Here is a 57671-nt window from a genome sequence, read left to right as displayed (position 1 = left end):
CATTCTTGTTATAATAGCTTTGAGCCGCAGCTTGCACGCCATAGGCGCCGTGCCCCAGATAGATCTGATTGAGATAAAGATAAAGAATATCGCTTTTGGTAAAGTTATTCTCTATTCTGTATGCCAGCACCGCTTCCTTAAACTTTCTTTTATATGTCCTTTCCGGGGTAAGAAGCGACTTGGCCACCTGCTGGGTAATGGTACTCCCCCCCTGTTCGACGCGACCGGCCCTTACGTTTTTAATAAAGGCCCTTAAAATACTGATAAAATCAAGTCCTTCATGTTCGAAAAAGCGGTCATCTTCAGCGGCAACAAAGGCCTGAATAAGGAGCTTTGGCACTTTGGAAATGGGGATGACTTCCCTTTTTTCGATGGCAAATTCTCCAATTTGCACCTCATCGGCAGAATAAACTTTGGTAATAATATCAGGCCGGTAAGCGGAAATATTTTCAAGACCGGGAAGGTCTTTTGTGAGATAGTAAAAGAGGCCGGCTCCGGCAATAAGGGAAAGAATAATAAGTGTAAAAAGTGCCTGCAGGACAAGCTTTTTCAATGTTCTTTTACTCTTGGAATTATAATCCATGGATTTTATGTGAATTGATTTTCTTGAAAACATGCTTTTATATAATGAATTTTAAGTGAATTGCGTAATTTAACAAAATATTTATATAATATCAAGATTGAATTGGCTTTGTTTAAAAACCCGCTTTAAAACTATTATTGCTTTTTATTCCACTTATGATCATACCTTTCAATGAAATTGAATCAGGAACGCCCTGTTTAACGGTTAACAGGCGATTAGCCCGTACCATCCTGACCCGCTACGATCTGCGTATGAAGGAAAAGGGGCATAAGGTCTGGGAAAGTCCTGCCATCATGCCCTTTCTTTCCTGGCTTCGTGAATTATGGACCGATCATTCGCAGGAAAAGTTCCTTCTATCTCCTCTTCGCTCTCTTGTTCTTTGGGAAAAGATCCTTGCCCGGGATAAACTGCTTATTAAAGGGGAACTCCTTTCAGGTAACGAAGTGGCAGCTACAGCATACGAAGCTTACAGGCTGGCCGCGGAATATAACCTGGATACAGAGGATCCCCTATTCTCAGCAACTGAGGAATCCAGGACCTTACAGAGGTGGTCATCACGGTATGAAAACAAATTAAAAGAGCTCAGCTTCATTGATGCAGGTCAATTGCCGGTTCACCTTATGGCGCTGCTTAATAAGAAAAAAGTTGAACTGCCACCTAAAATCATCATTGCCGGCTATGATGAAGTGTCACCGCTTCTTTCTCAGCTCTTGTCTGCTCTCAAAAAGAATGGATGCCAGGTCAGCTTTTGGCCGGCAACAGGGAAAAAGAATATTAAACCCCTGGAAAAGCCTGATACCCCTGATATTATTGATACCATTGAAGATATTTCTCTCTATCGCTTAAGCGATGAAAGTGATGAAGCAAGAGCGGCTGCAAGATGGATAAGGAAAAGGTACAGACAAGGCCTTAAAATAGGGGTGCTGGTGCCTGACCTTGGCCGATATAGAGACAAAATCATAGCGGCCTTTAATGAGGAGCTGGCGCCTTCTTCCATCTTTCCATGGCAGATAAAAAGGGACCTTTTCAATATTTCTCTCGGTTCCCGGCTTTATGACGAACCGATCGTTCGTTTTGCCGTCGGCCTGCTCGGTATGGACGACAGGAAGCGGGATATGGATGAAATAAGCGCTTTTCTTCTTTCTCCTTACCTTACTTTTTCCCGCTCAGAGCAGACAGGGCCGGCAGCTATGGATGCAAAATTAAGAAAAGATAATCGCTTCAGCTTAACCATCGGGGGGGTATGGCATGCCATGAAATCAGCAGACTGCGGGGCGCCTCTTTTCATGAATGCCCTGGAGCAACTGTTAAAGTCGAACAGGGAAAGACGTTCTTCCATGCTGCCCGGCGCCTGGAGTGAATTTTTCAGTACCCTTTTGAAAAACATGGGCTGGCCGGCCAAAGCCGTCAGATTAAGCAGCCGCGAATATGTGGCCCTTCAGTCCTTTGGTGAGGCCCTTTCGACACTCGCCGGCCTTGATGATATTACGGGACCCATCAATAAGCATGAAGCCCTCAAATACCTCATAAAAATAACGAAACAAAGCGTATTTCAGGAAGAGACTAAAGAATCACCCATTACCGTTATGGGCTTTCTCGAATCGGGAGGAATGACTTTTGACGAAGTCTGGCTATTAGGCGCTCACGACGGCCTGTTGCCGGGACAGCCTTCACCCAATCCCTTTATACCGCTTAAACTCCAAAAAGAAAATAATCTTCCCAAATCAACATTTAAACGTGAACTTGAATTTTCTAAAATTCACTTGCAGCGCATACTGGCCGGCACAAAAAGAATGGTCTTGAGTTTTCCCGAAAGAACCGATGACAAGGAAGTCAGCATTTCTCCCTTAATCTCCCACCTGGCAGACCATATCATCAACGGCACCCGGGAAAGGGGCAATCGTCTCATTGATAGCATGGCGGGCCTCAAGACGGCAAAAGATTGCGAAAGCCTTCCGGGGCTGCAAGTCAAAAAAAATGAACCCATTAAGGGTGGAACATTAATACTGAAAAATCAGTCAGATTGTCCCTTCAGGGCCTTTGCCGTTCACAGACTAAATGCCGGAAAACCGGACGATCCCGAGCCCGGAATCAGCAGCTTGGAACGCGGTTCCATCATTCACAGAGCTATGGAGCATTTCTGGCAAAAGATTAAAGATGACCTTACGTTAAGGCAATATGAAAAGAGTGGCACACTGGATGATGCCATCACCGAGTCGGCACGGATTGGCTTGGGCTTATTAAATAGCGAAGAACCCGGTTATGATAATTATAAAAAGATCGAAGGGGAAAGGTTGACCTCCCTCCTTCATGAATGGGTACAGATAGAATTAAGGAGAAGCCCCTTCAGGACGGTGGAAAGGGAGTCTGAAAAAGGCATCCATATAGCGGGGCTTCATCTCGCTTCACGAATAGACAGAATAGACAGCATTGGTGAAAATGCCCGGGCCATTATCGATTACAAGTCAGGCGCTGTCAACACCGCTGACTGGGCAAGCGAAAGGCCCAAAGAACCTCAGCTCATGCTCTACGCCTCAGCCGGTAATTACGATGCAATTTTATTTGCCGGACTAAAGCGGGGAGATTGCCGTTTTGCGGGCATAGCAAGGGAAGAAGGCCTCTTTCCGGGAATCAGGGCCTTTACAAGTGATCCCCTTTTTAAAAAGAGTGATCATATTCACAACTGGGAAGATTTAATGGAGAAATGGAGGAAAACGCTACAAAATCTCGCCTCCGATTTTCTTAAGGGAGAGGCAAATGTGGACCCAAGAGATTACGGGAGGGACAGTTCGGCGTGCAAATATTGCGATCTTCTTCTTCTTTGCAGGGTCTTTGAAAGAAGCACTGATTTCTGAAGGCCTTCAAATCCCCCTCCCCACAGTAACGAGTGCGCTGTCCCCACCGGAGAATAGTCTGTTCTGTCCCCATAGAGATTGACAGCAGGAGAGCTAACAATTATAGTGACGCTACGCTTTAAATAACGCCAGGGACGGTTTAATCTTGAATAATAAAACTGCTGTTTTGCTCCTCAACATGGGAGGGCCCGCAAGTCTCGATGATGTAGAGCCCTTTCTTTATAACCTTTTCATGGACCCTGATATTATCGAAATCCCTCTCGGGAAACTTTTCCGCCCCTTCATTGCGGGAAAAATATCGAAAAAGCGGTCAGAAAAAGTGAGGAACTATTATAAAAAAATAGGCGGAAAGTCCCCCCTTCTTGAGCTCACCCGCAACCAGGCACATGCCCTTGAAAAAGCATTAAGCAGTGAGGGCGAGTACGGCGTCTTTGTTGCCATGAGATATTGGCACCCTTTTACGGAAGAGGCAATCGGGGAAATACTGGCCTATAATCCGGAAAAACTTGTACTGCTCCCCCTCTACCCCCATTATTCAGGCACAACAACGGGCTCTAGCTTTAACGAATTTGACCGTGCCTGGAAAAAGGGGGGGAAATCCGCCATAGAAGTCATAAAGATCAATAGCTATTATGATCAGGCAGGATATATCCATACCTGGGTCCAGTTAATCAGGGACAAGCTGCATAAAATGGATGACAGGGTAAAGCGTAACAGCCATCTCATTTTTTCAGCACACGGCATTCCGCAAAAACTTGTCGACAGAGGTGATCCCTACCAAAAACATACGGAAGCATCGGTAAGGCTCATCCTGGAAAAACTGCAATGGGAAGGAGAGTGGAGTCTTTCCTACCAGAGCAGAGTAGGACCTGTTAAGTGGCTTTTTCCTGCCACAGATGAACTGCTTGTCCGGTTGGGACAAAAAGGGACAAAAAGTGTGCTTATGGTCCCCATATCGTTCGTGTCGGACCATTCGGAAACGCTCTATGAAATGGATATACAGTACCGTGAACTGGCGGAGAAGTCAGGCATCGAAAACTTTGGGCGGGTAGCTGTGCCCAATTGTGACGAGAGCTTTATCGAATCACTGAAGGACATCGTCCTTAAGGCTTTAGCCCGGTAAAAATTCAAATACAGATTATTTTTTGATCAGGTTAAGGTACATTTTGGCAAGCTTATCATTGGGATCAATGTCAAGCACCGATTCCCACTCGGCCTTCGCTTTTTGCGTCTCTCCCTGTGAATAGTAAACTATACCCAGGTTTATTATGGCATGAACATAGTTGGGGTTAAGCTCTTCAGCTTCCTTTAACTGTCTTATGGCATTATAATAATCGCCTTTATCCCGGTAAATAATGCCGAGTTTGGTCCTCACATCGGCAAATTCAGGCCTCAAATTGAGGGCTTTTTTGTATTCATCGATGGCCGATTCAAAAAAACCGACACTCGTGTAAATATCACCAAGCTCGCTATGCTTGTTGGCAATTTTACCCTTGATGAAAGGATCGATGCTTTCCTTTTCACGCTGCGCCGAAATCTCTACTTCCGTCGCCCTGTCATATTCGCCGATCTCCTGCAAGGTAACGGCCAGGTTGAGAGCGACCTCCGTATAGTTGGGATTCAACTTAAGGGCCCTTTCAAAACATTCAACGGCCTTGTCATACTCTTCCCGGTCGTGATAAATAAGGCCCGCATAGTTTCTGGCATCGGCAAAACCACTGCTTTTTCTGAAAAGCTCTTCAAAGCATTTGAGGGCATCAATCATCTCTCCCTTTTCATAGTGTGCCTTGCCACTAAGGTAAAGATCTGTAATTTCATCACTCATCTTTATGCTCCTTTAAATCGTTAGTGTTTGCCTGCAGCAACCGGCCCGCTTCTTTTGCCTCTTCACTTTTGGGAAATGCTGATACCAGATTCTTGAGCGCTTCTTTGCCTTTTTTCACCATGCCTTCTTCGAGGTAACTCTTTCCAAGGTAAAGAAGCGCTTCCTCTTTCGGTCCATAGCCCGGATAGCGTTCAAGCGCCATCTGAAACCTCCCGATGGCCGCTTTATAGTTCGCTTTCCTGTAATAAAACTTTCCTATATAGAGTTCGTTGCCCGACAGAAGATCTTTACAGATGCTAATCTTTTCAGCAGCATCCTTACTGTATTTGTTATCCGGAAAACGGCCGATTAAAGTCTCAAAGTTGCCCAAAGCGCCTTCGGGGGCCGTCAGGTCCCTGTCAACACCACCGATCTGGTTAAAATAGGAAAGTCCCATCTGGTATATGGCATAAGGAACCTCTTTATGATTGGGGTGCAGCTTCATAAAGCCGTCATATTCCGTAAGCGCTTCCGTATATTCCCCTTTCATAAAGTGAATATCAGCCAGCCTGAGTTCAGCGAGCGGCGCGAAGCTTGTAAAAGAATAGCGGCTTTTTATTTCCTCGAAAGCTTCAGCTGCGCCTTCAAAATCGGAAATATCGAATAAAGATTTTTTTCCCTCCATCTTATCGATACCTTCTTTATAGAGCACTTCAGCACTTTTACGCTTTTCAGCAACAGAACTGCAGCCGCCTAAAGATGCGGTTATCAGAAATAAAAGGGCAAGAACGATAAATATATGATGTTTCTTATGCATAATTTTATCTGAAAATTACAATAACGCAATAGCTATGTCAACTTTTTTTCTGGTATTCTCGGGGATTCGGCACTCTTTCAAATTGCCCCGTAATTATGATATCATAAGCGTCTTATGAAAAGTATTGAACTCCTGGCCCCTGCAGGCAATATGGAAAAACTAAAAACGGCCATCCACTATGGCGCAGATGCCGTCTATCTTAGTGGGAAGCGATTCGGCTTAAGGGCCGCTGCCGGTAATTTTGACACCCATGAATTGCGTGAAGCCGTCAGGTACGCCAGGGAAAAAGGCGTCAGGCTATATGTTACGGTAAATATTTTTTTTCACAATCAGGATCTGGAAGGCCTTGAGGAGTACCTCCTGTTCTTAAATAAAATTGAGGTCCACGCTGTCATCATTTCCGATCCCGGTGTCCTTGCGCTGGCAAGAAAGCTTATCCCGGAGATGGAAGTCCACCTCAGTACTCAGGCGAACACGACTAACTGGAGAAGCGTCGCTTTCTGGAAAGATCAGGGCGTTTCCCGGATCAATATGGCAAGGGAACTGTCACTGGGAGAAATTAAAGAGGTCAGGGAAAAGACAGGCATCGAAGTGGAGGCCTTTGTTCATGGCGCCGTCTGCATGGCCTACTCGGGAAGGTGTCATCTCAGCAGCCATATGACAGGCAGAGACGCTAATTATGGAGAGTGCACGCATTCCTGCCGCTGGGAATATTCCATTACCGAGAGTAAACGACCGGACCAGGAATTCGATGTCGAAGAAGATGAAAGAGGGACCTATTTTTTCAATTCCAAAGACATCTGTATGATCGAGCATATTCCTGCCCTCATTGAATCAGGCATTCATTCACTTAAGATAGAGGGGAGGGTGAAAGGAATCAACTATGTGGCGGGCGCCGTAAGAAGTTACCGGCTGGCAATGGACGCCTATTTGAGAGATCCCGGGAATTATAAAACAGAAGACGCCTGGCTTCATGAACTGAGGAAACTGAGCCACAGGGATTATGATACGGGCTTTTACTTCGGTGAGGAAATGTCGGCGGTATCATCACAATCCTATGTGAGGCGATATGATTTTGTCGGCGTCATAAAGGAGAACCTTCATGACGGCAACTATCTCGTTGAAGCAAGAAACAAGATTCAATCCGGTGATACCATCGAAATTATGGGCAGGGGAGAAAGGATTAACGCCTTTTCTCTCAGCTCCATGAAATCACCTGAAGGGCATGAGATACCTCATGCCCAGCCTAAACAGTTATTTATCATAAAGGCCGCCCTGCAGATGGAGCCCATGGATATACTGAGGAGGGAAAAAGGATAAAGGGCTATGTTAATAACAAGAAGGTACAGAGCCCACCGGAAATCTTTTGCCCATATGAAAAACCTGCTGGAAGCTTATGACAATCTGGCCGTCATGACAATCCTTGACGGCCCGGGCGGCCTCTTTGAACTGAAGTGTCATATTTCAATGAGCCGGGAACTTGCAACTGTCGTAAATTCGATCAGTAAAGAGGTTGATCTTGTGGAATTATAAAGTACTTTACCTTCCCTCTTTTCCTTAAATCACTAATCCATTCCACTAAATACTCTTCCCCCTTTTTCGCTAATAACTGAAGCCTGATTTCATCTTCAACCTCTTCAAAGGGTCTCCCTTCGAAGTTTTCAGAGTGTTCTCTGTAGTATTTTTCAACATCACGCGCCCCGATATAGGACATGACGGAAATTTTTTCATTAATATAGGCCAGCGTTACCTGCCTTTTGTGAAGCCATTCAACAATATCTCCCAGAAGCAGCCCCTCCTCCTCAAGAAAGAGAGAAAACTCTTCAGGTTTGCTGAACTTCTCTTCGAAATAAAGCATCTCATCGATAACATCTCGTTCACCTGAATCAAACTTTGCCCTCACGGCTTCTCTGTAAACGAGTTCCCGGTTAATCATCTGGTTAAGAAGACCCATGCTGAATATTCCTCTTATGGGAAGACGGGCTCTTTGCGCCTCGTAAATCGCCAAAATTTTGGACTCTGTTATCACTTCACCTGTCGTGATTATCCTGTCTTCTACCGTGGCAGCAATGGATTCAACAGTTACCGCTACCGCTACTGACACATGGGGAACCAGAAGCAAAATTAATATGATAAAAGTTTTTGCGGCAGACTTACTCATAATATTTAAAAGCTTGCAACAGAAGCATATCTCTTGACAAGACTTTTTTTTGAGCGCTATACTTCAATCCATAAATTAACCAATCCGCTGCAAGCAGCCGGGCAATGACCCGGGAATACCTTTCAATTTATTGCCACATGCTGCGGAGAATGTACCCGCTGGGGATTAAAAAGAGGTGGATCATGTCTTTAATACCGATCAGTATTTTCCAGAATAAGGAATTGTTTTTTGGGCTGAGTGACGATCAGCTTAAAGGTTTGGCCGGTATTTCCGAGCAGCAATTGTACTCTGACGGTCAACTTATTTTTTCCGAGGGCGATATGGGAGACGCTTTGCTTATTGTAGAATCAGGCAGTGTTGAGCTTTTAAAAAAGGACCCCTCAGGAACGGAGGTAAAGATTGCCGCGCTGCCGGCAGGGGCCGTTTTGGGCGAAATGACACTAGTCAACATTGAACGCAGATCGGCAACGGCAAAGGCAGCGGGACAAACTGTTGCCGTTCATCTCACAAACAGGGCCCTGTCGGAAATATTTAACAGGGACAGGGAACTTTTTATCGTTTTACTTATCAACATAACGCGTATTCTATCGAAGCGATTGCGTCAGACAAATGAAAAACTCATGAACAGATAGGTTTACTTAACAATTACATAATAAAGGGGAATTGAATATGAATCACAGCAAGTCGGAAACATTATATGGAGACGCTACCAAATACATTCCGGGGGGAGTCAACAGCCCCGTTCGCGCTTTCAAATCCGTTGGAGGAAATCCCATCTTCATTGAAAGGGCCGAAGGGTCGCATATTTACGATGTGGACGGCAATGAATATATTGATTATGTCGGCTCATGGGGACCGATGATTGCCGGTCATTGTCATCCCCGGGTAAACAGTGCCATAAAAAATGTTATCGATAAGGGAACCAGTTTCGGCGCGCCTACAGAACTTGAAATCGAATTGGCCAGGATGGTTATCGATGCGGTTCCGTCTATTGAGATGGTAAGGATGGTAAACTCCGGAACAGAAGCTACCATGAGCGCAATTCGTCTGGCCAGGGGTTTTACGGGAAGAGACAAGATAATCAAGTTTGAAGGAGGTTATCATGGCCATGCAGACGGTCTTCTGGTAAAAGCCGGTTCCGGCGCGGCAACGCTCGGTGTGCCTGACAGTCCCGGTGTGCCGGAGGATTATGCAAAAAATACGATAACCGTTTCTTTTAATAACCTGGGAGAAGTTAAAGACGCCATTGAGGCAGACGGTGATAATATCGCCTGTATTATTGTTGAGCCATTACCCGGAAATATGGGTGTCATTCCTCCTGAAGAAGGCTTTCTGGAAGGTTTGAGGTCTTTATGCAGTGAAAACGGCATTGTTCTTATTTTTGATGAAGTAATGAGCGGCTTCAGGGTTGCCTATGGCGGAGCTCAGGAAGTCTTTGGTGTAACACCGGACCTTACTTGCCTTGGCAAGGTAATCGGCGGCGGCCTTCCCGTCGGCGCTTACGGAGGAAAAAAGGAGATTATGCAGCAAATTGCGCCGGCCGGACCCGTTTATCAGGCCGGCACTCTTTCCGGTAATCCCCTGGCAATGACTGCCGGTATAGAGACCTTGAAAATTCTCTCAAGTCCGGGCGCTTATGAACAACTGGAGGACAGGAGCGCCGCGCTTGCCGAAGGTCTTCGGGAAATAGCCGAAAAAGCATCTATACCTACCTATTCAACGCGGGTAGGAGCCATGTTTTGCACTTTCTTTACAGAGAGAAAAGTAACCGATTACCAGTCTGCCAAATTGTCAGATACGGAGCGTTTCGGAAAGTTTTTTCTTAATATGCTTGAAAATGGCGTTAATCTGGCGCCATCTCAGTTTGAAGCAGCGTTCATGTCTCTTGCCCATAGCAATGAAGATATTGAAAAGACACTTGAAGCGGCAAAGAAAAGCTTTTCAGCCTTATAAAAGGTTTTTTTATTATTATTGAAGGATTTACAGTTGACACTATTTTCGCTCTCTGCTATATTTCCCCTTTTTCGCTCATTGACTGACTAATGGAAAAACAGACAAAGGGCCTCTTCGGACAACTTGCTAAAGTCTCCATAATAGGTATAGAGATGGTTGTCTCGACCTTTGTAGGCCTTGCAATGGGAGTATACCTTGATAAGTGGCTTCAAACCAAACCATGGTTAACAATAGTTTTCTTGACATTTGGTATAGCCGCAGGATTCATGAATGTTTTCAGGGAAGTCAGGAAGATTGATAACTGAGACGTATACTGAAAAAGCGATCCCTGAAAGGAAAGTAGATCTAAGCGATTCCCTGAAGGAACAAATCGAAAGAAACGTCCTTTGGGGTTTTTTAATGATGGTCACCCTGGTTTACGCTGTTCTCTCCGCCAGGTCGGCCACAGGCATAGCCGTTGGCGGGCTCATATCGTTTCTTAACTTCAGGGATTTGAAGAGATCACTGGAGCGTTTTTTTGCGGCAATCGTAAAAGAGGGCAGAAAAACAGAAGGACTGATCATAGCGCGCTACTATTTTAAGCTGGCGCTGCTGTTCGTTCTGTTGGCCTATCTATTGAAAAACGGGCTGGTAGACGTCGTGGCGCTTGCAATCGGGCTTTTTCTTGTGCCCGCTACATTGATATTTACCGGTATAAGCCTTTATATCGGAAGTTTGGGAGGTAATAAAAGATGACGCATCCAATAATTTTTTTTCATATACCGGGTATTCCCGATTACGTAACGCTGAGCGTTTTCGTCATACTGCTGCTCCTGTTTCTTGCACGGATAATGTTAAATAATATGGCTCTTGTGCCGGGCGGAATTCAGAATGTTTTCGAAATCACCATTTCAGGTATTCACGGTATGGTGACGGAGATCATGGGTGAAAAAGGAGTAGTTTATTTTCCTCTCATAGCTACGCTCGCTTTTTTTATTTTCATTTCTAACATGCTCGGTCTTATTCCGGGATTTATGCCTCCCACGGCAAATCTCAACACAACGGCTGCCTGTTCGGTTATCGTTTTTGTATTAACACACATCATAGGCCTCAAAGAGCATGGCTTACATTATATCAAGCATTTTACAGGACCAATTTGGTGGCTTTCTCCGCTCATGCTGCCCATCGAAATCGTAGGTCATCTTGCCAGACCACTTTCGTTATCGCTCAGGCTTTTTGGAAATATGACAGGTCACGAACTGGTTGTTATCGTACTCATGGTTATGGTGCCATTTCTGGTACCTGTTGTAATGTCCATCATGGGACTTCTTGTAGCATTTATTCAGGCATTTGTATTTGCCCTTTTAGCAATGATATATTTGAGTGGAGCCTTGGAAGAGGCACACTAATAATTAATCGAAAAAACGAAAGGAGGAAAAATAATGATTAAGAAGATTGGTAACCTGTTATTTATCGCTATCTGTGCCGTGATGACATCGGCTTCTGTAGCCATGGCAGCTGAAGAGGGGGGCAAAGGTAATCCTATAGCTCTCGCGGCAATTATGCTTGCAGCAGGCCTTGGAATTGGTCTTGCGGCCCTCGGTACAGGTATTGGCCAGGGACATGCTATCAGGGGCGCTACTGAAGGTGTATCGAGAAATCCCGGTGCATCCGGTAAGATCCTTACAACCATGCTTGTCGGTCTTGCCATGGTTGAATCGCTTGCTATTTATGCGCTTGTTGTATCTCTTATTCTTCTCTTTCTTAACCCATTTAAGGATATGCTGTAATAAGAGCAGATTAGTAAATCATAGATTATAAAAAGGCGAGCTGAATAGCTCGCCTTTTTTTGCTCTTTTTTTATATGCCTGGTTTTACTTTTTTACCAGAAATGCAATCTGCCCGGCTTGAACACATGAGTGTATTTTAAGCTGGCATTTTTTTAAAAGTATTGTGGAATCAACAGGTTGTGTCGAAATGATGATCCATCTGCTCAGAGATCTCCGACCTTTCCAGGATTAATCCTTTTTTCCGTACCCGATGTAGTTTACCGATGTAGAGTTGGATATTCTGAACTTCCAGTCAAGAGGATTAAAGGTCATACCTTTTATTTCCTTTACCCTAATTCCATTAGCTGACAGAAGTTTAGCCAGGCTGCTCGGTTTGATAAAACGCTCATAACTGTGGGTTCCCTTTCCAACAAATTTGAGCACATTTTCAGCCATGAATATGGCCAGAAACCAGGCTGACATGGTTTTATTAATGGTTTCGAAAAGATAGTAACCACCCTCTTTGACCCGGGCAGACGAGTCGGCTATCATGTTCGGTAAATCATCGACATGTTCGAGCATTTCGGCACAAACAACGATGTCAAAATCCGTCTCTTCAATATCTGCCACAGAACAGTTACGGTAATCTATGTTCAGACCGTTCGACTCCGCATGTTTCTGCGCCCCCTTGATAGCGACGGGGGAGAGATCCACTCCTGTAACATGGGCCCCTTTTTTTGCAAATTCCTCCGATAAGAGACCGCCGCCACAACCTATGTCAAGGACCTTTTTTCCTTTGAGATTTCCCAGCCGGCCCGAGAAATATTCAAAACGGATGGGATTGATCATATGAAGAGCCGCCATATTTCCCTTTTCATCCCACCAGTCTTTACCCATTTTGTTAAACTTTTCAGTTTCTGACATTTTGAAATTAACCTTTCTGAATTTAATAACCCTGAATTGGCAGTTAGCGCTTTATGGCAAACCACAATCTGTGAAGGTATTAATAACCCTCAATCCGGCTTATAATAAACCGCCCTATAAAAAACTTCAAGAATTTAGGCCATTATTTTATAATAATTATCTGTTAAACTATTTTAATCAACACTTTAGCAATGTCATTAAATGGCTTTACTTATCGGGCTCCCGAAGAGGAGGAATAAAACTTTATTTTCTTGACAATGTTTTTTGTTTATGTTTAATCTTCAAAATTAAGTAGTGTCTGTAAGAAAGCGAGGGAACTCAACTAAATGACCTTAAAGCCATCTTTATATGCGGCAGCTGCGCTGTCGATTATTCTTTTTGGTTCATCACCTGTTTTAGCTGAAGAAGAAGGGAAGGATTACCATATCGTAGTCAAGGGAGACACTTTATGGGATATCTCTGAAAAGTATATGAAGAATCCTTTTTTTTGGCCAAAACTCTGGCAGTGGAATGACTACATTACCAATGCTCACTTTATTTATCCCGGCGATAAAATAAATCTTGTCCCCCCCAAAATACGGGTCAGGTCAGCTCCCGTACCGGAAGAGGTAAGCCAACCTGAGGAGGCTGAACCAGTGGAGGAACAGGTGGAGGCTGAAGAAGCACCCCTTGAGGAAGCTCCGGTGATTAAAGAACCGACACCAAAAATAATAATCGAAAAACAGAAGTATAATATCAGGCATTTGAGATCTTCAGGAATGATATCTCCCGAAGAAATGAAGGCTTCCGGAAAAATTGTTGATGCCCTTGATAAAAAAATAATGCTCGGAGACAGCGATATTGTCTATATGGCCTTAAACAGGGAAGCAAAAAGAGGGGAAATATTATCCATTTTCAAACCAACGGTAAAAATCACCCATCCCGTTACAAGAAAGAATTTAGGCCACAAAATCGAAAGGCTTGGTCATATTAAGGTTATCGACACTTCGCAGGGAATTACTACTGGAGAAATAGTCGAATCATTTAATGTGGTCTCCCGGGATGATAAGATAAGGCAAAAGGAAAACCTGCCTGATGAGATAACCATAAAAGAGGTGAGCCTTCCTCTTGAGGGCCATATTGTAACATCGATGGAAGCCATAACCATTTACGGCCAAAATGATGTCGTTTATATTGATTTAGGGAAAAACCATGGTGTTGATGAAGGTTTTATTTTTACTATTTACAAGCCCCCTCACAGGAAGGGTAAATATACCCTGCCGGCAGAAACTATCGGCAGATTGCTTGTATTTCAGGTCAAAAAAATGACCTCTACGGCCATCATAATCGATGCCGTGCAGGAAATCAGAACCGGCGAGCACATCAAGGCTGTTCTACAGTAAAACCTTTATAATCATTAATCCGGGAGGTTGCGGCAACGGGACCGCAGCCTTTTTTATTTTGAATGTCGAATAATGTGAAGGAAGATACAAGATACTGGGTTGCACTAAGCCGGATAAAGGGCGTCGGAAGTAAAACGGCAAAAAAGTTGCTTGAGCGATTCTCGACGGCAAAAAATATATTTTCTTCGGCTGAAAAAGATCTGAAAGAGATTAACGGGTTAAGAGAGGTATCGATAAGTCAGATCCTTACCTTTCGAGACTGGACCGGCATAGACAGGGAATTAGAAAGAACGGGCCGTCTGGGATTTTCTATTCTTACATGGCAGGATGATAATTATCCTCTTTCTCTTTTAAATATTTATGATCCACCCATTATTCTCTATGCCGGAGGCGATTATAAGAATCTCGATTCCTGCAATCTGGCTATTGTCGGTTCAAGGGCTTCTTCATCCTACGGTCTCCATGCAGCCGCAAGCTTTGCCGGAAGGCTGGCCTCTTCAGGTGTAACCATTGTAAGCGGCCTGGCAAGAGGAATCGACACCAAAGCTCATGAAGGCGCATTAAAGGCCGGTGGGAAAACAATAGCCGTTCTCGGCTCGGGGCTTGACCTTATCTACCCGGCTGAAAATGCCTCTTTATTTAGAAGGATATTGAAAAATGGGGCTGTTTTTTCCGAATTTCCTCTTTCTACTCCGCCTGACCCCCAGAATTTTCCCAGGCGGAACAGAATAATAAGCGGACTTTCTATGGGTGTACTTGTCGTAGAAGCCTCTTTAAGAAGCGGTTCATTAATCACAGCCAGATGCGCCCTTGATCAGGGCAGGGAGGTATATGCTGTTCCCGGCAATATTACGGCAGCAAGAAGCAGGGGAACAAACAGCCTCATAAAAGAAGGGGCCAGGCTGGTGGAAAAACCTGAAGAGATCATGTCCGATCTCTTGCCGGGATTAGCTGTAAACAGGCAAAAGGAGAACAAAAGAAGAGAAGCTGCGTTTTCACTAAACACCGACGAAGATAAACTCCTTACCCTGCTGGGTAATGGGCCTCTTCATATCGATCAGTTGATAAAGGAATCTACCTGGAGTTCTTCCCGCTTATCAACGCTTCTTTTAAATCTTGAATTAATGGGAGCCATTAAACAGCATCCCGGAAAATTCTTTTCAAAAACAGTAATATAGGAGTATTAATGGCAAAGTCTCTACTCATAGTTGAGTCGCCTGCAAAAGCGAGGACCATCAAAAAATACCTGGGAAAGGAATTTAATGTTCTGGCATCCGTCGGCCATGTAAAAGATCTGCCAAAAAGTTCGCTTGGTGTGGATGTAGAAAATAATTTTTCTCCCCAATACGACGTCATCAAAGGTAAAGGCAATATTATCAAAAATATAAAAAAGGAAGCCCGTTCTGCCGAAAAGGTCTTTCTTGCACCTGACCCTGACAGGGAAGGGGAGGCCATTGCATGGCATATAGCTTCAGAGATTAAGGAAAAAGATAAGGTTTCCCGTGTTCTTTTTAATGAAATTACTAAAAGGGGAATTGAAGATGCCATCAAACATCCTTTGCCGCTCAATAATGACAAGTTTGAAGCCCAGCAGGCAAGACGTATCCTTGACAGGCTCGTCGGTTACCAGATCTCTCCGCTTCTTTGGGATAAGGTCAGACGCGGCCTTTCTGCCGGCAGAGTGCAATCCGTTGCCGTCAGGGTAATTTGTGAAAGAGAAAAGGAAATCAAGGCATTCGTTCCCCGTGAGTACTGGTCCGTGATGGCATTGCTGGAAGGATCCATTCCGCCGCCTGTTGAAGCAAAACTTCTTAAGATCGATAATAAAAAGGCTGAACTTAAATCACAGGAAGAAACGGATCAACTCTTAAGCTCTATAGAAGGCGCTTCTTATATTATAAAAAAGATCGATAAAAAGGAGCGCAGAAAAAATCCCTCTCCTCCCTTTATCACCAGTACACTTCAACAGGATGCGGCAAGGAAACTCGGTTTTTCAGCCAAAAAAACCATGATGCTGGCCCAGAGATTATATGAAGGGCTGGATTTCGGCGATCAGGGTCCCGTCGGTCTCATAACCTATATGCGAACCGACTCAACACGGATTGCCGATGAAGCGCTGGCCCAAGTGAGAAACTATATTTCGGAAAAGTACGGAAGCGACTATCTGCCCAAAGCACCCCGGCAATATAAAAGTTCAAAAAGTGCGCAGGAAGCCCATGAAGCCATTCGACCGACATCCATGAAAAATGTGCCCGAGCTTGCAAAAAAACATCTCGAAAGAGATCAATACCGGTTGTATGAACTGATTTGGAACCGCTTTGTCGCTTCCCAAACCAATCCCGCCATAATGGATCAAACTGCTATCGATATTGCAGCAGGCAAAGCGATTTTCAGGGCAACAGGTTCTGTCATTAAGTTCGCCGGATTTATGGCCATTTATACAGAAGGAAAGGACCAGGAAGACAGTTCCGAAAAAGACAAATTATTGCCGCCTTTTTCAGAAGGAGAGGCGCTCAAACTCCTAAAAATTACGCCAAAGCAGCACTTCACCGAACCGCCGCCGAGATTTTCAGAGGCAACACTCGTTAAGGAGCTGGAAGATAAGGGTATAGGACGCCCCAGTACCTATGCGGCTATTATATCAAACATTCAGGACAGGGAATACGTGCGTCTCGACAGCAAACGCTTCTATCCCACTGAACTGGGTATGCTCGTTACAGGCCTGCTTGTTGATAATTTCCCCGATATTATGAATGTGGAATTTACGGCCAGGATGGAAGGGCAACTTGACGAAATCGAAGAAGGTAAAGCCGATTGGCTCAAGGCAATGAAGCTCTTTTATGAGAATTTCCGTCAGGCTCTCGAATCAGCGAAAGTTAAGATGAGAGATGTCAAGCGTGAAGAGATTCCAACGGATATTGTCTGCGATAAATGCGGCACCAACATGATTATCAAATGGGGTAAAATGGGAGAATTCCTGGCTTGCCCCAATTATCCCGAATGTAAGAATACACATAACTTTACCCGCGATGAAGCGGGAAATATCCAGGTTGTGGTAGAGGCCCTGGAATTTACCGAAGAAAACTGCCCTGTATGCGGTAATCAGATGGTTATTAAAAGAGGGAGATATGGCCGATTTTTGGCCTGCTCAACCTACCCTGACTGTAAGGGTACAAAGCCTATCACCCTCGGCATAACATGCCCTGACTGTGGCAAGGGTGAAGTGAGTGAAAAAAGAAGCCGCAAAGGAAAGGTATTTTATGGATGTACCGAATACCCAAAATGCACCTTTGCCACCTGGGACAAGCCCCTGCCGGAAAATTGCCCGCTTTGCGACGCAGCCTTTCTTGTGGAAAAGGAATCAAAAAAGGAGGGTAATATTATCCGGTGCCTTAATAAAGATTGCGGTTATAAACGAGCCGGGAAGGACCAGGAGAAGCTTTATTAGTCATAATTTTGAACCAATTGACTTCCAATTTATCGCGCCCATACTCATTCTTTCAGTAATGAGGGGGTTATCAGAACAAAGACTGCCTTCCCATTTTAAGTGGCGGAAGATTTTTATCCCGTAAGAATTATCCTGTTTATTCAGCATCCACTAGATTTTATGGACATTCAAAAAGGATTATTATTACTGCTTTTATGAAGAGACCTTTTCATAGTCATGAAAGGAAACATCTCCCTCTCACAAAAAAGGAAATTGAAGAGAGGGGATGGGAAATGGTTGATGTCATTATTGTCTCAGGTGACGCCTATGTTGACCACCCTTCATTCGGTCATGCCGTTATCGGTCGCATTATCGAAAGTGCGGGCTTTCGCGTCGCCATCATTGCTCAACCCAACTGGCGTGATGATTTGAGGGACTTCCGGAAATTTGGCGCTCCGAGACTTTTTTTCGGTGTTACCTCAGGCTGTATGGATTCCATGGTCAACCACTATACGGCCAACAAAAGGCTAAGATCGAACGATGCCTATACACCGGGAGGAAAATCAGGCTTTAGGCCTGATTACGCCACTGCCGCCTATTGCCGTATTTTAAAAAAACTTTACCCTCATGTGCCGGTCATTATTGGCGGCATGGAGACCTCCATGCGCAGGGCCACCCATTATGATTACTGGTCCGACTCATTAAACCCGTCCATCCTCGTCAGCAGCGGAGCCGATCTCCTTGTATACGGAATGGGGGAGCAACCCTTAAGAGCTATTCTGAAACTGATGGATAAGGGTGTGCCCATGACATCGCTTCAGACAATTCCACAAACAGCTTTACTTATCGATAAATCATCACCGCTGCCTAAAAACAAAAAATGGGAGACTGTTTCCCTTGCATCCCACCAGCAGTGCCTCAGCCATAAGAAAAGCTACGCTTCCAATTTCAGGATAATTGAAAAGGAAGCAAACAGCGTCTATGCCCGGCGTATCGTCCAGGAGGTCCAAAATAAAATGCTTGTCATTAATCCTCCCTTTCCTGCCATGACGGAGAAGGAAATTGACGCTTCCTTTGATCTGCCCTATACGAGACTCCCTCACCCCAAATACAGGAAAAGAGGGGCCATACCGGCTTATGAGATGATCAGGTTTTCCATCAATATGCACAGAGGCTGTTTTGGCGGCTGCAGCTTCTGCGCCATTTCAGCCCACCAGGGAAAAATGGTGGCAAGCCGCTCAAAAGAGTCTATACTTCATGAGGTAGAAGCCATTGCGCAAATGCCGCACTTTAAAGGTTACATCAGTGATCTCGGCGGTCCTTCGGCCAACATGTACGGCATGAAGGGAATCGTACAGTCTGTTTGTGATATATGCGCCAGGCCTTCCTGCATCTATCCTTCCATCTGCTATAATCTGGGCACCTCACATAAGGCGCTTACAGAGATTTACAGGGAAGTCTCGAGCCATGAAAAAGTCAAGAAAGCCTTTGTGACAAGCGGTATCAGGTATGATCTTTTTATAGACAGGCCGGAAAGTGACGAGGAGAACGGTTACAGCGAGTATGCGGAAGCATTGATCAGGAACCATGTTTCGGGGCGGCTCAAGGTAGCTCCTGAGCATACATCGGAAAAGGTCCTTAAAATGATGCGAAAACCGGGCTACAATGCTTTTCGATCTTTTAAAAAACTCTTTGACGGGATTACGTCACAGGCAAAGCTCCGGCAGCAGATTGTTCCCTACTTTATAGCGTGCCACCCCGGTTGTGAACCGGAGGACATGGCCCACATGGCCGCCCGGACGAAGGAAACAGGATTCAAGCTGGAACAGGTGCAGGACTTCACGCCTACACCCATGACGCTGTCAACAGTAACTTACTACTCAGGTTATGATCCCTATACATTAAAGCCCGTTTATTCTGCAAAAAGCAGAGATGAACGTATGCGCCAGAACCGGTTTTTCTTCTGGTATAAAAAGGAAAACAGGGCATGGATCATAAATGCACTCAGAAATATGGGGAAAAAGGAGCTTATAGGGAAGTTTTTTGGAAAGCCATAATTATTCTTCCTTCCCTTCCCGGTCACCAGGGTGGATAACCTGTTTTATCTGTTTATAGCGAAGATAGCAAGAAAAGTTTTATAAAAGTCCTTGACAAAACAGCCCCCTTTTGTCTTATAATCTACGGTTTATTAAACATAGTCATTTAAGGAAAAGAAAATGAAAAGAACTTATCAACCAAGTAACATTAGCAGGCTCAGAACACACGGTTTTCTTAAAAGAATGAGTACAAAAGGCGGAAAGCTCGTTATTAAAAGGAGAAGAGCCAAAGGAAGAAAGAGACTTTCTGTTCAAACACCATCTAAGTAGATATTTTAACAATGTAATGATGGGTACCTGCTCTTTCAGAAAAGGCAACAGGTTACTTAAAAGAGAAGATTTTTTAAGAATAGGAGCAGCAGGCCGAAAGATAAAAACAAGGCACTTTATTATTATATTCAGCAAGAATGATAAGGGCCTTCGCAGGTTGGGCATAACGGCCTCAAAAAAAACAGGGGGAGCTGTTCAGAGAAACAGGGTTAAACGACTGGTCCGGGAATTTTTCAGATTAAACCGGAAGCGCCTCGCAGATAACAGGGATTATATTATCATAGCAGGCAGGGGCGCCTGGAGGCTCTCTTTTTCCGATGTAAAAGAGGAGTTAAAAAGTGCACTGGGCAGCAGGGGGCTTCTCAGTGAACTGAGTGAGAATAGAGGTTAATGACCTTTCTAATAAAGTCTCTCATAAAGTTTTACAGATACGCAATATCACCGGCTCTTCCGCCTTCTTGCAGGTTTGAGCCGACCTGTTCCAATTACGCCCTTCAATCCCTCGAAAAAAGAGGTATAAGGGGTATCTTTCCCTCACTCATAAGGATCTTGAAATGCCACCCCTTTCATCGGGGCGGCTATGACCCACCGAAATGAATTGAACCCGATAATATAAGGAGAAAAACCGATTGGATAAGAGGGCATTACTGGCGATAGTATTATCTTTTTTCGTAATTTATATTTATAAGGACTATTTTGTCCCCCCCGTTCCCGCACCTCAGACAGATGCCGGCCTCAAGGCGGAAGCGCTTAAAGTAAAAAGGGGTCAGGAAGCTGATAAAACAGCTTCAGATTCCCCTGTTGAATCTGCTAAAGCTGTCAATGATCAGGCTCAGCCTGTAGTCGTTAAGGCGAAAGCTGCAACCGTCAGCAAAGCGCCCGAGTCCTTTAAATATGAAAATAATCAGGCTATTATTGCAATTTCCACGCTTGGCGGAGGGGGAATTGAAAGTCTCACCCTAAAGGACTACAGAGAGGAATTGAGCGATGAAGCCTCCCATGTTGAAAGAATAAATGTGAGCAAGGGGGATCCCTTGCCTCTCAGCCTTTCCTTCAGTTCTTCTGCTGCTCAAATCGGCACAGACAAGGTTTTTGACATGTCAAGGGAGGGAGAAAATACGCTTGTCTACAGTTGGTCCTCGCCTCAGGGCATTACCCTTGAAAAACGTTATACGTTCAAGCCGGACGGTTATGAAATAGACATTAGGACAACTTTGATTAACGGCTCATCAGCTCCTGTAACGGGCGACATGGCCCTTAATTTTTATGATCGTGATAATGTGGAAGGCGACATGTATACCTTTATAGGTCTTGCCGTCAAAAAGGGAGATGACATTGAAAAGGAATCCTTTACCGATATTGAGGAAGAACATTTCACAGTCGACGCAGATATAGACTGGCTTGCCCTTGAAAACAAATATTTTGTAACGGCTTTGGTTCCCAATAAGGGAAGTTCGGGAAAGGTCATAGCAAAAAGGATCTCTGACAAGCTCATTGAGACCTCACTTGTTCATTCATCGCTTTCCATCCCTGCGGGAGACAAAATTTCTTTTCAATATAATCTCTACTCAGGACCCAAGGATTTTTATCGCTTGAAAGATGTTGGTTCAGGACTGGAAGCAGCCATCGACATGGGTTGGTTTCACGCTATTGCCGAACCGCTGCTTCGTTTTCTTAAACTCATTTACTCTTATACAGGAAATTACGGTTACGCCATTATCCTGGTGACGCTCATCATTAAAATCATCTTCTTTCCTCTTGCCAACAAGAGTTATAAATCCATGAAGCAGATGCAGAAACTTTCACCTTTAATGACGGAACTCCGCGAAAAGTACAAAGATGATAAAGAACGTATGAGCAGGGAGGTGATGGAGCTTTACAGAAAACACCGAGTAAACCCATTGAGCGGATGCTTGCCTATGATCGTGCAAATACCTGTTTTTATTGCGCTTTACAATGTTCTGATGAATGCCATCGAGCTTAGGCACGCCCCTTTCCATTTCTGGATCATGGACATGTCGGTCAAGGACCCTTACTATGTTACCCCTCTGCTTATGGGTATTACCATGTTCCTTCAGCAGAAAATGTCGCCTGCAGCGCCCGACCCGACACAGCAAAAGGTAATGATGATGATGCCCGTCATATTTACCTTCATGTTCATGAACCTCCCTTCAGGGCTGGTTCTTTACTGGCTTGTAAACAATATTCTTTCCATAGCTCAACAGTATTACATTATTAAGAGAACCTAGAGGTCATTCATGTCTGATTTAACATTCGAAGGAAAAACACTCGAAGAGGCCATAGCGCTTGCAGAAAAAACACTCGGCCGGAACAGAGAGTCATTGACTATAGAAGTACTTGAGGATAAAAGCAAAGGACTGCTCGGTATCTCATGGGGCAAAAAGGCTGCCATCAGGGTAATCAAAGACGCCGGAGGGGAAGCTGAAAGGCAGGATAGAGGCAGTCTGGCCGGTGAGGAAGCATCTGCTGCAAAAGAAGCCCTCGAAAAACTGCTTCTTCTAACGTCTCTTAAGGGCAAGGTCGATGCTAAAGAAACCTTTGATGAAATTATTTTAATGGTTTCCCTGTCCGAAACGGAAGAATCCCTTTTTATTGGAAGAAAGGGAAAAAATCTGGATGCCTATCAGTACCTGGTCAACAAGATTGCCGACAATCTTCGCGCCACCCGCGGCAAAAGAATCGTCGTTGACTGTGCCGATTATCGTGCCCGCAGGAAGGCAAAGCTTGAAGGAATGGCCCGCAAGGCCATCTATAGCGTAAAAAAGGAAAACAGGAGCTATACTTTTCCTCCTATGCCTGCCGGTGAAAGACGAATTATTCACATGACCGTCAAGGAAGAAGGACTGATGACCGAAAGCAAAGGGTTCGGAGAAGAAAAAAAGGTCGTCGTTCTTCCGCCTGCCAAAGCATGATTCTTTGTCATGAAGGTCTATGACCAGGAAGATACCATAGCAGCCATCTCCACGCCTGCCGGCGAAGGTGGCATCGGCATCATCAGGATCAGCGGCCCCCAATCCCTCTCATCAGCGCTCAGATTTTTCAAACCGGGAAAAGAAAAAACGTCCTACCAGAGTCACAGGCTTTATCTGGGAGAAATAATCAGCCCTTCCGATGGAAAAACCATCGATGAATGCCTGCTCACTTACATGAAGTCACCCAATTCATTTACCCGGGAGGATGTGGTAGAAATCCACTGCCATGGCGGTACGGTAGTACTTCAATCTGTTATGGAGCTTCTTTTAAGGTCAGGTATCCGTGGCGCTGCTCCCGGTGAATTTACAAGGAGGGCTTTTTTAAACGGAAGAATCGATCTTTCCCAGGCCGAAGCCGTCATCGACATTATCAGGGCAAAAACAGACCGCAGCTTAAGAGTTGCACAGGTTCAACTCAAAGGAGGCCTTAGAGAGGCTCTGGCCGGTGTAAGGGATTACCTCATAGAAGCGTTGTCACTTGTTGAAGCCTACATCGACTTTCCCGAGGAAGATATTGATGAGGCTTCCTTTATGAATATCGATAAAGCAATAGAGGAAGCGCTTAATATAATAGGGAAACTTCTCGACACCTATGAAGAGGGGAGAATCATCAGGGAAGGGATCCACGTCGTTATCGCAGGAAGACCCAATGTGGGTAAATCGAGTCTGCTTAATGCGCTTCTAAAGGAAAAGAGGGCCATCGTCACCGCCGTTCCCGGAACAACCCGCGATGTCATCGAAGAGGTGATTAATATTAGGGGAGTCCCTGTCAATCTCATCGATACTGCCGGTATAAGAGATACTGCCGATATTATCGAAGAAGAAGGAATCAGAAGAACCAGGGAAAAACTTGACCAGGCAGATATCGTTCTTTATATGGTCGATGAAGAGGGCCTCCACGCATCAGACAAAGAATCGCTTCATCAAATGACTAATGACAGAATAATTCTCCTTATTAATAAATCGGACCTTATAGCGCCCGGTGAAGTGGAAAAGATCAAATCTGCCGCTGTCGGCATAAATGCCGTTTCATTGTCCATTTCCAGGGAAGAAGGTATTGAAACGCTTAAAGATGCTTTGTATGAAACACTCCTTCATCACAGCAGTGATATTTCACCTGATGTTGTTATATCAAGAAAAAGACATAAGGTGGGGCTGGAGGAGGCTTTTCATTTACTTAAGAGTGCGCGTCGGGGCTTAACGGAGAATGCGCCTTACGAATTACTCTCCATTGATATTAAGGAAGCCCTTGATAAAATAGGGGAGGTGGCAGGAGATACGACACCGGAACAGATATTGACGAAAATTTTTTCAGACTTTTGTATTGGAAAATAATTTTCATTTTCAAGAAACTCAACACCTTAAAATCGGGCCATATTTGCCCTGCAACAAGACCTCACCTAAAAGGAATAGTAAGCCCTTGATCTCTTAACAAAACGGGGATAGAGAGAAAATATAAAAGCTGTTTTTTTGTCAAATTTGTTGATTTTTTTGGTGTTCCACGTGGAACACCTTCAGTGGGAAAATAAATGGAATACAAAAAAAAATACGACCTTATTGTGATCGGCGCCGGGCATGCCGGTTGTGAAGCTGCCCTTGCCGCCGCAAGAATGGGTTGTTCCACGCTTGTACTCACTATCAATCTCGATACTATCGGTCTCATGTCCTGCAACCCTGCCATTGGTGGCCTGGCAAAAGGACACCTCGTCAAAGAGATCGACGCCCTGGGCGGAGAGATGGCTGTCAATATCGATGCTACAGGAATTCAATTCCGTCGTCTTAATACCAGGAAAGGGCCTGCCGTCAGATCTTCCCGTGCCCAGGCCGACAGACAACTCTATCGCCTTCGAATGAAAAAGGTCATGGAGATCACTCCCAATATGGATATAAAAATGGGTATGGTTGATAATCTTATCATTGACAAAGGCTCTGTTGCCGGGGTCGTTACAAGACAGGGCGTTCAATATCGCTCTAAAGCGGTTGTTATTACGACGGGCACTTTTTTGAAAGGCCTCATCCATATCGGCATGACCAATTTTCCTGCCGGAAGGGCAGGTGACCCGGCATCAGCAGCGCTATCTGACGACCTGAAAGAACTTGATCTCAAAATGGGCCGAATGAAAACGGGTACCAATCCGAGACTGGACGCAAAAACTATCGACTTTTCATCTCTCGAAGCACAGCACGGCGACAGTGACCCTCTTCCTTTTTCTTTTCTTACAGAGAAAATTACACGGAAACAGATGCCCTGTTACATTACCTACACAAATAAAACAACGCACGCAATCATCACAGACAACCTTGACCGTTCTCCATTATACGGAGGTGTCATCGAAGGTATCGGTCCCAGGTATTGCCCTTCCATTGAAGACAAGATAATGCGTTTTGCCGATAAAGAGAGGCATCAGGTATTTCTCGAACCGGAAGGGTATGAAACAACCGAAATTTACCCTAACGGCTTATCAACCTCCTTGCCTGAAGATGTTCAACTCAATATGTTAAGATCCATACCGGGTCTTGAGAAGGTGGAGATAATGCGGCCGGGCTATGCCATTGAATATGACTATGTTGATCCTACCGAGCTTTCATCATCACTGGAACTCAAGAAAATAAACAGCCTCTTTCTTGCGGGACAAATTAACGGCACCTCGGGCTATGAAGAAGCGGCTGCGCAGGGTCTTGTTGCCGGTATCAACGCCGCTCTTAAGGTTCAGGAGAAAGATCCCTTCCTCATCGACCGGTCGGAAGCTTACATAGGCGTACTCATTGACGATCTCGTTACAAAGGGAACAAGTGAACCGTACCGCATGTTTACGTCACGCGCAGAATACCGACTTTTGCTCAGAGAAGATAACGCCGACATGAGACTGACGGACAGGGGAAGAACCATAGGCCTTGTGTCCGACGAGCGCTACAGAATATTTACCGAAAAAAAGGAAAACATAGAGAGGAACCTGGAAAAGGTTAAAAAACTCAGCATCAAGCCCGGCCAGAAAGGGGAAAAAAAGCTAATTGCAATTGGCTGTCGGCCGCTGAAAGATTCTGTCTCCCTTTTTGACCTCCTCCGCAGGCCGGAAATAAACTATACCGATTTGCTTGATTTTAAACTGGAGGAAATTGAACACTTGCCGGGCGATGTTATCGAGCAGATAGAGATTCATGCCAAATACGACGGGTACATAAAGCGACAACTCGACGAGCTTGCCCGTTTTAAAAAGCATGAAAACCAGACCCTGCCCGATCAGCTCGATTATAAAAAAATTCCCGGCCTCTCAATCGAAGTGTCTGAAAAACTATCCCAATTAAGGCCCCGCTCACTGGGGCAGGCTTCCAGGATATCGGGCATCACCCCTGCCTCGATCTCGATGCTCATGGTATACCTTAAAAAAACAGGCCATTTCTAAACTAATTTTCACCATGAATAAAGATCTTTTACATAAGGGCGCCCTGGAAATTGGTCTTTCTCTTTCCAACAACCAACTCAGTTATTTTCACTTATTATTCGAAGAAATGAAAAAATGGGGAGATAAAATCAACATTACGTCCCTCCTCAATGATGAAAAAAGACTTATTGAAGAATTGTTCATTGATTCCCTGGCGCCCCTGCTTTTTATAAATAAAAAAAAACATGTAAATGATCGCCTGCTGGATATCGGTTCAGGTGGCGGTTTTCCCGGCCTGCCTATTCAAATTGGAGATCCTTCACTTCATGTAACGCTTACTGATTCCATCGAAAAGAAGATTTTCTTTATTCGAAATATTCTCCGCAAGCTGGATCTTCATTCCGCCGGCGCCCTATGTATGCGCTTCGGTTCAGGAGCGTCATCCCCCCTTATACCTTTATCTTTTGACTGGGCCACATCGAAAGCCGTTACCCATATTGATGAGCTTTCCTCCTGGGCACATCCCTTTCTGAAAAGCGGCGCTTATCTTATCTGTCTTAAAACACCCCTCACGGACCCCACCCAACCCGCCGGCTTTGAAAGGGTTGAAGAATTCTCTTACCTGTTGCCTTTTAACAAAATAAAGAGAAAACTCTTTATTTATAAAAAAATCTAATGTTCCACGTGGAACATTCCATTATTTTTCACGGCGCTTATAATATTTGACTCTTTGCAATCTTCTCACTAGAATAATAATTAGTAAAAGTATGAGGGAGACCTTTTTGTGAATGAAAATAAAGAACCTCAAATTCCTGATAAATTAATTCTTGTTCCTCTGCGGGATACGGTTATTTTTCCATTCATGGTTGTTCCCCTTTTCTTTACAAGACCGGAGGCAATCAATGCCATTAATGAGTCCATGATGGGAAATCACCTCATCGGACTCTCAGCTCAAAAAGAAACGACAAAAGAAAACCCCACCATTAACGACATCTATCAAATCGGTACAGCCGCCAATATAAGACAGCTCATTAATCTGCCCGAGGGTGGCATCAAAATTCTCGTCGAAGGTCTTGCCCGCATCAAGATCAAGGAAAGCATCGAGGAATCTCCCATCCTCAAAGCAAATATCGAAATAATAAATGAGTTCCAGGAAAGGAGCCTTGTCATCGATGCGCTTGTTCAAAGCGTCAATGCAATGTTCAAACTGGCCCTTACCCTTGGCCGTCCTCTTCCTGAAGATGTTCTCAGCATGATTGAAAAAATCGATAATCCGGCGAGGCTCGCCGATCTAATTGCCGTCTACCTTCCTTTGTCCGTAGAAGAATCTCAGCAGATCCTTGAAACCATTGATCCCCTTGAAAGACTCAAAAAAGCTTTCGTACTCTTAAATGAAGATGTTAAAAGCCTGCAAGTCAAGACCAAACTCCAACAAGACGTTACCAAGGAGATGGGTAAAAATCAACGGGAGTATTTTTTGAAACAGCAAATGAAAGCCATTCAAAAGGAGCTTGGAGAAGAGGACCCGCATACAGCTGATATTAATGAACTTCGCGAAAAAATAGCAGAAGCCGGCATGCCAAAGGAAGTTTTAGAGACAGCAACAAAAGAACTGGACAGACTTGAGAAGATGAATCCCGCCTCAGCTGAATATACGGTGTCAAGAACCTATCTCGATTACCTCATATATATCCCCTGGAATAAAGCCACAGAAAATAATCTGGATATTAATCGCGCCGAAGAAATACTCAATGAAGACCACTATGATCTTAAAAAAATAAAAGAACGCATTCTTGAATATCTGGCCGTTCGAAAACTCAAAACCAAGATGAAAGGGCCCATTCTCTGTTTCATCGGCCCTCCCGGCACGGGTAAAACGTCCCTGGGTAAATCGATTGCCCGGTCTCTCGGTAGAAAGTTTATCCGAATTTCCCTGGGCGGTATGCGTGATGAAGCTGAAATAAGAGGCCACCGGCGCACCTATGTGGGTGCCCTGCCCGGCCGGATTATCCAGGAAATACGCAGGTGCGGCTATAATAATCCTGTCTTTATGCTTGATGAGGTAGATAAACTGGGCCAGGATTTCAGAGGCGATCCCGCATCGGCGCTTCTTGAAGTTCTCGATCCCGAGCAGAACTTTTCATTTACCGACCATTATCTCGATCTTCCTTTTGATCTGACAAGTGTCATGTTTATAACGACGGCCAATATTATCGACCCCATTCCACCGGCGCTTAAAGACAGGATGGAAGTAATTACCCTGTCGGGATATACGGAAGAAGAAAAAGAGAAAATTGCCTTTCAATATCTGATACCGAAACAGACCATTGAAAACGGCCTTGAAGACTACGAACTCAAGTTTACTGAAGAAGGAATTGTAAAGATCATCAAGGAATATACGAGAGAGGCCGGACTTCGAAACCTGGAAAGGGAGATTGCTTCTGTCTGTCGTAAAGTTGCAAGAGAGATTACCCAGAATAAAAAAGAAAGAAAAAAGATTAAAGCCGACGACGTTTCCGATCTTCTCGGCCCGAGAAAGTTTTACAGAGAAGTTGCCGAAGAAAAAGACAAAATTGGCGTCGCTACAGGTCTTGCCTGGACGGTAACAGGGGGTGATATTATCTTTGTCGAAGCCCTTAAAATGAAAGGTAAAAAGGAACTGATTCTCACCGGTTCTCTCGGCGAAGTCATGCGTGAATCAGCACAGGCAGCGCTTAGTTATGTGAGAAGTCATGCTAAAGAATTTAAAATAGATGAAAATTTCTATGATAATTTCGACATTCATGTTCATGTTCCTCTCGGCGCTATACCGAAAGACGGCCCTTCCGCAGGTATTACTATTGCAACGGCTATCGTCTCTCTTCTTACGGAAAGACCTGCCCGGAGAGATGTCGCTATGACCGGAGAAATCGTCTTAAGCGGAAAAGTAAGACCTATTGGCGGCGTTAAGGAAAAGGTACTTGCCGCAAGAAGAGCAGGTGTAAGCACTGTCATTCTTCCTGAAAAGAACAAAATAGACCTTGATGACCTCCCCGAGGATGTTGTTAATGAAATGAAATTTATTTTCATTGATAACATCGATGAAGTTATCAACCATGCATTAAAGAAAAAATAAACGAATAAATTGGAGTGATTTATGTCTTTAAAAGAAATAAAATGTCCTCACTGCGGTGAGTCCATTGAGCTTAAGAGTGAGTATGAAAAAAATCCCTCCCAAAGAGGATCATCAAAATATATCGTAACAGGCGCCGTAACAGGGCTTATTGTCGGTCTTGTTTTCGACTATATATATTTCTATATCGGTGTCATAACGGACTACTTCACTTTTATGCCGATTGTTCACCTTATCGCCGGAACACTGCTCGGCATGCTCATTGGATGGATAATAGGTGAAAAGAAAAAACTCAAATAACATCCCTAAAACAGCAATTTTAAATGAACAATAATTTAGAACTGAGAAAAGTACCCTCTGTTGAAAGTCTCCTTGTTGATCCACTCTTTAAAGAACTTATTCATAAATATTCACGACAGTGGCTGACGGAAACAATTCGATTGACTTTAGAGCGCTGCCGCAAAGATATTCTGTCCGGTAAAAAAATCAGTCTCTCTTCTCAATGTATTCTTGATGAGGTTAATACCATAATTACTGATTCAATAGGTCCCTCTCTAAAAAAAGTAATAAACGCCACCGGCACCGTTATCCACACCAATCTTGGCAGATCGCTCCTCCCTGAAGAGGCTATAGAACACATTCGGCTTTGTGCTTCCGAGCCTGTAAATCTCGAATACGATATACAGAGCGGGCATAGAGGTGAGCGCGACGATCATATTGAAAATCTGATCTGCCGTCTCACCGGCGCAGAAGCGGCTACCGTTGTAAACAATAACGCTGCCGCCGTTTTAATTGTTTTAAATACACTTTCAAAAAGAAAAGAAGTTATTGTATCCAGGGGTGAACTTGTTGAGATCGGTGGAAGTTTCAGAATTCCCGATATAATTAAATCTTCCGCCTGTAAATTGCTTGAAGTCGGCACAACAAACAGGACCCGACTCAGTGACTATGAAAACGCTATTTCCAAGAAAACAGGCGCATTACTCAAAGTTCATACCAGCAATTACCGTATAGAAGGCTTCACCGAATCAGTTCCCCTACAGAAACTAGGCAATCTTTCTTCCACTTATTCTCTGCCCTTAATTGAAGATCTCGGCAGCGGGTCACTTTTCGATCTTTCCGGCTTTGATCTCCCCAATGAACCACTACTTTCAGACAGCATTAAAGAAGGTGCGCATCTTGTTACTTTCAGCGGCGATAAACTGTTGGGCGGACCTCAGTGCGGAATCATTGCAGGTAAAAAATCATTAATAAAAAAGATTAATAAAAACCCTTTAAAACGGGCGCTAAGGATCGATAAGATCAGATTGGCGGCGCTTGAATCCCTATTAAAAATCTACCTCACAGATAAAAGGCCTTTTAAAAAAGTGCCAACCCTTAGATACCTGACCCGTTCAATTGATGAATTAAATTCTCTGGCAGTCAATGCGCAAGAAAAACTATCAAAAAAATTAAGCGCTAATATCAAAATTGAAATAACTAAAACTTTATCTGAACCAGGCAGCGGCTCCTTACCCGGCGAATCAATTCCTTCTCTCGCCCTTGCAATTAAGCATAAAAAACTTTCCGCCGGCAAAATAGCCTCAATTTTCAGGATGAGCAACCCGCCTATTATCGGTAGAATTTATAAAAATACTTTCTTGCTTGATCTCCGCTGCATTGACAACGTTGATGATATCGTTCCAAATACGATTACGCCTCTTTAAATTTCTTGAAAAATAATCCTTTATAACATATAATTTTCCGTTTCAAACTCTATTCTAGCCGGTTTGACTATCTGCCGAATATATTACTCGAGAAAGGTTTTTTTACTATGTCTTTACTGAAAGATTTTGATCCTGAACTTTTTGACTCTATTTGCAAAGAAACTGAAAGACAGGAATTCCAGCTCGAACTGATTGCCTCTGAAAATTTGGTCAGTGAAAGAGTTATGGAAGCTCAGGGAAGCCTGTTAACCAATAAATATGCCGAAGGTTATCCCGATAAGCGATATTATGGCGGTTGCGAATATGTCGATATTGCTGAAAAGCTTGCTATTGAAAGAGCTAAGACGATCTTTGGCGCAGAACATGTAAACGTACAGCCACATTCCGGTTCCCAGGCCAATATGGGTGTATATTTTGCCGTGCTCAAACCCGGTGATACCATCCTGGGAATGAACCTTGCCCACGGCGGACATCTTACACACGGAAGCCCTGTTAATTTTTCAGGCAGACTTTATAATGTCGTTCCCTACGGTGTTGATAAAGAAACAGAATATATAGATTACGACGAAGTAGAAAGACTCGCCATCGAACATAAACCAAAATTGATCGTTGTCGGCGCCAGCGCCTATCCGAGAATTCTCGACTTCAAAAAATTCAGAGAAATTGCAGACAAGGCCGGCGCATGTGTTATGGTCGATATCGCCCACATTGCCGGTCTTGTTGCCACCGGCCTTCATCCTAGTCCCGTTCCTTTTGCTGAATTTGTTACAACGACTACCCATAAGACACTGAGAGGCCCGAGAGGGGGAATGATCATGTGTCAGGAGCGTTTCGCAAAAGATATTAATAGCCGTATCTTCCCCGGAATTCAGGGTGGACCCCTCATGCATGTCATCGCCGCCAAGGCTGTAGCATTTAAGGAAGCCATGAGCGATGAATTCAAAGCCTATCAAAAACAAGTGCTCGAAAATGCAGTCACTCTTGCCGCATCGCTAAAAGAGAAAGGTTACCGCATCGTATCCGGCGGAACTGACAATCATCTTATGCTTGTTGATCTCACTCCCAAGAACCTCACCGGTAAAGTCGCTGAAGAAGCGCTCGATCTTGCCGGGATAACAGTAAATAAAAATGGAATTCCTTTTGATACACAGAGCCCTTTCATTACCAGTGGTATAAGAATAGGCACGCCTGCCATAACCACCAGAGGCCTTAAAAATCCTGAAATGAAGATAATAGCATCATTCATCGATCAGATACTTAGCGACCCTGAAAATAAACAGCTTCAATCAAAGATTAAAGGCGAGGTTAAGGAACTTTGCAAGAAATTCCCCATATACCAGGACAGATTGAAAGCCTGCAATTAAACAAAAGGCCCGATTGGAATTCATATTTTATGGAGATAGCCTCTTTGGTTTCAAAGAGGTCTACCTGTCTCCGCCGCCAGGTTGGAGCCGTCATTGTTAAAGATAAGAATATCCTCTCAACGGGGTATAATGGCGCTCCTTCCGGCATTACTCACTGTGAGGTAACCGGATGCCTTAGAGAAAAATTAAATGTTCCCTCAGGGGAACGTCACGAACTCTGCAGAGGTCTCCATGCAGAACAAAACGCTATCATCCAGGCAGCCTATCACGGCACATCGATAAAAGACTCTACCCTCTACTGTACCAATCTTCCCTGTTCCATCTGCTCAAAAATGCTCATCAATGCGGGAATCATTAGAATCATCTATAAAGAAGGCTATATGGATGAACTCGGTAAAGAAATGATTGAAGAATCAGGTATTGTCATGGAAAGGCTCAAAAAATGAAATGTCCCTTCTGCTCTGATATAGAAAATAAAGTTATTGATTCAAGACTGACCAAGGAAGGTCTTGAAATCAGACGGCGAAGGGAATGTCAGAGTTGCAATATGCGTTTTACTACCTACGAAAGAATTGAAGAAATTCTTCCTATGGTGGTAAAAAAAGATGGTCGCAGAGAACCATTTGACAGAGATAAAATTCTTTCCGGCATTAAGAAAGCCTGTGAGAAAAGAGCTATCAGTATGGAAACGATGGAATCTATTGTCGATGATATAGAAAAAGAACTGCACGAAAGTGAAGCTAAAGAGATTAAAGGTGAAAAACTGGGTGAAAAAGTAATGTATGCGCTTCACGGTCTTGATGAAGTTGCCTATGTCCGGTTTGCTTCCGTTTACCGGTCATTTAAAGACATTAGCGAATTTATGAATGAGCTTGAAGGTTTATTACATGAAAGCTCGAAAAAAAAAGGAAAATAATAAATTGCTCTTACAAAGATAAAGGCCTTTCCTGCTAATAATTATCTCTATATATAAAAAAATATAGTAGTAGCAGTAGGGCCTGTTAGTGTGTTAAAAAATAATATAACTACTTGTTTTTAAAATGTTTTTTTGAATAGTAATTATGTGGAAAAAAACATACCTGCTTGTGTAAATGTCCCCGGAGAAATTATCCACAGGTTATCCCTGGACTTATTCTAAACTTAATAACATTTTATTGTAGATAAAGGCATAAACGCTTTGATTTCACCTGACCATAAAATATTACTCTGCCGCGACGCCAAAGCACTCGCCATGAAGGGAGCGGGTTTATTCATTAACTATGCCTGCCAATCGATTCATAAGAAGGGCGCTTTCTACGTTGCATTATCAGGTGGCTCTACGCCAAAAGCGCTTTACTGCCTTCTTTCCGGAGATAATTATAAAAAAAAGATAGACTGGAAAAATGTGCATTTTTTTTGGGGTGATGAAAGAACAGTTTGTCAGGATCATGCTCAGAGCAATTACGGCATGGCTAATGAAGTCCTTCTAAAGAAACTTGATCTTCCTCAATCAAATATTCACAGGATCGAAGGAGAAAAAGGTGAAAAGGCAGCCCACATATACAGTCTTGAACTCACAGAAATAATTAAACATAAAAATAATGATGTTCCCATCTTTGATTTGATTATTCTTGGTATGGGCTCAGATGGTCATACGGCATCACTCTTTCCCGGCACAAAAACACTTTTTGAAATGGATAAGCTTGTTGACTATCTCTATGTGGAAAAGCTGGATTCATATCGTATAACAATAACACCACCGCTTATTAAGACAGCTTCCAATATTCTTATTCTTGTCAGTGGAAAAGAAAAAGCGCATATATTGAAGGAAGTGCAGGAAGAAAAGACTTTATTGAATAAATATCCTGTGAGTATTGCTAATGAATGTGAAGGCAATGTGGTCTGGCTCATTGATAAAGCCGCTTCAGAGTGATATAGACAGTGGAATTTTAAATATACCACCTAATGAGTTGAATTAAAAGCCTTCAGCCTTGCCGCCCCTGAGTTGATAATATAAGTAAAAAAAAAGCCAGTCACAGTGACTGGCTTTAACGTTGGATAAAAAAACTTACCTTTTCCACTTCTCCCTGATCTTCCTAACAACATCCTCTTTATTAAAGCCGAAGTTCTTTGCCATCTCTTTGGCCGGTGCTGAGGCACCGAAGCGGTCGATACCGATAATAAGGCCGTCACCGCCGACATACTTATACCAGCCCAGCGTCGAACCCGCCTCGATGGCAACAATTTTGTTGCAGTTTCCCGTTATGCTTTTCCTGTAATCATCATCCTGGGCATCGAAAAGCTCAAAGGATGGCACAGAAACGATTCTCACCTTCTGACTACTATTTCTTAATTCCTCTGCCGCTTCCAGGGCAAGAGCCACTTCCGAACCACTCGCCATGATGGTGAGATCAGGCTCGCCGTCACAATCATCGAGAATATAGGCCCCTCTGGCAAGATTTGATTGGGAAGTGTATTTAGTCCTGTCGAGAACAGGGAGGTTTTGTCTTGTCAGTATGAGCGCTGTGGGGCCATCCTTCTTGTCGAGGGCCGCTTTCCAGGCTGCTGCCGTTTCCGTTGCATCGCCGGGGCGGATAACCTGCAGGTTGGGAATGAGTCTCAGTGACGTTACATGCTCGACGGGTTCATGGGTGGGCCCATCTTCACCGACGAAGATGCTGTCATGTGTAAAGACGTAGATAGCCTGAAGGCCCATAAGTGCCGAAAGTCTGACAGAAGGTCTTAGGTAATCGGAAAAGACGAGGAAAGTCGAACCGTAGGGGATGAGCCCGTCGTAGACGGCCATACCGTTCATCATGGCGCCCATGGCGTGCTCCCTGATACCGAAGTGAATGTTTTTACCTGTGAAATCGCCCTTTGCGATGGAAGGTGAGCCTTTGATGTCTGTTTTAGTAGAAGGTGCCAGGTCTGCAGAGCCTCCGATAAGGGCCGGTACCTCTTTTGCGATGACCTGCATCATCGCCCCTGAGGCTGCACGTGTGGCGATGGAATCTTTTTCGATGGCAGCGAGCAGCTTTTCTTCAATGTCTGCCGGTATGGTTCTGTTTAAATGGGCATGCCAGAGATCTGACAGGGCCTGGTCATCTTTTACGGACTTGTTGAAAAGGGCCTGCCATGTATCGTAATACCCCTTCAACTCTTCAATTCTCTCTTCGAAAAGTTCCTTCACGTCATCAGGTACGTAAAAGGACTGGTCCACAGGCCATCCAATGGTTTCTTTGGTGAGCTTCGTTTCATCCCCGCCGAGAGGCTCTCCATGGGCGGAGGCGGTGTTGGCCTTATTAGGACTTCCCTTGCCGATGGTCGTCTTTGCAATGATAAGCGTCGGTTTTTCCCTTTCCTTTTGTCCCGAAATGATGGCTTCCCTCATAGCCTTGTGATCGTAACCGTCAACATGAAGTACCTGCCAGTTGTAGGCCTCAAAGCGTTTCCCTACATCTTCTGAGAAAGTGAAGTTCGTGTCTCCCTCGATGGTGATCTGGTTACTGTCGTAAATGTAGATAAGTTTCGAAAGACCGAGGTGACCGGCAATAGAGGCTGCTTCCGAAGAGATTCCCTCCATCATATCGCCGTCACCTGCGATGGAGTAAATAAAATGATCGATAACTTCGCCATTTTTGTTAAATTTATTAGCCAGTACCCTTTCGGCCATAGCCATGCCTACACCGTTAGCAAAACCCTGCCCCAGAGGGCCCGTCGTTGTTTCAACGCCCGGCGTATGTCCATATTCGGGGTGGCCCGGTGTCTTGCTTCCCCACTGCCTGAAATTTTTAACTTCATCCATGGAAAGATCATAGCCGTATAGGTGAAGAAGCGAATAAATAAGTGCTGAGCCGTGGCCCGCAGAAAGAACGAAACGGTCCCTGTTTGCCCAGTTGGGATCTTTAGGATTAAAACGGATGAATTCATTAAAGAGAATAAATGCCATATCGGAACATCCCATGGGAAGACCGGGGTGCCCCGATTTTGCCGCCTCGATCTGATCGACAGAAAGCATTTTAATTGTATTTACCGCTTTGTTGACAAGTGACTTGTCGAGTTTGCTTGTATCCATTTTTTCCTGTTATTCCCTTTCAGGGTTTAGACCCTATTTTTTGATAAAAAAGTAAACAATTTTTGCAAATTTTCTCCGCTTTTTCAAGCATTAATTAGCCTCACACACCCATATCAAGACCTAACATATTGACTCTAAAAAGGATAAATTTTTTACCGGCACGGTGGAAAATTGTTGAGTTCGATTATTCCATCTTTCCTTGACTCTAATTTCAGCTATGTGATAATGTGCACTATCCAAAAAAAGTTGCACTGGTCCCCATAAAGGGGAGGAACAGGGAATCCCGTTAGATTCGGGAGCGGTCCCGCCACTGTAACCGGGTACGAAAGTCGCATAGTGCCACTGAAAACCGTTTAAACCGTTCAATCGGTTCAAGCATTTTCGGGAAGGCGCGGCAAGTAGGATGATCCGGGAGCCAGGAGACCTGCCAGGGCAGTCATAAATCCACAATTTCTTCGAGGTAGAGAAATGGACGTTAATTACACCAGAGCCGCCTGTCACCGAAGGCGGTTTTTTCGTTTTACCGCAGTGATTGCTGCCGCCCTCTTTTTTAAGCTTTTTCTTTTTTATTCCACCCCCTATGCCGGTATCTTTACCGATGAGATGGGAAGAAGGGTCGAGGTTAAGCCCAATCCCTCACGGATAGTTTCCCTTGCCCCTCATCTGACGGAGATACTCTTCGATCTCGGTCTTGGCAAACAAATTGTGGGTGTTACCCTATACAGCAACTATCCTGAAGAGGCCAAAACCAAGGCACGTGTCGGAAGCTACGTAAAGCTTAACCTTGAAAAAATTGTTTCCCTCTCCCCCGATCTCGTTATTGCGACGGCAGATGGAAATCCGAAGGTTGTTGTTGAACGGCTGACCTCTTTAGGCATCCCTGTTTTTGTTATCAACACAAAGGGCATTAGTGACATTTACGGTAATATAATATCCATAGGGGAAGTCACGGGCAGGCCGAAAGAAGGCAGAATAGTTTCTATGAAGCTGAGAGAGAGGATTAAAGGTATTACCGATCTGCTTAAGGGCCTGCGCAAGCGCAAGGTCTTTTTCCAGCTTGGAGCCAACCCTCTTTATACGGCATCGGCCGGAACATTTACAGACGATCTTATTACACTGGCCGGGGGGATAAATATAGCCGGTGAGGAGAAGGTACGTTATCCCGTTTACAGTATGGAAGAGGTACTGAAGAGAAACCCCGAAGTTATATTTTCCGTACTGATGGGTTCAGAAGAGGGGAAATCTGTAAAACCACTATGGGAAAAATGGAAGACTATTGAGGCTGTAAAAAAGGGACAAATCTATGATATTGAGCCTGATATTACAAACCGTGCCTCATCGAGAATAGCAGATGGCCTTGATGCAATTGCCAGAAAACTCCACCCTGAGGCCTTTAATGATCATAAATCTAAGGAATATAAAAGGTAATGCGCTCTTCAGGAAAATTGGCAGGCATTGCCCTGCTTGCCCTTCTTTCAGTGGTGGTGGGCATTGTTTCCATCGCTATAGGGAGCGTAGAGGTTTCTCCATCAGAGATTCTCAAGATTATTTTTTCTGAAGAGGGAAGGGGTCTTCCCGAGAGCACGCAGGCCATTATCTGGCAGATACGGTTGCCAAGGGTGATTATGGCCTTTATTGCAGGGGGAGTACTTGCCGTTGCCGGGGCCTCCTTCCAGGCGCTTTTAAGAAATCCACTGGCTGACCCCTTTATACTCGGTGTTTCAGGCGGGGCGGCCATGGGTGGGGTTCTTGCCATTATTTCCGGCTGGGCCTACTCCGGCTCGGGCATACAAATATTCGCCTTTTCGGGAGCGCTCATGACCATACTTTTTGTCTATTTCATATCGAGGGTAGACGGGCAGATCCCCAAATATAAGATGCTTCTTGCAGGTGTTGTAGTCAACGCCTTTCTCTCGGCCCTTATCATGCTTATACTCACCATGGCCACCGACAGGGCGCTTGCCTCGGCCCTCTTCTGGCTTATGGGTGATCTCAGCGGTTCGAGCTGGGAGAGAATAGTGGGAAGCCTTCCTTACTTAATTGCGGGGCTGGCCGTACTCTATATGATGTCGAGGGAGATGAACCTGCTGCTTCTCGGTGAAGAACAGGCAAGGGAACTGGGAACGGATACGGAAAGGGTAAAGTTTCTTATTTTCATTGCTGCATCACTTGTGACAGGTGTTATTGTTTCCGTGAGTGGTCTCATCGGTTTTGTGGGACTCATCGTTCCCCATGCGGCAAGACTCATCTGGGGAGCTGACCACAGGTTTCTCTTTCCGGCGTCTTTATTACTTGGTGGTGCTTTCCTCACCATTGCCGATACGACGGCACGGACAGTCATGGCGCCTACGGAGCTTCCCGTCGGTGTTATTACAGCGCTTGTCGGCGGGCCCGTCTTTGTCTATCTTATGAAAAAGAGGCTTCATGAGTAAGCTTGAAAATATCATAGAAGTTGATAATCTTCACTTCGGTTATAACGGTGGGGAGATACTTAGAGGGATCAATCTTGCTTTGAAAGAGGGTGAAATGGTCGGTGTCATCGGGCCTAACGGTTCGGGGAAGAGTACTCTTCTTAAACTGGTGTCGGGGCTTTTCTCTCCCTGGAAGGGTGAAGTAAGAATCAAGGGCAAGCCTGTTGCTTCATACAAGCGGAGAGAGATTGCCCGCATCATTGCCTCCGTATCGCAGGATATTGAGCGGGATTTCCCCTTTACCGTCAGGGAAATTGTGTCCATGGGGAGATCTCCCTATCTCGGCCGTTTTGCCATCGAGGGAAAGGGTGACCGGAAAGTCATCGACGGGGCACTGGAGCTGACCGATATCGCTCACTATGGAGAAAGGTTTCCCTATCAACTGAGCGGAGGTGAGAGACAGCGCATGCTTATCGCAAGAGCACTGGCTCAGGAGCCGCAGGTTCTTCTTATGGATGAACCTACGTCCTATCTCGATCTCAACCACCAGATTGAGATTAACCGGCTTGTACTTCAACTGAAAAATGAAAAGAGCCTCGGTGTTATTTACGTTACCCATGATCTCAATATCGCTGCCGAGTGTTGCGACAGGGTGGTCATGCTCAAAAAGGGAGAGATTATTGCCGAAGGAAAACCGATGGAAGTAATTTCAAGAGAAAATATAGAGACTGTCTACGGCTGCCACGTACTTGTCGATGAAAATCCTGAGACGGGCAGGCCCAGGGTGACGCCCGTCATGAGCGAGGGAGTACATGGCTGACTGCATCATGATACAGGGAACAGGCTCCCATGTAGGCAAGTCGGTTTTAACTGCTGCGCTATGCCGTATCTTCAAAGAAGATGGCACTAATGTGGCGCCCTTCAAATCCCAGAATATGGCGCTAAACTCTTTTGTTACCGAAGAGGGTGGCGAAATGGGGCGAGCCCAGGTGGTGCAGGCTGAAGCGGCAGGGCTCAAACCTCATGTAGACATGAATCCCATCCTCATCAAACCCCATGCCGATATGGAGGCCCAGGTCATTATTCACGGCAAGGTAGTGGGCAACTATTCGGCTAAAGATTTTCACGGCTTCAAGAAAAAGGCCATGAAGTACGTCAAGGAGAGTTACGACCGTCTTTCCGGTAAGCATGACCTTATCGTCATTGAAGGAGCGGGTTCTCCTGCCGAAATCAACCTGAGGGAAAACGATATTGCTAACATGGGAACGGCCCATCTCGCAGGTGCGCCTGTTATTCTCGTTGGAGATATTGATAAAGGGGGCGTCTTTGCTTCCCTCGTGGGAACCCTTGAACTGCTTGATGACGCTGACAGGGAGAGGATCAAAGGCTTTATTATCAATAAATTCAGGGGCGATATCTCTCTTTTAAAACCGGGCCTCGATTTCCTTGAGAAAAAAACGGGATTACCCGTTCTCGGCGTTATTCCTTACTTCAGGGACATTTACATTCAGGAAGAGGACTCGGTCAATCTCGATAACAGAAAAGATGTAGAGACGTGCCGCCGGGACGTCTCCCCGGATAAGAACAGTGCTATTGAAATAGTCGTCCTCTACCTTCCCCATATTTCCAACTTTACTGATTTTGATCCCTTTGCTTCAGAGGCTGACGTCAATGTCCGCTATGTAACGTTCGGCGAGAGAATCGGCGAGGCGGACCTGATTATTATTCCCGGTTCTAAAAGTACGATTGCAGACCTGCATTCGTTAAAAAGCAGCGGATATGCCGATGAAATTGCGGCCCATGTCGACCATGGAGGGAAATTGATCGGCATATGCGGCGGCTATCAGATGCTGGGGAAGGCCATATCCGATCCGCAGGGCGTCGAAGGGAGAGGAAGCATTGAGGGCCTCGGTTATCTCGACATAAAAACCGTTATGAACCGGGAGAAGATGACGCAGCAGGTGGAGGCAATCGGTGTAAAAGGGAGTATTTATAAAGAGAATGAAAAACCTCTCAAAGGCTATGAAATACATATGGGGGAGAGTTTTTATATAGGTGGCGCAAGACCCCTCTTCGAGATCATAAGGCGCGGCAGGCAAACCATGACCGTTTATGACGGGGCCTCGGCAAGAAAGGGGCAGATATGGGGAACCTATATGCACGGAATCTTCGATAATGATGATTTTCGCCGGACACTGCTCGATAAGATAAGAAGGGAAAAGGGGATTGTTTCCAATAGCGATACAAATAGCCATGATGCAGCCAAGGAAGAGGGTTTTAGAAAACTGGCGGAACTTGTCAGGGAAAATCTCGATTTGGAAAAGGTTTATGAGATTGTGAGGATTGATTAGTGTCCTTTAGCCAGGAATTTACGTTAAATAATTTTTAAAATCAACTTAAATGTCATTTCGACGAGGCACGAGGAGAAATCTTAAAGGACTGAAACACAGGTGACGTTACAGATTTCTCCCTTTGGTTCGAAATGACAAAAAATGAGCTTATCTATAAACACCAAATAACTAAACTAATGCCCATACCAAAAAGAGACATACTGCTAAGACGTGGCGACGCAAGAAACTACCTTTTTGAAAAATGCCCCTGGTATCCCTGCCATGAGGAATTAGAGACGTGCAACATGTGTTTTTGCATCTTCTACCCCTGTGAGGATGAAAAGCTTGGTGAATATGTTACCTCAAGTAAAGGGGGGCAGGTCTGGTCCTGTATGAATTGCAACTGGGCTCACAGGGAAGAAACAGCAAATGCACTGAGAGAGTTTCTTAAAGATAAAGCTAAGAGACGACTGGGGTTTAAGGAAATGTATCTTGCATTTATAGAGGGTCTTGATTCAAAGAGGAAACCATGAGCCGTAGCGCTTTTATTATTGCAGGAGTATCGAGTGGCGTCGGAAAGACAACAATCAGCCTTGGGCTTATGGCAATAATTAAAAAAAGAGGTTTAGAGGTTCAGCCCTTCAAGGGAGGACCGGATTACATAGATGCCGGCCACCACAGTGCGGTATGTACAAGACCTTCCTGCAACCTCGATACGTGGATGATGGGTGAAGAGGGGGTCTGTAATAGTTTTATGCGTAATATGGCAGGGGCGGATGTAGGGATAGTGGAAGGAGTAATGGGCCTTTACGATGGTAAAGATGCTTACAGCGATGAAGGAAGTACGGCCCATCTGGCAAAGGTACTGGGTCTCTCCATAATCCTTATTGTCGATGCAAGTGCCATGGCGAGAAGCGCTGCGGCTATTGTCCATGGTTTCGAGAACTTTGATATGGATGTAAATATAGGGGGTGTAATATTTAACAGGGTTGGCAGTGAAGGTCATTTTAAGATACTAAAGGAGGCTGTAGAATCTTCCTCCTCTGTCAAGGTTCTCGGTTATCTTCCGAGAGAGGAGGAGATATCCATAGCTGAGAGGCATTTGGGCCTCGTTATGCCTTTAAAAAATCATCAAAGAGATGAGGAGAAGATTGCTACACTACTGGAGCAGACGGTTAATGTTGATGAGCTTTTAAAAATAAGCCACATTGATGTGGACATGAGCCGGGAATCAGGAGTAGAAGATAAAATGCAGCCTGAATCAACCCCCCTTATCGCAGTGGCAAGGGACAGTGCCTTCTGTTTCTATTATGAGGAGAATCTTCATATTTTAAGGGAGGCAGGAGCAAGGCTTGTCAACTTCAGCCCCATTCATGACCGGTCTTTGCCTGAACAAACGACGGGGATTTACATTGGTGGTGGTTACCCCGAACTTTACGGGAGTGAGCTTGCTGCAAATGTGGATTTGAAAAGTGAGATAAAAGAAAGAGCGAATAAAGGTATGCCTGTCTATGCAGAATGCGGTGGCCTTATCTACCTGGGTAAATCTATAACAAATGTCGAAGGGGCCGAGTCTGAAATGGTCGGCCTCTTTCCCTGGAAGGTAAGGATGTTTTCAAAGTTAAGGGCTCTGGGTTACAGAGAAATAACGGCAAAAAGCGATTTTCCTTTTATTAAAAAAGGAGAAACCATAAGAGGGCATGAATTCCGTTATTCCGGTATTGAAGCTTATGAAGAGACAAAAACCGGTTATAGCCTTTCCTACGGCCAAAGAGAGGAAGGCTACCTATACAAGAAAGCAGTGGCAAGTTATATTCATCTCCACTTTGCCAGTAATCCTGACTTTGCCGAAGGTTTTGTCTCTTCTTGCAGGGAATGGATGAATACGAATTAAGGTGTAAGAAAAAAGTAAATAACTGACTAAAAGTACCATTTATTAAAACTTTGCGGTCAAGGGAATCCGGTTGAAATCCGGAGCTGTCCCGCAACTGTAAAGGGAGCGAAAGCCGTAGCAATCCACTGATAATATTCCCCCTCTCCCACTGGGAGAGGATTGGAGTGAGGGAGTCGGGAAGGAACGGTAAGTAGGATGCCCTGAGCCAGGAGACCTGCCGTAAGGTTAATAAGAAAATCCTTTCGAGGCAAAAGGAGGCGCATATGCAGATAGTTGAAGATGGCTGAAATTAAGTGATTGTCGACAGAAATTATTTTTAAATCACTTAATTATTATGTAGGAGCAGAAAGGTAAATGAAGAAAAGATTGTTTTTTATGACGGCAATGATTGCTTTTTTCCCGTCACTATTATTGGCGGGAGAACAGTTATTAGAAGAAGAAGAGATAAACATTGGTTATATCGTAATAACGGCAACAAGAAATGAGCAGGAGGTGGAAGATGTCACCTCTGCTGTAACAGTTGTTACCAACAAGGAGATAGAAAGGAAGCAGCCTGTTTCAGCCCTTGAAGTATTGAGAGGGATTTCAGGAATTGATGTTGTTCAAACGGGTGGGCTTGGAAGGAAAACGAGTATCTTTATCCGTGGGGGAGAATCGGACCATACCCTCGTTATGATTGACGGCATGCAGGTTAACAGCCCAAATTCAGGAAGTTACAATTTTGGTGATCTCATGTCTGATAATATTGAAAGAATAGAGATCATCAGGGGACCGCAAAGTACTCTCTATGGCTCCGATGCTCTGACGGGGGTTATAAATATCATTACAAAAAAAGGAACCGGCCCTGCAGAAATTATTCTTTCCGCTGAAGGAGGATCCTATGAAACATACAAGGAAAGAGCTTCTGTCTCGGGAGGTAGTGAAAAGGTGAAATATTCGTTCTCGGCGTCCAGAGTCGATTCAAAAGGTTTTTCTGCTGCTTCCGAGAAAGATGGCAACAGTGAAAAAGATGGATATGGAAATACGACGGTTTCGGGCAGGGCGGTTATCAACATGACAAAGAAATTCGATGTAGACCTGTCTATGAGATATACCGATGCTGATACAGATTTGGATGCGGGGGCGGGAAGTGGAGGTGATGATCCGTACCGCAAACAGGAAGTGATGACGAGGCTCGGTTCAGTCAAACTCAACCATCATGCTCTTTCCTGGTATTCCTATTTTATTAAACTTGCAGGGACCGATGAAATCTTGAAGGATATAAAATCAGGGGGTATTTCAGAAATAAAGACAAGGGTTGAAGAAGTTGATTGGCAAAATGATTTTTCTATAGGTGATATAAATATTCTTACTGTCGGCTATGAATATGAAAAAAAAGAAGGGCAATATGATTCAGCAAAAATTGATCATGCCGTCTACAATAACGCTATTTATATTCAGGATCAGCTTTTTCTCTTTGATGAAGATCTAAGTTTGTCGGCAGGAATGAGAAGAGATGATCACAGCAAGTTTGGTGATGAGGTTATCTATCAGGCGGGTATCTCTTATAAGCTGGCTGCAAGCAATACTCGTTTTATGGGGAATTGGGGAGAGGGTTTCAAAGCCCCTACGTTGAATGACCTCTATTTTAATACAGGCTGGGCTGTTGGAAATCCGGATTTAAAGCCTGAAAAAAGTACGGGCTATGATATTGGAATTGAACAATGGTTTGGGAAAAGAACAGTAAGGATAGGGGGTTCTTATTTTAATAACAGGTTTAAGAACCTCATTGCCTGGGATTGGTCTGTATTTCCTATGACTCCAAAAAATGTTTCCAGGGCAGAAACTAAGGGATGGGAATTCGGGCTTGACGTAAAACCCCATAGAACGCTTCTCCTTTCCGCATCCTGTACGGTTATGGATACGGAAGACGAAGCAACAGGAAATGAACTTGCCAGAAGGCCGAAAAACAAAGGTTCTGTCTCGGCAACCTGGACGCCGGGCAGTGCCGACTTTAACCTGACTATAAATAAAGTAGGAAGGCGTTGGAATGATTCTGATAATATTGATAAACTGAAATCCTATACCAAAGTCGATTTTGCCGCATCCTTTGATCTTACTAAAAATCTGTCTATTTTCGGTAGGGGAGAAAACCTTCTTAATGAAGATTATGAAGAAGTAAAAGGATATGGTACAGCCGGGATTTCCTATTATGGCGGAATAAAAGTGAAGTTCTAATGACAATAAAGGGACAGATGCATCTGTCCTTTTACTTTTTTATGAGAGGTTTCTTTTGGTCAAGCTGAGGCATGCATTTGTACTTTCCATTTTCTTCCACTTAGGGATTTTAATGCTTATTTCACCTATTATTCCATCACTTGACGAAGTGGGAAAAAGCATTACAAAAACGTTCTTTGTGGAGCTTGTAAAGAGAAGTAGTAAAAAAGAAACTTCCACACCTGCAGCTTCGCCTGATAAGAAGGAGGCCGATAAAAAAATAAATGGGCAGGTAAAAAAGCTTATAATCCCGCAAGTTTTTGAAACTGTTGTTCCAAAAGAAAAACCGCAAATTACAGCTATTGAGCCTGTAATGGCAGCTGCCGCTGAGAATGAGGTGATAGAGGCTCTTGTTGTCCATACCGGGAATGAGCCAAAAGCAGAGCCTGAAACAGAACCTGAAACTCCGCTTGATGCATCCGGCGAAGAGGCCGTTAAAAATGAGGTACTGGAAGAAGGAAGTGAAATACCGGTGTCTCTTTCAGGGCGTGAAGAAGCTTTTCTTTCTGTTAAAGAAGTCAACTATTCGTTGATACTTGAAAAGATCGAAGCTGCCAAATTGTATCCCAGGGTGGCGCGAAAGAGGGGGGTTGAAGGTGTAGCTGTAGTAAAGTTCAGCATTGCTCCCGATGGTAATGTCAGTGAAATTATGATTGAGCAGGCATCAGGGTATTCTATCCTTGATAAAGCGGCCATCAAATCCATTAAGAGGGCTGCTCCCTTTCCACAGTATGATTCTATGCTGAAGGTAGAAATTACATTTAAGCTTACTTAAAAAATACAGGAGAAGATTTTTGAAAATAATTAAGGAAACAGCAACGGCGATTAAAGAACTGGATAAATCCTATTTTGAAAAGGCGCAGGAGCGTCTTGATTCTCTTACAAAGCCGAGAGGCAGCCTGGGAAGGCTCGAAGAGCTTGCCGCACAGGTCGTGACTATCAGGGAAGATTTGGCCCCTAAATTAGATAATAAGGTTATTTTCACCTTTGCCGGTGATCATGGCGTTACGGAAGAAGGCGTATCGGCCTTTCCAAAAGAGGTAACACCTCAGATGGTATTCAATTTTCTTAATGGTGGCGCAGGTATCAACGTCCTTGCAAGGCAGGCGGGTGCCGAGGTAGCCGTTGTCGATATCGGTGTTGATTATGATTTTGAGGAGGCGGAAGGGCTGATTCAAAAGAAGGTCGTTAAAGGCACGAAAAATATGGCTAAAGGACCCGCAATGACAAGGGAAGAAGCTGAGAAGTGCATCGAAGTGGGTATTAATCTGGCCAATGACTTTGCCGATAAAGGGTACAATCTTTTTGGTACGGGCGAAATGGGGATAGGGAATACGACGCCGTCAAGTGCCATCATTACCGTCTTTTCAGGGAAGAGTGCAAGAGAAGTGACGGGAAGAGGGACAGGGATTGATGATGAGGCCCTTGAAAATAAGGCAAAAGTTATTGAAAAGGCTATTGAATTGAATAAACCTGATGCTAACGACGCCATTGATGTACTTACAAAAGTAGGCGGCGCTGAAATTGCCGGTATTGCCGGGTTATGCCTCGGTGCTGCTGCAAGAGGTATCCCTGTTCTCATAGACGGTTTTATTTCGACAGCAGGCGCGCTCATTGCCTATGAGATTGAACCAAAAGTAAAGGAATACATGATTTCGGCCCATAAGTCGGTTGAAAAAGGACATGAGATAATGCTTGAAAGAATGGGACTAAGGCCTATCATCGATCTCGATTTCCGGTTGGGCGAAGGAACAGGCGCTGCAATCGGAATGGCTATCGTTGAATCGGCTGTCAGGATTTATAATGAGATGGCGACTTTTGCCGAGGCGAGTGTATCGGAAGAAGAGTAAAAGCAATAGAACGCGGATGACACGGATAACGCAGATTTCCACGGATTTTTATCCGTGATTATCCGTTAAATCTGCGTTATCTGCGTTCCATTATTATTAGGTATTTATGTCAGAATTTATATTTATAACCGGCGGCAGAAGAAGCGGAAAGAGCAGCTATGCCCTTGAGCTGGCTGAGTCATTGGGAACAAAGTGCCTCTATATTGCGACAGCCGAGGCCTATGATGAAGAAATGGAGGCACGTATTGTCCGACACAAAGAAGAGCGCGGTGATAGCTGGGAGACGGCGGAAGAGCCATATCATGTGGCGGACCTTCTTAGAGACTCGTCAAAGTACGATGTGATTCTTGTTGACTGCCTGACACTTTGGCTTTGTAATGTTATGCATGAAGAGCTTATCCCCTCTACCTTGATGGGAGAGGGTCAGGGTGGGGGTGAAAAGATGAGTGATGAAGAATATATCCTGGAAAAAATTGATGATCTCACCCTTTCCTGCCGTGAGAGTCATGCCATTGTCATCGTTGTTACTAACGAACTCGGCCTGGGCGTCATCCCCGACAATACCCTGTCCCGACAATTTACCGATCTGGCCGGGATTATGAATCAGCGTATGGCGGCGGCGGCTGATCGTGTCGTTCTAACTGTTTCGGGTATTCCAATGATCATAAAGGGTGCCTGATGCGGGATTTTCTTACGGCATTAGGGTTCCTGACTCTGTTCCCTCATCCCCAATACGATGATTTTGAGGGTAAGGATCTTGGTTGTTCCATGGCGGCCTTTCCTCTTGTCGGTCTATTTTTGGGGATTATCCTTGTTATTAGCGATTTTATTCTCTCCTCCTTTCTACCGGAGGGACTCACAAATATTCTCCTTATTGCACTGCTCGTTATTCTTACAGGTGGTCTCCACCTTGATGGATTCATGGATACCCTCGATGGAATCGGTGGGGGAAATAACAGGGAAAAGATCCTTGCCATCATGCGCGACAGCCGGGTGGGTGCCTTTGGGGCTATAGGTATTATCTTTCTTGTTATTATCAAGTGGGAAGCGCTTAATTCCCTGGGGAGTGACGTAAAAACAACGGCCCTTCTTTTGATGCCCCTTATTTCAAGGTGGGCGATGGCGCTTCTTACCCATATCTCCCCTTATGCAAGAGCTGAGGGACTTGGCAGGCCTTTTGCCGATGGTCTCACGAGAGAGAGGATTTATTTTGCCCTTGCTTCCACCCTGGTTATTTCTCTCTTTCTTTTTGGATTCAAGGGAATAGTTATAGTTTTTATTATTATCATTCTTTCCTTTGTTTTGGCTGGGTGGTTTCGTAATAAAATTGGAGGGATTACCGGAGATGTGATCGGTGCCTGGAACGAGTTGGCAGAGTTGCTGGTGTTGCTGCTTATTTTGTTTTTTACTTAGCCATTATTCCCCACTTCAGTAAAGGGGGGGAAGGGGGGATTTGTACCATTTTGAATTAAATCCCCTTTCCAAAGATGGAAATTTTGACAACAGTTCTTAGGAACATCTTCTTTATGCCCTATGGGTACCGCGAAAATAATAAGTATTCAGAATAAATATGGCTGAAGTCTACCTGTCACCTTACCTGATCATAGCAGCACTCATCCTCGATTTTATTCTGGGTGAGAGCGATAGAATGCCTCATCCTGTTATCTGGTTCGGAAAGGTTATCAATTGGTCTGAAGAAAATTACAATGATGAGAGCCTGTCATCATTTTACAGAAAAGTGGCGGGATTAGTGCTTGCCCTGCTTCTCCCTCTGGTTGTTTATATTTTAACATTTTTACTTTTAAAGTTTGCCTTTTACCTGGGTTGGACGTCGGGTATTTTGATGGCCCTGCTGCTTGCCTACATGACCCTCTCAGCAAGAGGCTTGAGAGATGCTGCCCACAGGGTGTACGATACCCTTAACAAAGACGATCTGTCCGGCGCCAGAGAAGCGCTCTCTCACGTCGTTGGCCGTGATACCTCCCGACTGGATGAACCAGAGATCGTAAGAGCTACTATTGAGACGGTTGCAGAGAACAGTTCCGATGGTGTGATTGCCCCGCTACTTTATTTAATAATCGGTGGTGTTCCACTTGCCATGGCTTACAAGGCAATCAACACACTTGATTCCATGGTGGCTTATAAGAATGAGAAGTATTGTGACTTCGGTTGGGCCTCCGCCAGGCTCGATGATATGGTCAACTATATTCCTGCGAGATTAACAGCCTTACTCATCGTGTTTTCAGCCTGGTTTCTTGATTTTGACTGGAAAAGATCCTGGAAAATGATGCTAAGGGATTGCAGGAACCATCCCAGTCCCATGCCGGTTTTCCCGAGGCGGCAGCAGCGGGGGCCCTTGGTGTTCAGTTGGGAGGTCTTAATCACTATCCCGGCAGGATTGAGGAAAGACCGCTTATCGGGGATAATATGATGCTGCTTGAGCGGGAGCATATTGGTGGAGCAATTAAACTAATGTATGTATCATCAATCCTGACGGTTTTAATTGGCCTTTTTGTAAGAGGGATTTTAAATTAATGAAATACAAACATGGCGGCAACATAAGAAAAGTAGCTGAGACATACGGCATTGATGAGGCCTCCATCATTGATTTCAGCGCCAACATCAATCCTCTCGGCATTTCATCTAAAACAAGAGAGGCAATATCAGGGGCCATCGACAGTATTGTAAATTACCCTGATACGGAATCATGCCGACTCATAAGTGCACTTTCAAAATATCACGAAATCAAGGCAGATTGCATCCTGACCGGTAGCGGAGCAACAGAGCTTATTTACCTCATCCCGAGGGTTTTGCGGCCTAAAAAGGCACTTGTCATTGCTCCGGCCTTTTCCGAATATGAAGGGGCCTTATTTTCAGCAGGCTGCAAGGTTGATCATTTTATTCTCTCACATGAGGATGCATTCCAGCTAAATATGGATGCCCTTTTTAAAACCATGGAAAAAGGCTATGACACACTCTGGTTAGGAAATCCGGCCAACCCGACAGGCCGTTTAATTAAGAAAAAAGAGCTTTTGAGAATAGCTGAAAAATCGACTGATCTTGGAATGACACTGATCGTAGACGAGGCTTTCATCGATTTTTGTGAAGAGGAATCTGTAAAGATGGAAGTGATGAACTTTCCTGACTTAATCGTCCTTCGATCGATGACAAAGTTTTATGCCCTTCCCGGTTTGAGAGTGGGCTATCTTTTTGCTCATAAAAGCCTTATTGAAAAGATTAAAAAATTTAAAGAACCCTGGACGGTAAACTGTCTTGGTGAAGCGGCAGCCATTGCCTCTCTTGAAGACCCCCTGTATAGAGAGGCAACGGTAAAATTTATCACGGAGGAGAGAAAATTCCTTACCCATGAAGTTAGTAAATTGTCTGCTTTTAAGGTTTTTCCCACTCCGGCTAATTACCTGCTTCTAAAAATCAACAATAACCTTGCTTCCTCCCGGATTCAGGACAAGCTGATAAAAGATCATGGCATACTCATCAGGGATTGCAGCAACTATGCAGGTTTGGATGAGAGCTTTATCAGGGTGGCTGTTAAAGGAAGGGATGAAAACAGGCGTCTGATAAATGCCTTTTTCAGATTTTAAAGGGGGAAAAAGCCCCTGCAAGGACATAAATTATATATTCATTGCTCCTCTGGCAGAAGAGATGAAAAAAGAACTTGCTCAAAGAGAGAAAGTATTTATTCCGAATTATTTGAAGCAAAACTATTTATCATTAAATAACAGGCAGGTGATTCTATGAAAGATGAAAAAACGCGGATATACCTATTAAGGCATGGTGAAACGGCAAACACCAAAGGGGAGTTCCGTTATAATGGTCACTTTGATGTTGATCTTACCGAAGAAGGGGAGAGGCAGCTTTCGCTGCAGGCCAAAAAAATAAAGAATCGCCCTCTGGCCAGGATATATTCGAGTGGTCTTGTAAGGTCTGTTAAAGGGGCCGGCGCTATTGCAGAGGAGGTGGTCGCCGATGTACGGCATGATGAGCGGCTCAAAGAGATTGCGGCAGGCCGCTGGGAGGGTCTCACCATGAAAGAAGTGCTTGAAAGATTTCCCCATGAGTTTGAAAGGAGATTCGAGGATATTGTTAACTACAGGGTACACGATGGAGGGGAAAACCTGATTGACGTACGCAATCGGGCCCTGTCTGCCCTGGCAGAAATCGTTGAAAGACATAAAGGTAAAGAGGTGGCTATTGTAGGTCATGGCGGGACTAACCGGATCATCCTTTGCGAAGCAATGGGCCTGGAATTGAAAAATCTCCTCAGAATTGAACAAGATTTTGGTTGTATGAATATCATCGATTATTACGATGGAACGTCAGTTGTAAAATTGCTTAACCAGCGGCCATAATGCACTTTATGACAGTTAACTTTATCTTGACTTTTAGTCCTCTTAATGTATCATTAGTTTGATAAAATGAAGTAATTTCCATAAGAAAATTTAGGTCTGCATGTTTGATAAATTATTTTCTTTTAAAAAGAAGCCAAAAAAGAAAGCCGGCGGCGAAAGTTCACTAGATGATGAGATTTTCTCCGCTTCCGGAAGTGAAGGCGGAGATGAGGACTTTTTCAGTGAACCCTCCTTCGGCGCCGAAGGAGTTGAGGGCGCTGAAGGACCTCCTTCAGTACCCGGCGACATCAGTTTGACTGATAGTTCCGAAGATGATATTTCTGCGCCGGATCGCTTTGGGGAAAGCTCAGATGTTTTTTCCGAAGATGATCTTCTAAAGTCAAGCAAGGTTGTAAAAAGAGGAAGCGGCAGACGCACTTTTTTGCTTTTCATACTCTTCCTTCTTTTTGGTGGTTATGCCGCTTATACGTATATTTTACCCCAGTATTATCCCGATCTTCTGGCGGAACTCACGCAAATCATAAGTGAAGTGTCTATTGAAAAGGTTTCAACTAAAAAAGAGGCGCCCAAAAGAGTTGCCGTTAAAAAGGCCGTTCCACCCAAACCCGCTCCACCGAAACCCACTCCAGCAAAACCATCAGAGGAGGCTGCAAAAGCCGGGGCACCTGTAAAACCGGATGAAAAAGCTGTTCCTGTAGCTAAAGCACGGCAGGAAGCTAAAGCGGTAGTTGCCAAGGCAGTGCCTGCCGGAAAAAAACCTGAAGCCGTGCCTCTCGATGATGCCCTCGAGCCGGTGGAGAAAGAAGCTAAAAAACCGAAGCAGAAGGAAGCAGCCAGGCCTGTGCCGGCAAAAGTGAAGGCGCCGCCTGTCAAACCTGCAGAACCTGTAAAGAAGGAAGAGCCGGCAGTGAAGGCGCCACCGGTTCCCAGGAAAGAAGTAACTGCTCCGCCTAAGCCGGCGCCAAAACCTAAAGCAAAGCCAAAACCCCCAAAACCCGTTGTCAGGCCATCTAAAAAAGCCGGAAAAGATATTAAGATTGCCAGGGGAACGGTTCCTGTTTCTGCAAAAGGTTATTACCTTCAGGCAGGTGTTTATATTTTTAAAGGGAACCTGAAAGCGCCCAGGAAAAAGATAGAGTCTCTCGGTTATACTCCGCTTGTTAAACAGGGAAGAAAAGTAATTAAGATGAACAGGCTCCTTGTCGGTACGTGGGGTGACTTTCTCATTGCTGAAGACCTTGTATTGAAGCTTAGGAAAAGTGGATTCAGTGCGGAACTGATCAGTAAAAATGAAAGGTTTGCGGCGCTTATCGGGTCATTCTATTACAAACATATGGCCGATAAGAAAAAGAACTTGCTCAGAAAGAAAGGTTTTGCTGCAAGGATTGAAAAGACACCAATTAACATGAAGGTTCATCATCTTCTTGTTGGTCCCTACAAAACACCGGAAGAAGCGGACACCGTCCTGGATTCTTTAAAGCGTAAGGGCCTGAAAGCAGTTATAATTCAGAAAAGATAAAGCTCATGTCTAAAGCGGCAATAAAGCTTAAGGTTTCCAAACCGACAGCAGAGTGTATAAAGCCTGAAGCGCCCAAAGAGATGAGAATGCTAGCTGCTGAGGGCAGGCTTCCCGTTGAGCCGAAGGAACTGCTTGTGGCGCTTTATTTTCTTACAAAAGATAAAGATCCCCATGTTAGCAGTGAAGCGGAAAAAAGCCTCCTCAATATCCCCCTGCATATTTTAACAGCGACACTGCAATCGGAAGAAACACACCCCAGGATTATAGACCATCTGTCTCATCTCTATGCGGACAATAATGAAATCCTGCAAGTGATTATTGAAAGCCCTAATGTTGTCCGGCAAACACTGGAGGCAATTGCTGAAAGCGCTGATGAGGATCTTCTTGCTTTCATCAGTGAAAAAGGTAGTATTATAAGTAAATATCCCTCTTTATTTGAATGTATAAAGAAAAACCCCGTTATCAGCGCGCCTGTCCTGGAAAAAATTGGTTCTATACTGGAAGAGGATGGTAGTTCCCGTGAAAGTGAAGAATTTCCGGCAGAGTTGATCAAGGAAAAAGAGGAAGCAGATGACGAGGAAAAAGAGGAGGGAAGTCTTTATGCGCAAATTCTTGAAATGGGTGTATCACAGAAAATTAAATTGGCAATAACAGGGAATAAGGAAGCGAGGGGACTTCTTGTCAAGGAGCCAAACAGGTTAATTTGTGGAAATGTAATGAAAAACCCCAGAATAACGGAAAGTGAAGTTGTTCTTTTTTCGTCATCCAAAAGTGTAGGAGAAGAGGTTTTCAGAGCAATCACTGCAAACAGGGACTGGATGAAAAATTACCAGATAAAACTAAACCTCGTGTCAAATCCCCGTGTTCCTCTCCCGACGGCAATGAATCTTCTGACCCATATCAGGGACAAGGACCTGGAGCTTTTATCTAAAAGCAGAAATGTTTCCAAGTCTATTGCTAATATGGCTAGAAGGATGGTCTCAGCTAAAAAGGAGAAAAAGAAATAACAATGGCTCTCAAAAGCGATGAAAAGAAGGAAGTCTATTTAAAGCTGGTTTACTGTGGTCCTGATGACTCAGGCAAGATAGATAACCTTCATTACATTCATAAAAGACTTAATCCTGAACAAAGAGGCGACATTGTTAACCTGGAGCCTGAAGGGATTCAGTTTTTCGATTTCAGCCCCCCTAATATTCCGGAAATAGAGGGATATAAGATTGTCTTTCATCTCTATATATGCCCCACTGAGGTTGAAAATAAAGTCATTGCAAAAAGTGTTTTAAGGGGTGTTGACGGAATAATCTTTATTGCTGATTCTGACCCTGCTGTTGCTGAAAAAAACCTTAACTCCATGAAGGCCCTTGGCACGGATCTGAGTAACTTGAAAATATCCATTGATGCCGTCCCATTTGTGCTGCAATACAACAAAAAAGATTCTGCGGCAGCTGAAGATATTGAGGGACTTGAAGCGTCACTAAATGTATTTGACGCTCCTTCCCTTAAAGCCGAAGCTGGTTCAGGTAAAGGTGTTCTTGAGACCTTTACCCAAATTTCAAAACTGGTGATTAAAGCGAAGCAGGAAGAATCAAATATATCAACAACAGAAAATGCTTCGGAAGATAAATTACTTTCTGAGTTGATGAGAGTAAGGAATGGAGAGGAAAGGCTTGGTCTGGCTGAGGAAGCCGGTGAGAGTTCCCTTGAAGAGAAAGAGCCGGAAGCCGTTTCTGCAGAACCTTCAAATCAGGCGGGAGGAGTTGAGATTGAGGAAGAAGGTTCCCTTGAAGATTCATTAGAGCAATATGCTATTGATGTTGATAATCTTCCCGAAGCGGGAGAAGAAGAAATTCCCGAAGGCGTAGAAATGGAGCCCGGTTTTGAACTGGGCGGAGAGGAAACTGCCTTTGATGAGGTGCCTGGAACGGAAGCCGGTGAAGGGGAATCGCCTGTTTTTGAAGAAGAGGCGGGAATTGAATTGGAAGGCCAGCCGGAAGGAGCGGCCGGTGTTGGTCTTGAAGACCTGGGTGATGTAGAAATTCCCGGTGGTATCGAGATGGAGCCCGGTTTTGAACTGGGTGGTGAGGAAGCTGCCTTTGATGAGGCGCCTGGAGCGGAAGCCGGTGAAGGGGAATCGCCTGTTTTTGAAGAAGAGGCGGGAATTGAATTGGAAGGCCAGCCGGAAGGAGCGGCCGGTGTTGATCTTGAAGACCTGGGTGATGTAGAAATTCCTGAAGGCATAGAAATGGAGCCCGGTTTTGAACTGGGCGGTGAGGAAGATGAAATAGTTTCGGAGATTCCCGATGATTTTGGAGTCGGAGATTCTGAAGAACTGATTTATGGTGAGATGGAGACTGAAGGGGTTGAAGGAATTCCGGAAAGTATTGAAGAAGAGCCTGCCTTTGAAGAAGAGATTCCCCGGGATCTTGCTGAGCCCCAATTGGAGATTCCAGAGGCGCCGATTGAGCCGCAAGTGGCAGAGGCGGAACATGTTATTCCTGGAGATCTGGAAGATATAGATAACCTTGATATTCCTGATGATAGGGGAATTGAACCGCACAATGGACTTGATAAGGGTGAAAAACTTCATTCTCTTCAGCAAGAACCTGATGGGCTGGGAGAAAAAGAAATTGAAGAGGCCGGCCATATTGATATACCGGAATTTTCGGCCATGAAGTCTGCAATAAAAGCTGCTGAAGAAAAGACTGTTGCGCCCGGGTTTATGGAGACGCCTGTTGAGTCGATGAAAAAACCTGGAGAAGAAGTAGAACCTCAAGTAACTCAAGCTGTGACGGGCCGTGAACTTGGTGAGCCTGTTATTACGGAAGTTTTGGATGAAATCAAGGCTTCCATAGGAAAGCCTCTTAACCAGGGAGGCGGGCTCTTCTCCATTCCCCTTGTTCTCGGATCAGGAAAGGATGAAAAAACCTTTAATCTTAAGGTGTCCATTGTTTTGGAAGAGCTCCAGTCAGTAAAGGAGAAGCCCCATAAAGTTGTCGACCATAGAAAAGAGACGGTTAAAAAAGTACAAACGCCGCTAACGCAGGCAGAACCGATTGAAGATGCGTCATTCCTTGAAGAAGCTGAAGAGAAAAAAAGTACTCAAAAACCTCCTCCCCCTGAGATAAAACTTGATGTGAGGCCTGAAAAAAAGAAAAAAGGTTTTTTGGGTGGTCTTTTCGGCAGGAAAAAATAAAAGAGCGGTATATTTCACTTAAGCACCTGAAATATTAATTCCCGGCGGGTGCAGTTTCACGTCCTGCCAATGTGGGACTGCGATACAAAAGGAATTATTCCCATCCATACCCTATCAGCTTGCTGCGAGGTAGTTGATCCTCCTTGCATTTGAAGCTTTTCAGTGTATATTTTTTATATAAACATCTGGTTAGGTGCTTCTCCATTTCCTCATTACAATAAAATCAGGTTCATATGTTAAGCATATTTGCAAAGCTTCTTTCCATTCTTAACTCAGAAACAGCTGCCTGGCAAATTAGCCTTGCTTTTAGCTTTGCCATGGTTGCGGGACTGACGCCTGTGGCCGGTATCCATAATTTATTTGTCCTTTTTCTTATCCTCATTCTTCGTGTTAATCTTTCTTCATTTATCTTCGGCCTTGTCATATTCAGCGGCCTCTCCTTTATTCTGGACCCACTCTTTCATCATCTCGGCAGCGCTATTCTTGCTGCCGCTTCTTTGCAGGATCTCTGGACGTCCCTTTATAATAACCCCTTTATGAGGCTCACCCGTTTTAACAATACCATTGTTATGGGGAGCCTTGCCCTATCCCTTTTTCTTTTCATTCCCCTATTTTTTCTCTTTAATTTTCTCATTAAAAAATACAGGGAAACTATTCTGGAGAAGATTCGAAATACAAAAGTGATGCAGCTTTTTAAGGCAAGCAAGTTCTACAAAGTTTATGAGAAAGTTTCTTATTTGAGGAGCAGTGAATGAAGATCATCCGCATAAAAGGTCTCATCGCTTTTGTTGTTGTCTCAGCTTTAATATTTGGCGCCTGGACCCTTCTTGTCGATGGCGCCGTTAAAAAACTGATAGAAAGTGGCGGTACTTCAATAGTCGGCTCTAAAGTGGAGCTGCAAAAGGCTGATCTTTCTATTTCTCCGTTGGGTCTCACCCTTAAGGGCCTGGATATAACAGATCCCGACAATCCCATGGTAAATATGATTCATGTCGATAAAATTTCATTCCTTATGGCATTTGAGCGCCTGCTTCTTGGCAAGGTCATTATTAATGAAATGTTAATTGACGGCGTCAAAACAGGAACACCGAGAAAGATATCGGGTGCAATCAGGAAAGAAAAGAGAGAAAGCAAAGATAAAGATGCTGCAAAGGGTTTTTCGACTGCTTTTTCCATGCCTTCCCTTGATGTGCCCAATATTGATGACATATTGACC

The 57671-nt window shown here is 44.4% G+C and carries 53 protein-coding genes, 2 pseudogenes and 2 riboswitches (1 of these 57 running past the window's edge); of the genes and pseudogenes, 49 read left to right on the top strand and 6 right to left on the bottom strand.

Features of this window, described 5'->3' with window-relative positions:
- Window positions 1-583 carry the 5' portion of a PBP1A family penicillin-binding protein gene (locus OEV42_06995; protein MDH3974008.1) on the bottom strand. 1907 nt of this gene lie to the left of the window's left edge, so the window shows 583 of its 2490 coding nt (coding positions 1-583); its start codon is at window positions 581-583; the stop codon falls past the left edge of the window.
- Between the two features lie 155 nt (window positions 584-738).
- On the opposite strand from OEV42_06995, the gene OEV42_06990 reads away from it, so the two are divergent.
- Together OEV42_06990 and hemH are read left to right on the top strand one after the other, a co-directional pair.
- Window positions 739-3438: a PD-(D/E)XK nuclease family protein gene (locus OEV42_06990; protein MDH3974007.1), complete on the top strand. Its 2700-nt coding sequence runs from the start codon at window positions 739-741 to the stop codon at window positions 3436-3438.
- A gap of 145 nt (window positions 3439-3583) precedes the next feature.
- The gene (hemH, locus tag OEV42_06985; GenBank protein ID MDH3974006.1) at window positions 3584-4561 is read left to right on the top strand and encodes a ferrochelatase; all 978 of its coding nucleotides are present in this window, start codon (window positions 3584-3586) and stop codon (window positions 4559-4561) included.
- Window positions 4562-4576: 15 nt separating this feature from the next.
- Here the strand turns inward: hemH and OEV42_06980 are convergent, their stop codons facing one another.
- Both OEV42_06980 and OEV42_06975 read right to left on the bottom strand, forming a co-directional pair.
- Complete coding sequence (locus OEV42_06980) at window positions 4577-5263, bottom strand: tetratricopeptide repeat protein (protein ID MDH3974005.1); 687 nt, start codon at window positions 5261-5263, stop codon at window positions 4577-4579.
- A complete protein-coding gene (locus tag OEV42_06975) occupies window positions 5256-6059 on the bottom strand; it encodes an outer membrane protein assembly factor BamD (GenBank protein MDH3974004.1) in 804 nt (267 codons plus the stop codon). Before OEV42_06975 ends, OEV42_06980 begins: the two co-directional genes overlap by 8 nt.
- A gap of 114 nt (window positions 6060-6173) precedes the next feature.
- Here OEV42_06975 and OEV42_06970 point away from each other — a divergent pair, with 114 nt between their 5' ends.
- Window positions 6174-7379 carry a U32 family peptidase gene (locus OEV42_06970; protein MDH3974003.1) on the top strand — a complete coding sequence of 402 codons (1206 nt, stop codon included), beginning with the start codon at window positions 6174-6176 and terminating at the stop codon, window positions 7377-7379.
- 6 nt (window positions 7380-7385) lie between these two features.
- Complete coding sequence (locus OEV42_06965; GenBank protein ID MDH3974002.1) at window positions 7386-7592, top strand: DUF4911 domain-containing protein; 207 nt, start codon at window positions 7386-7388, stop codon at window positions 7590-7592.
- Here the strand turns inward: OEV42_06965 and OEV42_06960 are convergent.
- Window positions 7561-8220, bottom strand: a complete 660-nt coding sequence (locus tag OEV42_06960; protein MDH3974001.1) for a hypothetical protein — start codon at window positions 8218-8220, stop codon at window positions 7561-7563. The genes OEV42_06965 and OEV42_06960 overlap by 32 nt on opposite strands.
- A 182-nt stretch (window positions 8221-8402) precedes the next feature.
- On the opposite strand from OEV42_06960, the gene OEV42_06955 reads away from it, so the two are divergent.
- The 6 genes and pseudogenes from OEV42_06955 to atpE all read left to right on the top strand — a co-directional run bounded on the left by OEV42_06955 (window position 8403) and on the right by atpE (window position 11942).
- A complete protein-coding gene (locus OEV42_06955) occupies window positions 8403-8852 on the top strand; it encodes a cyclic nucleotide-binding domain-containing protein (GenBank protein ID MDH3974000.1) in 450 nt (149 codons plus the stop codon).
- A 37-nt stretch (window positions 8853-8889) separates the two neighbouring features.
- A complete protein-coding gene (gene hemL, locus OEV42_06950; GenBank protein MDH3973999.1) occupies window positions 8890-10173 on the top strand; it encodes a glutamate-1-semialdehyde 2,1-aminomutase in 1284 nt (427 codons plus the stop codon).
- An 89-nt stretch (window positions 10174-10262) separates the two neighbouring features.
- Window positions 10263-10478 (top strand): AtpZ/AtpI family protein, encoded by a 216-nt coding sequence (locus OEV42_06945; GenBank protein ID MDH3973998.1) that lies wholly within the window; start codon window positions 10263-10265, stop codon window positions 10476-10478.
- The gene (locus tag OEV42_06940) at window positions 10468-10908 is read left to right on the top strand and encodes an ATP synthase subunit I (protein MDH3973997.1); all 441 of its coding nucleotides are present in this window, start codon (window positions 10468-10470) and stop codon (window positions 10906-10908) included. The genes OEV42_06945 and OEV42_06940 overlap by 11 nt, the downstream gene beginning before the upstream one ends.
- A gap of 41 nt (window positions 10909-10949) precedes the next feature.
- A pseudogene (gene atpB / locus OEV42_06935) lies at window positions 10950-11561 on the top strand (F0F1 ATP synthase subunit A).
- A 153-nt stretch (window positions 11562-11714) separates the two neighbouring features.
- Window positions 11715-11942 (top strand): ATP synthase F0 subunit C, encoded by a 228-nt coding sequence (atpE, locus tag OEV42_06930; protein MDH3973996.1) that lies wholly within the window; start codon window positions 11715-11717, stop codon window positions 11940-11942.
- A 228-nt stretch (window positions 11943-12170) separates the two neighbouring features.
- Here atpE and ubiG read toward each other — a convergent pair whose 3' ends face one another.
- Window positions 12171-12845: a bifunctional 2-polyprenyl-6-hydroxyphenol methylase/3-demethylubiquinol 3-O-methyltransferase UbiG gene (gene ubiG / locus OEV42_06925; protein MDH3973995.1), complete on the bottom strand. Its 675-nt coding sequence runs from the start codon at window positions 12843-12845 to the stop codon at window positions 12171-12173.
- A gap of 326 nt (window positions 12846-13171) precedes the next feature.
- Between ubiG and OEV42_06920 the strand changes: the two genes are divergently transcribed.
- The 19 genes from OEV42_06920 to pgl all read left to right on the top strand — a co-directional run bounded on the left by OEV42_06920 (window position 13172) and on the right by pgl (window position 34490).
- Complete coding sequence (locus OEV42_06920; GenBank protein ID MDH3973994.1) at window positions 13172-14227, top strand: LysM peptidoglycan-binding domain-containing protein; 1056 nt, start codon at window positions 13172-13174, stop codon at window positions 14225-14227.
- Window positions 14228-14289: 62 nt separating this feature from the next.
- Entirely contained in the window at window positions 14290-15405 is a 1116-nt protein-coding gene (dprA, locus tag OEV42_06915; protein MDH3973993.1) for a DNA-processing protein DprA, read from the top strand.
- Window positions 15406-15413: 8 nt separating this feature from the next.
- Window positions 15414-17675 (top strand): type I DNA topoisomerase, encoded by a 2262-nt coding sequence (topA, locus tag OEV42_06910; GenBank protein MDH3973992.1) that lies wholly within the window; start codon window positions 15414-15416, stop codon window positions 17673-17675.
- 194 nt (window positions 17676-17869) lie between these two features.
- Complete coding sequence (locus tag OEV42_06905; protein ID MDH3973991.1) at window positions 17870-19711, top strand: YgiQ family radical SAM protein; 1842 nt, start codon at window positions 17870-17872, stop codon at window positions 19709-19711.
- Window positions 19712-19870: 159 nt separating this feature from the next.
- Window positions 19871-20020, top strand: a complete 150-nt coding sequence (gene rpmH / locus OEV42_06900; GenBank protein MDH3973990.1) for a 50S ribosomal protein L34 — start codon at window positions 19871-19873, stop codon at window positions 20018-20020.
- 16 nt (window positions 20021-20036) lie between these two features.
- A complete protein-coding gene (rnpA, locus tag OEV42_06895) occupies window positions 20037-20411 on the top strand; it encodes a ribonuclease P protein component (GenBank protein ID MDH3973989.1) in 375 nt (124 codons plus the stop codon).
- Window positions 20411-20617, top strand: a complete 207-nt coding sequence (yidD, locus tag OEV42_06890; GenBank protein MDH3973988.1) for a membrane protein insertion efficiency factor YidD — start codon at window positions 20411-20413, stop codon at window positions 20615-20617. The genes rnpA and yidD overlap by 1 nt, the downstream gene beginning before the upstream one ends.
- A gap of 32 nt (window positions 20618-20649) precedes the next feature.
- Entirely contained in the window at window positions 20650-22269 is a 1620-nt protein-coding gene (gene yidC / locus OEV42_06885) for a membrane protein insertase YidC (GenBank protein ID MDH3973987.1), read from the top strand.
- A 9-nt stretch (window positions 22270-22278) separates the two neighbouring features.
- Window positions 22279-22953 carry a Jag N-terminal domain-containing protein gene (locus tag OEV42_06880; GenBank protein MDH3973986.1) on the top strand — a complete coding sequence of 225 codons (675 nt, stop codon included), beginning with the start codon at window positions 22279-22281 and terminating at the stop codon, window positions 22951-22953.
- A 9-nt stretch (window positions 22954-22962) separates the two neighbouring features.
- Window positions 22963-24348 carry a tRNA uridine-5-carboxymethylaminomethyl(34) synthesis GTPase MnmE gene (mnmE, locus tag OEV42_06875; GenBank protein MDH3973985.1) on the top strand — a complete coding sequence of 462 codons (1386 nt, stop codon included), beginning with the start codon at window positions 22963-22965 and terminating at the stop codon, window positions 24346-24348.
- 194 nt (window positions 24349-24542) lie between these two features.
- Entirely contained in the window at window positions 24543-26417 is a 1875-nt protein-coding gene (gene mnmG / locus OEV42_06870; protein ID MDH3973984.1) for a tRNA uridine-5-carboxymethylaminomethyl(34) synthesis enzyme MnmG, read from the top strand.
- Window positions 26418-26430: 13 nt separating this feature from the next.
- Window positions 26431-27072, top strand: a complete 642-nt coding sequence (rsmG, locus tag OEV42_06865) for a 16S rRNA (guanine(527)-N(7))-methyltransferase RsmG (GenBank protein ID MDH3973983.1) — start codon at window positions 26431-26433, stop codon at window positions 27070-27072.
- 108 nt (window positions 27073-27180) lie between these two features.
- Entirely contained in the window at window positions 27181-29511 is a 2331-nt protein-coding gene (lon, locus tag OEV42_06860) for an endopeptidase La (GenBank protein MDH3973982.1), read from the top strand.
- Window positions 29512-29532: 21 nt separating this feature from the next.
- Window positions 29533-29808 carry a hypothetical protein gene (locus tag OEV42_06855; GenBank protein MDH3973981.1) on the top strand — a complete coding sequence of 92 codons (276 nt, stop codon included), beginning with the start codon at window positions 29533-29535 and terminating at the stop codon, window positions 29806-29808.
- A gap of 23 nt (window positions 29809-29831) precedes the next feature.
- Entirely contained in the window at window positions 29832-31214 is a 1383-nt protein-coding gene (gene selA, locus OEV42_06850; GenBank protein MDH3973980.1) for an L-seryl-tRNA(Sec) selenium transferase, read from the top strand.
- A 107-nt stretch (window positions 31215-31321) separates the two neighbouring features.
- Entirely contained in the window at window positions 31322-32578 is a 1257-nt protein-coding gene (locus OEV42_06845) for a serine hydroxymethyltransferase (protein ID MDH3973979.1), read from the top strand.
- Entirely contained in the window at window positions 32569-33024 is a 456-nt protein-coding gene (locus OEV42_06840) for a cytidine/deoxycytidylate deaminase family protein (protein ID MDH3973978.1), read from the top strand. Before OEV42_06845 ends, OEV42_06840 begins: the two co-directional genes overlap by 10 nt.
- Complete coding sequence (gene nrdR / locus OEV42_06835) at window positions 33021-33494, top strand: transcriptional regulator NrdR (GenBank protein MDH3973977.1); 474 nt, start codon at window positions 33021-33023, stop codon at window positions 33492-33494. The genes OEV42_06840 and nrdR overlap by 4 nt, the downstream gene beginning before the upstream one ends.
- A 261-nt stretch (window positions 33495-33755) precedes the next feature.
- Window positions 33756-34490 carry a 6-phosphogluconolactonase gene (gene pgl / locus OEV42_06830; protein ID MDH3973976.1) on the top strand — a complete coding sequence of 245 codons (735 nt, stop codon included), beginning with the start codon at window positions 33756-33758 and terminating at the stop codon, window positions 34488-34490.
- Window positions 34491-34625: 135 nt separating this feature from the next.
- On the opposite strand, the gene tkt is transcribed toward pgl, so the two are convergent.
- On the bottom strand, window positions 34626-36632 hold the full coding sequence (gene tkt, locus OEV42_06825; protein ID MDH3973975.1) for a transketolase: 2007 nt from the start codon (window positions 36630-36632) through the stop codon (window positions 34626-34628).
- Window positions 36633-36867: 235 nt separating this feature from the next.
- A riboswitch (cobalamin riboswitch) is annotated at window positions 36868-37079 on the top strand.
- Window positions 37080-37100: 21 nt separating this feature from the next.
- Here tkt and OEV42_06820 point away from each other — a divergent pair.
- From OEV42_06820 to OEV42_06725, 20 genes and pseudogenes are all read left to right on the top strand, one after another.
- The gene (locus OEV42_06820; protein ID MDH3973974.1) at window positions 37101-38060 is read left to right on the top strand and encodes a cobalamin-binding protein; all 960 of its coding nucleotides are present in this window, start codon (window positions 37101-37103) and stop codon (window positions 38058-38060) included.
- A complete protein-coding gene (locus OEV42_06815; protein MDH3973973.1) occupies window positions 38060-39064 on the top strand; it encodes an iron ABC transporter permease in 1005 nt (334 codons plus the stop codon). Before OEV42_06820 ends, OEV42_06815 begins: the two co-directional genes overlap by 1 nt.
- On the top strand, window positions 39057-39863 hold the full coding sequence (locus OEV42_06810; protein MDH3973972.1) for an ABC transporter ATP-binding protein: 807 nt from the start codon (window positions 39057-39059) through the stop codon (window positions 39861-39863). Before OEV42_06815 ends, OEV42_06810 begins: the two co-directional genes overlap by 8 nt.
- Window positions 39856-41394, top strand: a complete 1539-nt coding sequence (locus OEV42_06805; protein ID MDH3973971.1) for a cobyric acid synthase — start codon at window positions 39856-39858, stop codon at window positions 41392-41394. Before OEV42_06810 ends, OEV42_06805 begins: the two co-directional genes overlap by 8 nt.
- 131 nt (window positions 41395-41525) lie before the next feature.
- Complete coding sequence (locus tag OEV42_06800; GenBank protein ID MDH3973970.1) at window positions 41526-41906, top strand: hypothetical protein; 381 nt, start codon at window positions 41526-41528, stop codon at window positions 41904-41906.
- The gene (locus OEV42_06795; protein ID MDH3973969.1) at window positions 41903-43267 is read left to right on the top strand and encodes a cobyrinate a,c-diamide synthase; all 1365 of its coding nucleotides are present in this window, start codon (window positions 41903-41905) and stop codon (window positions 43265-43267) included. The genes OEV42_06800 and OEV42_06795 overlap by 4 nt, the downstream gene beginning before the upstream one ends.
- 13 nt (window positions 43268-43280) lie before the next feature.
- Window positions 43281-43504, top strand: a riboswitch (cobalamin riboswitch).
- A 117-nt stretch (window positions 43505-43621) separates the two neighbouring features.
- Window positions 43622-45484, top strand: a complete 1863-nt coding sequence (locus OEV42_06790; protein MDH3973968.1) for a TonB-dependent receptor — start codon at window positions 43622-43624, stop codon at window positions 45482-45484.
- A 112-nt stretch (window positions 45485-45596) separates the two neighbouring features.
- A complete protein-coding gene (locus tag OEV42_06785) occupies window positions 45597-46298 on the top strand; it encodes a TonB family protein (protein ID MDH3973967.1) in 702 nt (233 codons plus the stop codon).
- A 19-nt stretch (window positions 46299-46317) separates the two neighbouring features.
- A complete protein-coding gene (cobT, locus tag OEV42_06780) occupies window positions 46318-47373 on the top strand; it encodes a nicotinate-nucleotide--dimethylbenzimidazole phosphoribosyltransferase (protein MDH3973966.1) in 1056 nt (351 codons plus the stop codon).
- Between the two features lie 106 nt (window positions 47374-47479).
- Window positions 47480-48052 carry a bifunctional adenosylcobinamide kinase/adenosylcobinamide-phosphate guanylyltransferase gene (gene cobU, locus OEV42_06775; GenBank protein ID MDH3973965.1) on the top strand — a complete coding sequence of 191 codons (573 nt, stop codon included), beginning with the start codon at window positions 47480-47482 and terminating at the stop codon, window positions 48050-48052.
- A complete protein-coding gene (cobS, locus tag OEV42_06770; protein ID MDH3973964.1) occupies window positions 48052-48786 on the top strand; it encodes an adenosylcobinamide-GDP ribazoletransferase in 735 nt (244 codons plus the stop codon). The genes cobU and cobS overlap by 1 nt, the downstream gene beginning before the upstream one ends.
- A 235-nt stretch (window positions 48787-49021) precedes the next feature.
- Window positions 49022-49908, top strand: a pseudogene (gene cbiB, locus OEV42_06765) (adenosylcobinamide-phosphate synthase CbiB).
- Window positions 49908-50975: a threonine-phosphate decarboxylase CobD gene (gene cobD, locus OEV42_06760; GenBank protein ID MDH3973963.1), complete on the top strand. Its 1068-nt coding sequence runs from the start codon at window positions 49908-49910 to the stop codon at window positions 50973-50975. Before cbiB ends, cobD begins: the two are co-directional and overlap by 1 nt.
- Entirely contained in the window at window positions 50956-51132 is a 177-nt protein-coding gene (locus OEV42_06755; protein MDH3973962.1) for a hypothetical protein, read from the top strand. Before cobD ends, OEV42_06755 begins: the two co-directional genes overlap by 20 nt.
- On the top strand, window positions 51129-51743 hold the full coding sequence (locus tag OEV42_06750) for a histidine phosphatase family protein (GenBank protein ID MDH3973961.1): 615 nt from the start codon (window positions 51129-51131) through the stop codon (window positions 51741-51743). The genes OEV42_06755 and OEV42_06750 overlap by 4 nt, the downstream gene beginning before the upstream one ends.
- Window positions 51744-51843: 100 nt before the next feature.
- A complete protein-coding gene (locus tag OEV42_06745; GenBank protein ID MDH3973960.1) occupies window positions 51844-53262 on the top strand; it encodes an SPOR domain-containing protein in 1419 nt (472 codons plus the stop codon).
- A gap of 5 nt (window positions 53263-53267) precedes the next feature.
- On the top strand, window positions 53268-54269 hold the full coding sequence (locus OEV42_06740) for a hypothetical protein (protein ID MDH3973959.1): 1002 nt from the start codon (window positions 53268-53270) through the stop codon (window positions 54267-54269).
- 2 nt (window positions 54270-54271) lie between these two features.
- The gene (locus tag OEV42_06735; protein ID MDH3973958.1) at window positions 54272-56455 is read left to right on the top strand and encodes a hypothetical protein; all 2184 of its coding nucleotides are present in this window, start codon (window positions 54272-54274) and stop codon (window positions 56453-56455) included.
- 233 nt (window positions 56456-56688) lie between these two features.
- A complete protein-coding gene (locus OEV42_06730) occupies window positions 56689-57210 on the top strand; it encodes a TIGR03546 family protein (protein MDH3973957.1) in 522 nt (173 codons plus the stop codon).
- On the top strand, window positions 57207-57671 hold a 465-nt coding region (locus tag OEV42_06725; GenBank protein MDH3973956.1), incomplete at its 3' end, for a hypothetical protein. The genes OEV42_06730 and OEV42_06725, both read left to right, overlap by 4 nt.

It is taken from the genome of Deltaproteobacteria bacterium (assembly GCA_029860075.1).
Taxonomy (GTDB): Bacteria; Desulfobacterota; JADFVX01; order JADFVX01; family JADFVX01; genus JAOUBX01.
The sequence above is the reverse complement of the archived record's forward strand: the minus strand, read 5'-3'. Positions and strand labels throughout refer to the sequence as shown.

Coding starts and splice junctions, on each gene's coding strand:
- OEV42_06990 (MDH3974007.1), top strand. CDS start 739: ATGATCATACCTTTCAATGAAATTGAATCAGGAACGCCCTGTTTAACG.
- OEV42_06980 (MDH3974005.1), bottom strand. CDS start 5,263: ATGAGTGATGAAATTACAGATCTTTACCTTAGTGGCAAGGCACACTAT.
- OEV42_06975 (MDH3974004.1), bottom strand. CDS start 6,059: ATGCATAAGAAACATCATATATTTATCGTTCTTGCCCTTTTATTTCTG.
- OEV42_06970 (MDH3974003.1), top strand. CDS start 6,174: ATGAAAAGTATTGAACTCCTGGCCCCTGCAGGCAATATGGAAAAACTA.
- OEV42_06965 (MDH3974002.1), top strand. CDS start 7,386: ATGTTAATAACAAGAAGGTACAGAGCCCACCGGAAATCTTTTGCCCAT.
- OEV42_06960 (MDH3974001.1), bottom strand. CDS start 8,220: ATGAGTAAGTCTGCCGCAAAAACTTTTATCATATTAATTTTGCTTCTG.
- OEV42_06955 (MDH3974000.1), top strand. CDS start 8,403: ATGTCTTTAATACCGATCAGTATTTTCCAGAATAAGGAATTGTTTTTT.
- hemL (MDH3973999.1), top strand. CDS start 8,890: ATGAATCACAGCAAGTCGGAAACATTATATGGAGACGCTACCAAATAC.
- OEV42_06945 (MDH3973998.1), top strand. CDS start 10,263: ATGGAAAAACAGACAAAGGGCCTCTTCGGACAACTTGCTAAAGTCTCC.
- atpE (MDH3973996.1), top strand. CDS start 11,715: ATGCTTGCAGCAGGCCTTGGAATTGGTCTTGCGGCCCTCGGTACAGGT.
- ubiG (MDH3973995.1), bottom strand. CDS start 12,845: ATGTCAGAAACTGAAAAGTTTAACAAAATGGGTAAAGACTGGTGGGAT.
- OEV42_06920 (MDH3973994.1), top strand. CDS start 13,172: ATGACCTTAAAGCCATCTTTATATGCGGCAGCTGCGCTGTCGATTATT.
- dprA (MDH3973993.1), top strand. CDS start 14,290: ATGTCGAATAATGTGAAGGAAGATACAAGATACTGGGTTGCACTAAGC.
- topA (MDH3973992.1), top strand. CDS start 15,414: ATGGCAAAGTCTCTACTCATAGTTGAGTCGCCTGCAAAAGCGAGGACC.
- OEV42_06905 (MDH3973991.1), top strand. CDS start 17,870: ATGAAGAGACCTTTTCATAGTCATGAAAGGAAACATCTCCCTCTCACA.
- rpmH (MDH3973990.1), top strand. CDS start 19,871: ATGAAAAGAACTTATCAACCAAGTAACATTAGCAGGCTCAGAACACAC.
- rnpA (MDH3973989.1), top strand. CDS start 20,037: ATGATGGGTACCTGCTCTTTCAGAAAAGGCAACAGGTTACTTAAAAGA.
- yidD (MDH3973988.1), top strand. CDS start 20,411: ATGACCTTTCTAATAAAGTCTCTCATAAAGTTTTACAGATACGCAATA.
- OEV42_06880 (MDH3973986.1), top strand. CDS start 22,279: ATGTCTGATTTAACATTCGAAGGAAAAACACTCGAAGAGGCCATAGCG.
- mnmE (MDH3973985.1), top strand. CDS start 22,963: ATGAAGGTCTATGACCAGGAAGATACCATAGCAGCCATCTCCACGCCT.
- mnmG (MDH3973984.1), top strand. CDS start 24,543: ATGGAATACAAAAAAAAATACGACCTTATTGTGATCGGCGCCGGGCAT.
- rsmG (MDH3973983.1), top strand. CDS start 26,431: ATGAATAAAGATCTTTTACATAAGGGCGCCCTGGAAATTGGTCTTTCT.
- OEV42_06855 (MDH3973981.1), top strand. CDS start 29,533: ATGTCTTTAAAAGAAATAAAATGTCCTCACTGCGGTGAGTCCATTGAG.
- selA (MDH3973980.1), top strand. CDS start 29,832: ATGAACAATAATTTAGAACTGAGAAAAGTACCCTCTGTTGAAAGTCTC.
- OEV42_06845 (MDH3973979.1), top strand. CDS start 31,322: ATGTCTTTACTGAAAGATTTTGATCCTGAACTTTTTGACTCTATTTGC.
- nrdR (MDH3973977.1), top strand. CDS start 33,021: ATGAAATGTCCCTTCTGCTCTGATATAGAAAATAAAGTTATTGATTCA.
- tkt (MDH3973975.1), bottom strand. CDS start 36,632: ATGGATACAAGCAAACTCGACAAGTCACTTGTCAACAAAGCGGTAAAT.
- OEV42_06820 (MDH3973974.1), top strand. CDS start 37,101: ATGGACGTTAATTACACCAGAGCCGCCTGTCACCGAAGGCGGTTTTTT.
- OEV42_06815 (MDH3973973.1), top strand. CDS start 38,060: ATGCGCTCTTCAGGAAAATTGGCAGGCATTGCCCTGCTTGCCCTTCTT.
- OEV42_06810 (MDH3973972.1), top strand. CDS start 39,057: ATGAGTAAGCTTGAAAATATCATAGAAGTTGATAATCTTCACTTCGGT.
- OEV42_06805 (MDH3973971.1), top strand. CDS start 39,856: ATGGCTGACTGCATCATGATACAGGGAACAGGCTCCCATGTAGGCAAG.
- OEV42_06800 (MDH3973970.1), top strand. CDS start 41,526: ATGACAAAAAATGAGCTTATCTATAAACACCAAATAACTAAACTAATG.
- OEV42_06795 (MDH3973969.1), top strand. CDS start 41,903: ATGAGCCGTAGCGCTTTTATTATTGCAGGAGTATCGAGTGGCGTCGGA.
- OEV42_06790 (MDH3973968.1), top strand. CDS start 43,622: ATGAAGAAAAGATTGTTTTTTATGACGGCAATGATTGCTTTTTTCCCG.
- OEV42_06785 (MDH3973967.1), top strand. CDS start 45,597: ATGCTTATTTCACCTATTATTCCATCACTTGACGAAGTGGGAAAAAGC.
- cobU (MDH3973965.1), top strand. CDS start 47,480: ATGTCAGAATTTATATTTATAACCGGCGGCAGAAGAAGCGGAAAGAGC.
- cobS (MDH3973964.1), top strand. CDS start 48,052: ATGCGGGATTTTCTTACGGCATTAGGGTTCCTGACTCTGTTCCCTCAT.
- cobD (MDH3973963.1), top strand. CDS start 49,908: ATGAAATACAAACATGGCGGCAACATAAGAAAAGTAGCTGAGACATAC.
- OEV42_06755 (MDH3973962.1), top strand. CDS start 50,956: ATGCCTTTTTCAGATTTTAAAGGGGGAAAAAGCCCCTGCAAGGACATA.
- OEV42_06750 (MDH3973961.1), top strand. CDS start 51,129: ATGAAAGATGAAAAAACGCGGATATACCTATTAAGGCATGGTGAAACG.
- OEV42_06745 (MDH3973960.1), top strand. CDS start 51,844: ATGTTTGATAAATTATTTTCTTTTAAAAAGAAGCCAAAAAAGAAAGCC.
- OEV42_06740 (MDH3973959.1), top strand. CDS start 53,268: ATGTCTAAAGCGGCAATAAAGCTTAAGGTTTCCAAACCGACAGCAGAG.
- OEV42_06735 (MDH3973958.1), top strand. CDS start 54,272: ATGGCTCTCAAAAGCGATGAAAAGAAGGAAGTCTATTTAAAGCTGGTT.
- OEV42_06730 (MDH3973957.1), top strand. CDS start 56,689: ATGTTAAGCATATTTGCAAAGCTTCTTTCCATTCTTAACTCAGAAACA.